37 protein-coding genes are annotated in these 40623 nt (G+C 61.2%); 24 read left to right on the top strand and 13 right to left on the bottom strand.

The annotated features are described in order from the left end of the window. Positions 1-138 precede the first annotated feature (138 nt). Together B5G06_RS11160 and B5G06_RS11155 are read right to left on the bottom strand one after the other, a co-directional pair. Positions 139-1161: a YARHG domain-containing protein gene (locus B5G06_RS11160; RefSeq protein ID WP_087189141.1), complete on the bottom strand. Its 1023-nt coding sequence runs from the start codon at positions 1159-1161 to the stop codon at positions 139-141. A 30-nt stretch (positions 1162-1191) separates the two neighbouring features. Then, entirely contained in the window at positions 1192-2070 is an 879-nt protein-coding gene (locus tag B5G06_RS11155) for an aldose 1-epimerase family protein (RefSeq protein ID WP_087189140.1), read from the bottom strand. A gap of 132 nt (positions 2071-2202) precedes the next feature. Here B5G06_RS11155 and B5G06_RS11150 point away from each other — a divergent pair, with 132 nt between their 5' ends. From B5G06_RS11150 to B5G06_RS11135, 4 genes are all read left to right on the top strand, one after another. Continuing rightward, positions 2203-3009 (top strand): TIGR04255 family protein, encoded by an 807-nt coding sequence (locus B5G06_RS11150; protein WP_087189139.1) that lies wholly within the window; start codon positions 2203-2205, stop codon positions 3007-3009. 8 nt (positions 3010-3017) lie between these two features. Beyond that, complete coding sequence (locus B5G06_RS11145) at positions 3018-3533, top strand: GNAT family N-acetyltransferase (protein ID WP_158094705.1); 516 nt, start codon at positions 3018-3020, stop codon at positions 3531-3533. After that, positions 3530-4075 carry a cysteine hydrolase family protein gene (locus tag B5G06_RS11140; RefSeq protein ID WP_087189137.1) on the top strand — a complete coding sequence of 182 codons (546 nt, stop codon included), beginning with the start codon at positions 3530-3532 and terminating at the stop codon, positions 4073-4075. Before B5G06_RS11145 ends, B5G06_RS11140 begins: the two co-directional genes overlap by 4 nt. 194 nt (positions 4076-4269) lie before the next feature. Continuing rightward, entirely contained in the window at positions 4270-5718 is a 1449-nt protein-coding gene (locus B5G06_RS11135; protein WP_204220822.1) for a nicotinate phosphoribosyltransferase, read from the top strand. 45 nt (positions 5719-5763) lie between these two features. Here the strand turns inward: B5G06_RS11135 and B5G06_RS11130 are convergent, their stop codons facing one another. The 6 genes from B5G06_RS11130 to B5G06_RS11105 all read right to left on the bottom strand — a co-directional run bounded on the left by B5G06_RS11130 (position 5764) and on the right by B5G06_RS11105 (position 8907). Next, a complete protein-coding gene (locus tag B5G06_RS11130; RefSeq protein WP_087189136.1) occupies positions 5764-6516 on the bottom strand; it encodes an exodeoxyribonuclease III in 753 nt (250 codons plus the stop codon). Beyond that, positions 6513-6698, bottom strand: coding sequence for a DUF6440 family protein (locus B5G06_RS11125; RefSeq protein ID WP_087189135.1), 186 nt, complete (start codon positions 6696-6698; stop codon positions 6513-6515). The genes B5G06_RS11130 and B5G06_RS11125 overlap by 4 nt, the downstream gene beginning before the upstream one ends. A gap of 12 nt (positions 6699-6710) precedes the next feature. Next, positions 6711-6941 (bottom strand): permease of phosphate ABC transporter, encoded by a 231-nt coding sequence (locus B5G06_RS11120; RefSeq protein ID WP_204220819.1) that lies wholly within the window; start codon positions 6939-6941, stop codon positions 6711-6713. Further along, positions 6938-7393 carry a methylated-DNA--[protein]-cysteine S-methyltransferase gene (locus B5G06_RS11115; protein WP_087189134.1) on the bottom strand — a complete coding sequence of 152 codons (456 nt, stop codon included), beginning with the start codon at positions 7391-7393 and terminating at the stop codon, positions 6938-6940. Before B5G06_RS11115 ends, B5G06_RS11120 begins: the two co-directional genes overlap by 4 nt. A gap of 1 nt (position 7394) precedes the next feature. After that, positions 7395-7994: a transcriptional repressor LexA gene (gene lexA / locus B5G06_RS11110; RefSeq protein WP_087189133.1), complete on the bottom strand. Its 600-nt coding sequence runs from the start codon at positions 7992-7994 to the stop codon at positions 7395-7397. Positions 7995-8067: 73 nt separating this feature from the next. Further along, positions 8068-8907: a MerR family transcriptional regulator gene (locus B5G06_RS11105; RefSeq protein WP_087189132.1), complete on the bottom strand. Its 840-nt coding sequence runs from the start codon at positions 8905-8907 to the stop codon at positions 8068-8070. 94 nt (positions 8908-9001) lie between these two features. Here B5G06_RS11105 and B5G06_RS11100 point away from each other — a divergent pair, with 94 nt between their 5' ends. Beyond that, positions 9002-10342 carry an MATE family efflux transporter gene (locus B5G06_RS11100; RefSeq protein WP_087189131.1) on the top strand — a complete coding sequence of 447 codons (1341 nt, stop codon included), beginning with the start codon at positions 9002-9004 and terminating at the stop codon, positions 10340-10342. A gap of 202 nt (positions 10343-10544) precedes the next feature. On the opposite strand, the gene B5G06_RS11095 is transcribed toward B5G06_RS11100, so the two are convergent. Then, positions 10545-12140: an MBL fold metallo-hydrolase RNA specificity domain-containing protein gene (locus B5G06_RS11095; protein ID WP_087189130.1), complete on the bottom strand. Its 1596-nt coding sequence runs from the start codon at positions 12138-12140 to the stop codon at positions 10545-10547. A 146-nt stretch (positions 12141-12286) separates the two neighbouring features. Here B5G06_RS11095 and B5G06_RS11090 point away from each other — a divergent pair, with 146 nt between their 5' ends. After that, positions 12287-13213 carry a LysR family transcriptional regulator gene (locus B5G06_RS11090; RefSeq protein WP_087189129.1) on the top strand — a complete coding sequence of 309 codons (927 nt, stop codon included), beginning with the start codon at positions 12287-12289 and terminating at the stop codon, positions 13211-13213. Between the two features lie 164 nt (positions 13214-13377). Further along, positions 13378-14139, top strand: coding sequence for an SDR family NAD(P)-dependent oxidoreductase (locus B5G06_RS11085; RefSeq protein ID WP_087189128.1), 762 nt, complete (start codon positions 13378-13380; stop codon positions 14137-14139). Positions 14140-14232: 93 nt separating this feature from the next. Here the strand turns inward: B5G06_RS11085 and B5G06_RS11080 are convergent, their stop codons facing one another. The 3 genes from B5G06_RS11080 to B5G06_RS11070 are packed head-to-tail and all read right to left on the bottom strand — an operon-like array spanning position 14233 to position 18005. Beyond that, the gene (locus B5G06_RS11080) at positions 14233-16374 is read right to left on the bottom strand and encodes an S-layer homology domain-containing protein (protein ID WP_087189127.1); all 2142 of its coding nucleotides are present in this window, start codon (positions 16372-16374) and stop codon (positions 14233-14235) included. Positions 16375-16408: 34 nt separating this feature from the next. Beyond that, positions 16409-17539 (bottom strand): S-layer homology domain-containing protein, encoded by a 1131-nt coding sequence (locus B5G06_RS11075; protein ID WP_158094704.1) that lies wholly within the window; start codon positions 17537-17539, stop codon positions 16409-16411. Positions 17540-17570: 31 nt separating this feature from the next. Next, complete coding sequence (locus B5G06_RS11070) at positions 17571-18005, bottom strand: helix-turn-helix domain-containing protein (protein WP_087189125.1); 435 nt, start codon at positions 18003-18005, stop codon at positions 17571-17573. 98 nt (positions 18006-18103) lie between these two features. Between B5G06_RS11070 and B5G06_RS11065 the strand changes: the two genes are divergently transcribed. From B5G06_RS11065 to B5G06_RS10995, 15 genes are all read left to right on the top strand, one after another. Continuing rightward, the gene (locus B5G06_RS11065; RefSeq protein WP_087189124.1) at positions 18104-18811 is read left to right on the top strand and encodes a serine/threonine protein kinase; all 708 of its coding nucleotides are present in this window, start codon (positions 18104-18106) and stop codon (positions 18809-18811) included. Position 18812: 1 nt separating this feature from the next. Continuing rightward, on the top strand, positions 18813-20081 hold the full coding sequence (locus B5G06_RS11060; protein WP_087189123.1) for a hypothetical protein: 1269 nt from the start codon (positions 18813-18815) through the stop codon (positions 20079-20081). Positions 20082-20095: 14 nt separating this feature from the next. Next, a complete protein-coding gene (locus tag B5G06_RS11055; RefSeq protein ID WP_087189122.1) occupies positions 20096-21352 on the top strand; it encodes a zinc-ribbon domain-containing protein in 1257 nt (418 codons plus the stop codon). 14 nt (positions 21353-21366) lie between these two features. Next, the gene (locus B5G06_RS11050; RefSeq protein ID WP_158094703.1) at positions 21367-22287 is read left to right on the top strand and encodes a zinc ribbon domain-containing protein; all 921 of its coding nucleotides are present in this window, start codon (positions 21367-21369) and stop codon (positions 22285-22287) included. Positions 22288-22290: 3 nt separating this feature from the next. Continuing rightward, the gene (locus tag B5G06_RS11045; RefSeq protein WP_087189120.1) at positions 22291-23526 is read left to right on the top strand and encodes a right-handed parallel beta-helix repeat-containing protein; all 1236 of its coding nucleotides are present in this window, start codon (positions 22291-22293) and stop codon (positions 23524-23526) included. Between the two features lie 14 nt (positions 23527-23540). Then, complete coding sequence (locus tag B5G06_RS11040; protein WP_087189119.1) at positions 23541-24812, top strand: zinc ribbon domain-containing protein; 1272 nt, start codon at positions 23541-23543, stop codon at positions 24810-24812. Positions 24813-25008: 196 nt separating this feature from the next. After that, positions 25009-25512 (top strand): RNA polymerase sigma factor, encoded by a 504-nt coding sequence (locus B5G06_RS11035; protein ID WP_343286364.1) that lies wholly within the window; start codon positions 25009-25011, stop codon positions 25510-25512. Between the two features lie 13 nt (positions 25513-25525). After that, positions 25526-26356: an HlyD family efflux transporter periplasmic adaptor subunit gene (locus B5G06_RS11030; protein WP_143382738.1), complete on the top strand. Its 831-nt coding sequence runs from the start codon at positions 25526-25528 to the stop codon at positions 26354-26356. Continuing rightward, positions 26353-28500, top strand: coding sequence for an NHLP family bacteriocin export ABC transporter peptidase/permease/ATPase subunit (locus B5G06_RS11025; RefSeq protein WP_087189116.1), 2148 nt, complete (start codon positions 26353-26355; stop codon positions 28498-28500). Before B5G06_RS11030 ends, B5G06_RS11025 begins: the two co-directional genes overlap by 4 nt. A gap of 14 nt (positions 28501-28514) precedes the next feature. Further along, complete coding sequence (locus B5G06_RS11020; RefSeq protein ID WP_087189115.1) at positions 28515-31073, top strand: NHLP bacteriocin export ABC transporter permease/ATPase subunit; 2559 nt, start codon at positions 28515-28517, stop codon at positions 31071-31073. 133 nt (positions 31074-31206) lie between these two features. Continuing rightward, the gene (locus B5G06_RS11015) at positions 31207-31425 is read left to right on the top strand and encodes a hypothetical protein (protein WP_087189114.1); all 219 of its coding nucleotides are present in this window, start codon (positions 31207-31209) and stop codon (positions 31423-31425) included. Between the two features lie 77 nt (positions 31426-31502). Next, the gene (locus B5G06_RS11010; RefSeq protein WP_087189113.1) at positions 31503-31868 is read left to right on the top strand and encodes an STAS domain-containing protein; all 366 of its coding nucleotides are present in this window, start codon (positions 31503-31505) and stop codon (positions 31866-31868) included. Between the two features lie 11 nt (positions 31869-31879). Further along, positions 31880-32632, top strand: coding sequence for an FHA domain-containing protein (locus tag B5G06_RS11005; RefSeq protein ID WP_087189112.1), 753 nt, complete (start codon positions 31880-31882; stop codon positions 32630-32632). Positions 32633-32644: 12 nt separating this feature from the next. Further along, positions 32645-33352 carry a PP2C family protein-serine/threonine phosphatase gene (locus B5G06_RS11000; RefSeq protein WP_087189111.1) on the top strand — a complete coding sequence of 236 codons (708 nt, stop codon included), beginning with the start codon at positions 32645-32647 and terminating at the stop codon, positions 33350-33352. Positions 33353-33392: 40 nt separating this feature from the next. After that, complete coding sequence (locus tag B5G06_RS10995; protein WP_087189110.1) at positions 33393-36398, top strand: serine/threonine protein kinase; 3006 nt, start codon at positions 33393-33395, stop codon at positions 36396-36398. A 132-nt stretch (positions 36399-36530) separates the two neighbouring features. Here B5G06_RS10995 and B5G06_RS10990 read toward each other — a convergent pair whose 3' ends face one another. Beyond that, on the bottom strand, positions 36531-36920 hold the full coding sequence (locus B5G06_RS10990) for a hypothetical protein (protein WP_087189109.1): 390 nt from the start codon (positions 36918-36920) through the stop codon (positions 36531-36533). Between the two features lie 125 nt (positions 36921-37045). Here B5G06_RS10990 and B5G06_RS14195 point away from each other — a divergent pair, with 125 nt between their 5' ends. Next, positions 37046-37861 carry a bifunctional (p)ppGpp synthetase/guanosine-3',5'-bis(diphosphate) 3'-pyrophosphohydrolase gene (locus B5G06_RS14195; RefSeq protein ID WP_204220816.1) on the top strand — a complete coding sequence of 272 codons (816 nt, stop codon included), beginning with the start codon at positions 37046-37048 and terminating at the stop codon, positions 37859-37861. A gap of 840 nt (positions 37862-38701) precedes the next feature. Further along, positions 38702-40498 carry an S-layer homology domain-containing protein gene (locus tag B5G06_RS10980; RefSeq protein ID WP_087189108.1) on the top strand — a complete coding sequence of 599 codons (1797 nt, stop codon included), beginning with the start codon at positions 38702-38704 and terminating at the stop codon, positions 40496-40498. Positions 40499-40623 lie beyond the last annotated feature (125 nt).

Raw genomic sequence — 40623 nt, 5'->3', positions numbered from 1 at the left:
GCTCAGGGGTGGGGGTAGGGATGGGCTCGGCGGAGGGCGTCACCACCGGGGTAGGCGTGGAGACAGCCTGTCCCCCGCCCTGTCCGGCACAGCCGGTACACAGCAGCGCCGCCATCAGCGCCAGGCAGCACAGCCGTCTCACTGCCGCCACCCCATCTCCCGCTCGTAGGCCAGGATGGTCTCCAGGTTGGCCTGCTCGTAGGCATTGAACACGCTGGTGTCAAAGGTGGAGGCGTTGAGCCCCTCCACCGGGGTGTACCAGTTCTGGCGGTCAAAATAGTCCTGGATCTCCTGGCTGGAGAACTGATAGCCATACCGGGCATAGATCTCGTTGCGGATCAGGCTTACCTCCTCCTTGGTGAAGGGGGCCAGATCGCTCTTATCGATGTACTGGCTGTCGGTGGGCAGCAGATAGTCGCCATCCATGGTGTCTGGATCGTCGTCGTCCCGGCTGCCCAGCAGCTCCAGCCAGATGTCGCCCCAGCCCGCCGATGCGGCCTGGCTGTAGGTGATGCCGTAGTAGGTCCACTCCCGCAGGCCGTCGTCGTACCAGTAGGCCTCATAGGGGGAAGATCCGTCGGAGCTGCCGTTGACATAGAGGTTCATCCACTCATCCAGCCAGCCCTGCTCCCAGGCCTCCCGGAAGGTGGTTCCATTGATCCGGCTAGTGAGCAGTTGGTCCATATCCAGCTGAATGGGATAGCTGCTCTGCTCCTGATCGGGGGTCTGGGTGGGCTTGTCGTCCTCCTCCGGCGGCTCACTCTCAATGGGCTGCGTCTCCATGACGTCGGAGGGGCTGGGGCTGACCTCAGCATCGGAAGAAGTGGGCTTCAGAATGCCCATAGCCATCACCAGGACCACAATCGCGCCGATCACCAGCACACACAGAATCACCGCCAGGGCAATGTAGCCCCCCTTCCGGCGGGGCGGCTCCTGCTCCGGCTCGGACGGCTCTACAGGGGCCCGCCGGGGCGGCTCCTTGGGCTGCTCGTACCTGGGTTGCTCGTAGGGCGGCTCGTACCTGGGAGGCTCCACGGGAGCCTGTGGGGTGGGCTGCGCAGGCTGGGGCGGGCGGTTCTCGGGCTTGGTGGTGGGCTTGCCGCATTTGTTGCAGAAGGCGGCGGTATCCGCCAGCTCCGCCCCGCAGTATTTACAAAACATGGTGCAGAAACTCCTTTCCGTCAAGCAGGCTTACAGGGTGTCCACTTGATAGCCCAGCGTGCGGCTCTCGCCAGGGGCCAGGGTGATGCAGTAGGCCTTGTCGGCCAGCTCCAGACCCTCTCCCGCCTCGGCGGACATTCCGTGCCAGGGCTCGATGCACACATAGGGCGCCGCCTTGCCCGGCATGGACCACAGAGCCAGCAGCGGGAAGTCGTGGAAGCGCACCCGCACGCCCTTGCCGGACTTTTTGCTGTGCAGCTCCACCTGCCGGGACTTGAGGCCCCGGAAGATCAGGGTATCCATCTCGTCAAAGTATTTGTAGTCCAGAGGCAGCACGTCGGTGTCCTCCAGACAGGGCCGGGTGCGGTTGAGATCCACCCCGTTAGCGTCGGGTACCAGGGTGGGACAGGTCTCTTTCTGCTCAAAGCGCACCTCGTAGTCGGTAAAGGCCTCCCCCTCCTCCAGGGGGCAGCGGAAGCCGGTGTGGGCCCCCAGGCAAAAGGGCATGGGCTTGTCCCCGGTGTTGGTCACCGTCACAGAGGTGGTAAAGCCGGTGTCGGTGAGCTGCTGGCGCACCACCAGCCGGAAGGGATAGGGATAGACCGCCAGAGTGTCGCCGCTCTCCCGCAGCTCCAGCTCCGCCCAGTCCTCCCCCTGCCCGGCCACCGCAAACTCGCTGGTGCGGGCAAAGCCGTGGCGGTTCATGGAGACCTCTTTCCCCTCAATGCGGACCTTGCCGTCCTTCAGGCCGCCCACAATGGGGAACAGCAGGGGATTGCGCCCCGGCCAGTAGGCCGGATCTCCCGTCCAGATATATTCCAGGCCGTTTTCGTCCCGATAGGACACCAGCTCGCCGCCGTGGGTGGCCACCCTTGCGGTCCGCCCGCCCCGTTTCAGTTCCAGTTCCATCACATACGCCTCCTTGTGTTGCTACCTGCATTATACCGGCCCTTTTCCTCCAATGCAAGGCCGCGATGTTTGACATATGGCCGGTTCGGGGATAAAATAGGAGAGACTTTATAATAGGAAGGAGCAGCCACTATGCTGTTTGCCCCATATGAGCGGTTCCATTATGTCCGTTCCCCCCTGGTGGAGGTCATCTGTCAGCTTCGCTTCCCCACCATTCTGTCCATCGGCGCCAATGAGCCCGCCGCCTTCCAGGAGGCCATCCGGAAAGACTTCCCCAAGTATATGACCCGGCAGGAGCAGCTGCCCCCCAAGGTGGTAAAGAAGGGTAACGCCACCGCCCTGGAGCCCCAGAAGCCCATCACCAACTACCACTTCATTTCGGAGGACGGCCGTTGGAAGATCAACCTGACCCAGAACTTTATCGCCCTGTCCACCCTGACCTATCAGCGGTGGGAGGACTTTGCCATCCGGCTGGACCAGGCTCTGGCCCAGTTCATCCAGATCTATCAGCCCGCCTACTTTGAGCGCATCGGCCTGCGGTACGTCAACGCCGTGTCCCGGAAGGCCCTGGGCCTGGAGGACCAGCTGTGGGACGATCTGATCCAGAGCCAGTATCTGGGCATTCTGGGCGAGCCCGACGTGGAGGAGAGCGAGATCGTCAAGTGCGCCCTGGATGTGGAGACCCCCCTGGTGGGCGGCTACCGCATGAAGCTCCATGCCGGTCCCGGCCTGGTGGGGGCCAACAATCCCCAGAACGCCAACCAGCCCAAGGAGACCCGGTTCATTCTGGACGGGGACTTCTCCGCCGCCGGTCAGATCAATGCCGACGCCGTGCCTGAGAAGCTGGAGAAAATGCACCGCTTCGCCGTCTGCCTCTTCCGGGGCGCGGTAACCAACACCCTCCACGAGGCCATGGGCCCCACCCCCGTCGCCGAATGACCGGGGAGATGACCATCCGTCCCGCCCGCCGGGAGGAACTGAAGGAGATCTGGGCCATGGTGGGCCGGGCAGTGGTCCATATGAACCAGCTGGGCAACCCCCAGTGGGGGGAGGACTACCCCACCCGGGACTTCTACGCCGGGGACATCGACCGGGGCGAGCTATACGCCGCTGTCATCGACGGCAAGCTGGCCGGTGTGGCCTGCATCAACACCAGCGAATCTCCTGAGTACGATCCCCTTCCCTGGACCACCAGCCGCCCCGCCATGGTGATCCACCGCATGGCCATTGATCCTACCTTCCAGCGTCATGGGGTGGGCTCCGCCCTCTTCGCCTTTGCCGAGGAGGAAGCCCGCCGCCGGGGCATTGCCGCCATGCGTATCGACACCTATTCCCTCAATGACCGGATGCAGGCTCTGATCCGCAAGATGGGCTTTTCCAAGGTGGGGGAGATCCACCTTCACGGCCGCCCCCTCACCTACCCCTGCTTTGAGAAGGATCTGCATCAGGAGGAACAGCCATGAAAAAACTGCTGCTGGTGGTGGACTACCAGAAGGACTTTGTGGACGGCGCCCTGGGCTTTGCCGGGGCGGAACGGCTGGACGGCCCCATTGCCGGGAAAATCGCCGCCTATCACGCCGCCGGTGACGACGTGGCCTTTACCCTGGATACTCACCAGGAAAACTACCTGGACACCCAGGAGGGGCGGAAGCTGCCGGTGCCCCACTGTCTGATGAATTCGGAGGGCTGGCAGCTCTACGGCAAAACCGGACAGGCCATAGACAGGAGCCGGGACATGGTGGTGTGCAAGCCCGCCTTCCCCTCCCTGTGGCTGGGGGGCTGGCTCAAGGACCGGGGCTATGACCGCATCGAGATTGTGGGCCTGGTGTCCTACCTGTGCGTGCTGTCCAACGCCATCATGGCCAAGGCCGCCCTGCCTGAGGCGGAGCTGGTGGTGGATGCCGCCTGCACCGCCGGTCCCGACCCCGTCCTCCACCACAACGTGCTGGACCTGATGGAGGCCCTGCAGATCACGGTCATCAACCGGGAGGTTACAACACCATGAAGGAACATATGAACTACACCCTGCTCTGTGATTTCTACGAGCTCTCTCCCAGGTGAATGTCCCATTCACCTGGGGTCCCAATCCCATTTAATATGCGGGCGGCGAAACTGAATTCCGCCGCCCTGCGCCGCTTACCGCGGCGCCCCGCCTTGCGGGGCCCCATGGTGAGCCATAAACCGGGAGGTTTGAACGCCATGAAGCAACACATGAATTACACCCTGCTCTGTGACTTTTACGAGCTCACCATGGGCAACGGCTACTTCCAGACGCCGGGCTACACTGAGCAGATCTGTTATTTCGACGTCTTTTTCCGCAACGTGCCCGACGGGGGCGGCTTCGCCATTGCCGCCGGGCTGGAGCAGGTCATCGACTATGTGGAGCGGCTCCACTTCGATGAGGAGGACATCGCCTACCTGCGGGGCAAGGGCTGCTTCTGCGAGGGCTTTTTGGAGTATCTGAAGAACTTCAAGTTCACCGGCGACATCTGGGCGGTGCCCGAGGGCACCCCCATCTTCCCCCGGGAGCCCTTCCTCACCGTCCGGGCCCCCGCCATTGAGGCTCAGTTTATCGAGACCTTCCTGCTGCTGACTCTGAACCACCAGTCCCTCATCGCCACCAAGACCAACCGCATTGTGCGGGCGGCGGACGGGCGGCCGGTGAGCGAGTTCGGCTCCCGCCGGGCCCAGGGTCCCGACGCCGCCATTCTGGGCGCCCGTGCCTCCTATATCGCCGGCTGCGCAGGCACCGCCTGCACCCTGGCCGACGAGGTGTACGGCTCCCCCGCCGGCGGCACCATGGCCCACTCCTGGGTCCAGATGTTCCCCGACGAGTATACCGCCTTTAAAACCTACTGCCAGCTCTATCCCCACTCCGCCACCCTGCTGGTGGACACCTACAACGTGCTGAAGTCCGGCGTGCCCAACGCCATCCGCGCCTTCAAGGAGGTGCTCCTCCCCCAGGGCATCACCAACTGCGCCATCCGGCTGGACTCGGGCGATCTGACCTACCTGTCCCGGAAGGCCCGGCGGATGCTGGACGCGGCGGGGCTCACCGAGTGCAAGATCGTGGCCTCCAACTCCCTGGACGAGTATATCATCCGGGACCTGCTGCTCCAGGGGGCCCAGATCGACTCCTTCGGCGTGGGCGAGCGGCTCATCACCTCCAAGAGCGAGCCGGTGTTCGGCGGCGTGTACAAGCTGGCCGCCATCGAGGACAAAGAGGGGAATATTATCCCCAAGATCAAGATCAGCGCCAACCCGGACAAGATCACCAACCCCGGCTTCAAGAAGGTGTACCGCCTCTTCGACAACGAGACGGGGAAGGCCTTTGCCGATCTCATCACTCTGTGGGACGAGACGGTGGACGAGAGCAAGCCTCTGGAGCTCTTCGACCCGGACGCCACCTGGAAGCGCAGCGTGTTCACCAACTTTACCGCCAGGGAGCTGCTGGTGCCGGTGTTCCAGGGCGGCAAGCGGGTGTACGACTCCCCGCCCATCGCCGAGATGCGGGCTTGGTGCGCCGGGCAGATCGACCTGCTGTGGGACGAGGTAAAGCGGTTTGAGAATCCCCACAACTACTATGTGGACCTGTCCCAGAAGCTGTGGGATCTGAAGCAGAGCCTGCTGACCCGGGAAGGGAAATAAATAAACAGGACTGCCGCAAACTGTGCGGCAGTCCTGTTTTTTGTCTTATTCCAGATCCAGCTCCACCGGGCAGTGGTCACTGCCGGTGACGTCGGCATGGATGATCTGGTCCTTCACCCGGGGCAGCAGACGCTCCGACACGATGAAGTAGTCGATGCGCCACCCGGCGTTGTTCTTCCGGGCGTTGAAGCGGTAGCTCCACCAGGTATAGGCCCCGGTCTTGTCTGGGTAGAGGGCACGGAAGCTGTCGGCAAAACCGCTCTGCAGCAGGGTAGTCATCTTGCCCCGCTCCTGGTCGGAGAAGCCTGCGTTGCCCCGGTTGGTCTTGGGGTTTTTCAGGTCAATCTCCTCATGGGCCACGTTGAGGTCGCCGCACAGCACCACCGGCTTCTTCTGGTCCAGGGTCATCAGGTAGGCCCGGAAATCGTCCTCCCACTGCATCCGGTAGTCGATGCGGGCCAGCCCCTCCTTGGCGTTGGGGGTGTAACAGCACACCAGATAGAAGTCCTCATACTCCGCCGTGATCACCCGGCCCTCGGTGTCGTGCTCCGGGATACCCAGGCCGTAGGTCACGGCCAGAGGCTCGGTTTTGGTGATGAGGGCGGTACCGGAGTAGCCCTTCTTCTCGGCGCTGTTCCAGTAGATGTGGTAGCCCGGCAAGTCCAGCTCGATCTGGTGGGGCTGGAGCTTGGTCTCCTGGAGACAGAAGGCGTCGGCGTCCATCTCCTTGAAAAAGTCCAGAAAGCCCTTGCCCAGGCAGGCCCGCAGGCCGTTGACGTTCCAGGTGATCAGCTTCATTCCCAGTCCTCCGCCTTCCATTTCATGGGTTTTCCGTCGCTGTCCAGCAGCGGGGTGATACCGCCGGCATATCCGTCGTGCATCTCCAGGTAGAGCATACCGGTCTTGGTATCCAGCAGAACCCGGGTGGCATCGGCCACACCCTGGGTGTAGATCACCTGAAAGCGCTTATCCTTTCCCATAGACACGCTCCTTTATTCCTTTCGCATCTCACCCTCCAGATGGGGGAGGAATTTCAGCATAATGGGCAGATAGGTGGCCACAAAGACCACCACCGCCCCAAGAGCCGCCCATTTCCGCAGCTTTTTGGGGGCAGCCAGGCCCAGCATGACCCCGGCGGCGCACAGGCACAGCTTCACCAGGGCCAGGTCCTTCCAGTTCATTTTGGCAATATAGGCATCGGCGGCAGAAAACAGTTTTTTCATAGTATTCCCTCCAGTCGCAGCAGCCATTCCTTCAATTCCAGTCCGCCCCCGTAGCCAGTGAGGGTTCCATTAGCCCCCACCACCCGGTGGCAGGGTAAAAAGATGGGCAGGGGATTGCGGTGGTTGGCCTGGCCTACCGCCCGGCTGCCCTTGGGGCAGCCCACCCGGCGGGCCAGTTCTCCGTAAGTAATGGTCTGCCCGTAGGGGATGTCCGCCAGGGCGGACCACACCTTGCGCTGAAAAGGGGTACCCTGTGGGGCAAGGGGCAGGTCAAAGTCCCGCCGTTCCCCCGCCAGATAGGCCAGCAGCTCCTCCTTGCCTCGGGCGAGCAGGGGCGTCTCCTCCCCCACCGGAGACATGGGGGAATTGGGCAAATACAGGGCGGTAAGCCCGCCCCCCTCCTCCTCCAGCGCCATAGGTCCCACGGGGGTATCAAAGACCACGCGGTTCATCTCAGTACCGCCGCACCACGGCGGTAACCTTGCCCAGGATGGCGCATCCTTCGCCGTCGATGGGCTCGTAGTCCGGGTTCTCGGGCATGAGCCACACATGGCCGTCCTTCCGGCGGAGGGTCTTCACCGTAGCCTCGTCCTCAAAGAGGGCCACCACGATCTCCCCGCTGTGGGCATCGGCCTGCTGGTGGACAATCACCAGGTCCCCGGGCAGGATACCGGCATACTTCATGGACTCCCCCCGCACCTTCAGGGCAAAATACTCCCCGGGCCGCCCGCCGGTGTCAAAAGTCAGATAGTCCTCGATGCACTCCTGGGCCAGAATGGGGGACCCGGCGGCCACGCTGCCCACCACCGGCACCTTGTCCTCCGGGACTGCCGGAGTCTCCGGCTGGGCCACGGTGATGGAGCGGGTCTTACCCTCCGCCTTGGTGATGAGGCCCGCCGCCTCCAGCCCCTTCAGGTGGAAGTGGACGGTGGAGGGGGATTTCAGCCCCACATAGGCCCCGATCTCCCGGACGGAGGGGGGATAGCCGTGCTCCGCCGAAAAGGAAATAATATAATCGTAAATCTGCTGCTGCTTGGGCGAGAGCGTTTTCATGGCAGACCCTCCTTTGGTCAGTTTTATCCGACCTCAGTATACCATAATCCCCTCAATATTGCAAACATTTGTTCTAAATTTGCTCAAAATTCTGCCCGTCAAGGTACACCGACAGCCGAAGCAGGTACTGGTCGTAGCCCTTGCCCGCCAACTCGTCCAGCAGCACGTCCTCCCAGAACAGCTCCCCCAAAGTCAGGCCGTGGACATCGGCCCACTCCAGCAGCCGCTGGTAGCCCTCCCGCACGGTGTCAAAGCTGCCGGCATGGAAGTAGGTCAGATAGCGCCCCGCCGGGGCGGTGAGCAGCCGCACCCCCCGGATGGGCTTGTCTACCTGGGTGTAGCAGTAGGTATAGCCCTCCCAGTCCTTCCGCCGGGCGGCCTCCACCGGCAGGATAGCCCCCAGGGCGTAGGGGCTGGCCACCTGATGGGCCTCGCAGTATTCCAGGTGGCGGGCCAGGATATGGGCGTACTTGCCCGCATCGGTGATGCCGGGGGCGGCGGTGGCCACATACCACCGCTGGGGCCATTCCTCCACCACGACCTGGCCGGGCGGGACGGCCAGGGCCTGCCGGGTCAGCTCCGCTTTCCGGCGGATCAGGGACCGCAGCCGCCGCAGCCGGGACAGCTTCTCGGTCAGGGCTTCCTCTTCCTCCTCCAGCAGCTCCAGCAGGGCCTCCGGGCTGCGCCGGTCCAGGTAGGCCTTGATGTCGGACAGGGGCATTCCCAGCTCCTTGAGGACGGAAATGACCTGAAATACCTCGATCTGCGCCGGGGCGTAGTAGCGGTAGCCGTTCTCCCCCCGGATGGCGGGAGAGAAGATGCCGGTTTCATCGTAGTGAAACAGGGTGTGCTTGGTGACGCCGCACAAGGCCGCAAACTCCCCGGTGGTAAAGCGCATCTCTGTTTGATCCATGGCGCAAACCTCCCTCTTGACTATCGGGTTACCCGATAGCTTATCATGATTTGTACTGCTTGTAAACGCTTACTGGAAATGGAGGGAACACGCCATGAAAAACCGGTTGGATCAGGACTTTACCCTGGGCGGACTGCTCCGCTTTGCCCTGCCCACCACCATCATGATGCTGGTGACCTCCCTGTACACCATTGTGGACGGGGTGCTCACCTCCCAGCTGGTGGGAGAGAATGCCCTGGCCGCCATCAACATCGCCTACCCCGCTGTCAGCATCGTGCTGGCGGTGGGTATCATGCTGGGCACCGGCGGCAGCGCCGTGGTGTCCCACCGGATGGGCACGGGGGACCTGGAGGGGGCCCGTCACACCTTCGGCTTTCTGGCCGTGACGGCGGTGTGCGCCGGGGTGTTCTTTGCCCTGCTGGCCGTCTTTGGAGCGGAGCCGCTGGCCCGCCTGCTGGGGGCCAGCGACCTGCTGTTGGATGACGCCGCCTGCTACCTGCGGATTCTGCTGATGTTCGCCCCCATGGCCATGCTCCAGCTGCTCTTTGAGAGCTTCTTTGTGGCGGCGGGCAAGCCCGGCCTGGGGCTGGGGCTCACCATCGCCGCAGGGGTCACCAACGGCGTACTGGATTGGCTGTACATGGGGCCGCTGCAAATGGGCATCGCCGGAGCTGCCGTAGCCACCGTCACCGGTTACTGTATCCCGGCGGTGTGCGGCGTGCTCTTTTTCCTCACCCGAAAGGAGGGGCTGCGCTTCTCCCGGCCCCAGCCCAACTGGCGGCTGCTGGGCAAGGCCTGCTTCAACGGCTCCTCTGAGATGGTGACCAACCTGTCCACCGCCGTCACCACCTTTTTCTTCAACGCCATTATGATGGAGCTGCTGGGGGAGCCGGGGGTGTCCGCCATCACCATCGTGCTCTACGCCCAGTTCCTGCTGGTGGCCCTGTTCCTGGGCTTCTCCATGGGCGTGGCCCCGGTGTTCAGCTTCAACCAGGGGGCGGAGCGGTATGACCGGCTGCGGGCCACCTTCCGCCACTGCGCCCGGTTCATCCTGTGCGCCGCCGTGGGTATTCTGACCGCCGCTCTCGTGCTGGCCCCGGTCATCGTTGGGGTGTTCTCCCCCGCCGGTACCCAGGTCAACGCCCTGGCCCTGGAGGGCTTCCACCTCTTTGCACCCACCTTTCTCTTTGCGGGGATCAATATTTTCGCCTCCGCCCTCTTCACCGCCCTGTCCGACGGGCGGACCTCCGCCCTCATCTCCTTCGCCCGCACCTTCGGCTTCCTGATGGCCGGGCTGCTCCTGCTGCCCCGGATCATCGGGGTCACCGGCGTATGGATCGCGGTGCCGGTGGCAGAGGCTGTCTCCTGCCTGCTGTCCATCGGTTTTCTGTGGCACCACCGGACCAAATTCGGCTACGGGGCCATTCCCGCATAACAAAAAGGGTCTGTTGCAAAATGTGCAGCTCGTACAAAGACCCGTCATTCCGAGAAAAACGGCCGCCCACCGGGCGGCCGTTTTTCGTGGGAATCCGCCCCTTTTGCCGGGGAAACGGATTGCCACGCCAGTGTGCGCACTGGCTCGCAATGACAGGTTTGTGCAAAACAGCTATTTTGCAACAGGCCCTTTGTTATGGGGTTCAGCGGTCCCACTTCTCGATGAGGGCACGCAGCTGGTCGGCAAACTTGCCCAGATCCTTGTTGGTGCCCCCCTTGTTGTGGGAGATGACCTCCATCAGCTTGCGGCCCACTTCCTCCAGCCGCTGGTAGGCGGGAGAGGCACCGGGGGTGGCTGCGGGCTTCTGCTCCGGCGGCAGGCCAGGAGCCAGCATCTTGTTGGACAGCAGGTCGTAGACCTCCTCATAGTTGGGGGCGTGGGCGGCCAGCCCCATCTGGCGCAGGGTGTTGGCGTAAATCTCAGTAACCTCCGCGTCGCCGTGGACCACAAAGACCTGCCGGGGCTTGGGGTTGAAGCTTTCGATCCACCGCAGCAGGCCGTCCTTGTCGGCGTGGGAGCTGAGGCCGTGGAAGTTGACGATTTTGGCCCGGACGGCGATCTCCTCGCCGAAGAGCTTTACCGACGTGACCCCGTTGATGAGCCGGCGGCCCAGGCTGCCCTCGGCCTGGAAGCCCACAAAGACAACGGTACACTCGGGCCGCCACAGGTTATGTTTCAGATGGTGCCGGATGCGGCCCGCGTCGCACATACCGGAAGCGGAGATGATGACCCGGGGGGTCTTGTCCTGATTAAGGGCCCGGGACTCCTCGCTGGATTCGGTGATGGTGAGGCCGGGGAACTGGAACAAGGCGCCCCCCTTCAGGGCGGCGATGGCCTCTTCGTCCAGATAGCCGTGGAGGTCGCCGGAGAAGATGCGGGTGGCCTCGCCCGCCAGGGGGGAGTCCACCACCACCTGGAAGTTGGGCACGCTCTTCACCAGCCCCTGCTCCTTCATCTCCCGCATGAAATAGAGCAGCTCCTGGGTGCGGCCCACGGCGAAGGATGGGATAATCACGTTGCCTCCCTTGCCCAGGGTCTCGTCAATGATGGCGGCCAGGTCGCCGGTGTAATCCGGGTTCTTGTCCATGTCGTGGAGCCGGTCGCCGTAGGTGGACTCGGTGAGGACGTAGTCGGCCTCCCTGATGTACTCCGGGTCCCTGATAATGGGCTGGTCCCGGTTGCCGATATCGCCGGAGAATACCACCTTCCGGGTCTCCTCCCCTTCGGTGAGCCACATCTCCACGCTGGCCGAGCCCAACAGGTGGCCCGCGTCCACAAAGCGCACCTTCACCCCGTCCTCGATCTGGAGGCGGGTGCCGTACTCACAGGTGACGATGTGCTTGATGGCGGCCTCGGCATCGGCCACGGTGTACAGGGGCTCCACCGGCTCGGCGCCGGCGCGCTTGCCCTTCTGGTTCTGCCACTGGGCGTCGCTCTCCTGGATGTGGGCCGAGTCCCGCAGCATAATGCTCAGCAGCTGCCCCGTGAGACGGGTGCAGTAGATGTTGCCTTCAAAGCCCTGCTTCACCAGCAGGGGGATGCGGCCGGAGTGGTCGATGTGGGCGTGGGTGACCACCACCGCATCGATGTACCCGGCATTGAAGTCCAGCTCCTGGTTGTCCCGCTCGTCCCTGCCCTGCTGCAGGCCGCAGTCCACCAGAATCTTCTTCCCGCCGCACTCCACACAGTGGCAGCTGCCGGTCACGGCACGGGCTGCGCCGAAAAAGGTCAGTTTCATGGGGCACCTCCTTGTGCATTTTCTACAAGGTTATTGTACTCCCAAAACCCGCCGGTGTAAATAGTGGAGTGACCGGGTCGGCCCGGGATGATTTCTTTCCTTTTTTGCCGGAATCCGGTATAATACGGGGGAAAGGGCGTGAGTCAATGGAGTTTTCCCAACTCAACTACTTCCGCACCGTGGCCCGCACGGGAAATATCTCCCAGGCGGCCCGGGAGCTGTTTGTCACCCAGCCCAACCTGAGCCGCTCCATTGCCCGGCTGGAGGGGGAGCTGGGGGTCCCCCTCTTTGAGCACCGGAAGGGCAAGGTGGTGCTCAACGAATATGGCCGGATCTTTCTCTCCGGGGTGGAGAACGCCTTCGGGGAGCTGAACGCCTGCATCCAGACGGTACAGCGGTTATATGAAAACAACCAGAATATCCTCTCTCTGGGCTGCTCCATCGACGGCTTTCTCCCCGACATCCTCCAGCCCTTCTCCCGGGCCCACCCGGAGATCGGCATCCGCCAGTACCAGGGGGACGCCTCCCGGCTGGCCCAGCAGCTGGTGGAGCGCACCCTCACCCTGGCGGTCACCCCCTACCCCCTCAACCACAATCTGCTCACCTTCCGCCTGCTGGGGGAGATGGACTACGGCCTGTTTGTCCACCGGGACCACCCCCTGGCAAAGGAAACCGTGGTGGAGCTAAAGGCGCTGGCCTGTCAGCCTCTGATCTGCGACGCCTCCCGGCTGGACGCCAAAACCCTCCGCTCCATCTGCCGGGCCCGGGGTTTTGAGCCCACCCTGGCCTACGAGGTGGAGAGCACCAGCCTGGTCTACCGTCTGCTGGAACAAAAGGCCGGGGTGGCCGTGATGCCGGTATCCCAGATGCTGCGGCTGCGGGCCCTCTTCCCCGACAGCCCTATTCTGGTCATTCCCCTGGAGGAGGGGGTCCCTCCCGCCAGCCTGGGGGTGTCCTACCACAAGGGTTATCCCCTCACCGACGCAGCCAACGCCTTCATCCAGTTTGCCACCGACTGGCTGGTGCAGGAGAAGGTGCGGATGGCCGCCGTAGGTATAACTTCAAAAGCATAATGCTGCGCCGCAAGGGGCATTTTGAAAGTCCCCTCTGTTCCGCTATACTAAGGGTATCACAGCGGAACAGAGGGGACTTTTTCTATACCTATTTTATATGACTCAGGTCTGTTCTGATTAACGGCGGCAGGGCCGCCCACAACATAGAAAGGATGAACAACCACATGAAACGTCTGGAAGGAAAAGTCGCTATCATCACCGGCGCCAACGCCGGCATCGGCAAGGCCACCGCGGCCCTCTTTGCCCGTGAGGGGGCCAACCTGGTGCTGGCCGCCCGCCGGCTGGACAAGCTGAAGGAGGTGGAGGAGTACGCCGCCGCTCTGGGAGTGAAGGCCATCTCGGTATCCACCGATGTCAGCGTAGCCGCCGACTGCCGCCGGCTGGTGGACACCTGCGTGGAGACCTTCGGCCGGGTGGATATCCTGGTGAACAACGCCGGTATCGACGACAAGAATATGTCCATCACCAACTGCGACGAGGAGCTGTGGAACAAGGTCATCGCCGTGGATCAGACCTCGGTGTACTACATGATGCGGGAGGCCCTGCGGTACATGGCCCCCGCCGGCTCCGGCTCCATTGTCAACATCTCCTCCATCGGCGCCACCCGCTCCAACGCCGGTGTGTCCTACACCGCCGCCAAGATGGCGGTCATTGGCATGACCAAGAATGTGGCCATCCAGTTCGCCGGCAAGGGCATCCGGGTCAACGCCGTCTGCCCCGGCCCCACCCAGACCGACATCTTTGATCCCGCCAATCTGGCCACCTTCGACAACGACTTCTGTCACCTGTGCGGCAAGCACTTTGACGGCTCCCTGCCCCGCACCCAGCCCGAGGATCAGGCCAACGCCATCCTCTTCTTCGCCAGCGACGAGTCCAAGGCCATCAACGGCGAGACCCTGGTGGTGGACTACGGCGCCACCATCTGATCCCAACTTCTCCTCACATAAAAGGCCCCGGCGGCAGACCGTTCTGGTCTGCCGCCGGGGCCTTTTGTGGTGGAATGTTCGGATAAAGCACAGTCAGTTCATGGGCACGACCCGGATGGCCACGGCCACGGGGGTGCTGCCGCTGTAGATATAGCCCACGGATACCATGGTCTGAATGTTGGGAAAGCTGCCCAGGTTGTATACGTCGTAGGTGTAGCCGTAGCTGATGCCGCCCTGGCTGTTGGAGAAGCGGAAGCCATGGCCCTCCAGCATGGTGATATACAGATCCATGACGCTGTTCCGGTTGCCGGACCCGCCGGGGATGTTGCTCAGGTTATACACATACATGGTGGTATCCCCGTCGGGGTCCTCCTGCATGGTGGGCACGCCAAACATGGCGCCGAAATCGGGCACATTGGGATACTTGCTGTAGGTGGCGTCCAGATCCATGTCGCCGGTATTGCCGCCGGAGCTGCTGCCCCCGGAGGAGGACTGCTGATCGTCCTCGTCACCGTCGTCCCAGTCGCTGCCGCCATTGTCCCAGCCGCCGCTGGCGCCGCCGCCCAGGGTGATGGTGTAGCTGCCCCGGTCGCCCAGGTCGTCAATGATGCGGAAGTCGCCTCCCACGGTGGTGACGGTGGAGGGGGTGGGACCGCTGTACTCTCTCACCGACACCTTGACGTAGCCGGTGGAGTGGGCCAGGACGGGGTCGGACATGGTGGTGCGGTTGTAGCTTCTGCCGTCGATGACCACGGTGTCGTTCTGGATCAGCACGGTGATGTCGCTCTTGTTGCGGACCAGCAGGTAGACCTCGATCTCGCTGCCGTCGTCAGAGTAGGGGTATTTCTGGGTCTTGCCGTAGTAGAATTCCACATTTTCGTCGCTGTACAGCTTCTCCTTGCCGCTGACGGCAGGGATGGTGTCGTCGGTCTTGCCGGTGTACAGGTTGGTGGCGTCAAAGCGGGCATAGGTGGTCTTGGAGCCGCTGCCCACGCCGCCCAGGATCACCCGGAACTGTCCGCCCACGGTCTGGACGCTGTTCAGGTTCACCAGGGAGGAGTCGTAGTTGTTAATGGTGACCGTGACGGTGCCGGTGGAGTTGGCGGACACGTCGTCGCTCATGACCAGGTCGTTGAAGGTGTAGCCGTTGAGGCTCACCGCGTCGGCCTGGACGGTGATGGTGCTCCCCGTCTTGTTGGTCACATTCAGATAGAGCTCGGCCTCGCCGGCGTCATATCTGCTCTTCTGAACCTTGGAGAACTTGATGCTGACATTGGAGTCCTCATAGAGGGGCTGGGTGGACAGGGCCCGCTTGGACACGGTGACGGTGCAGGTGGCCTTGACGCCGCTGGAGGCGGCGGCGGTGATGACGGCGGTGCCGGGGGCCACGGCGGTGACGGTACCGTCGGCGGCCACGGTGGCCACATTCTTGTTGGAGCTGGTCCAGGTCAGAGCCTCAGTGGAGTTGGCAGGGGTGACGGAGGCGGTGAGCTTGCCGCTCTCGCCCTGCTGAATGGCCAGGGTGGCCTTATCCAGGGTGATGGCGGTAACGGTTACCGGCTTCTCCTCCAGGGTCACCTGGCGGCGCTGGCCGGGCAGAGCCATGCGGGAGATGATGGTGGCTACCGATGCCCGGTCGATGGGCGTCTCGGGCAGGAAGGTGCCGTACTTGTCGCTGCCGGTGAGGATGCCCGCCCGGTAAAGGGTGTAGATATCCTCATAGTTGGCGGACCCGGCGGCCAGGTCGGGGATGTCCCCGTTCTCGATGGTGTTGATGGCCTCCAGTTCCTCGGCGGGCAGGGCCTTCACCAGGATGCCGGCAAACTGGCGGCGGGTGGCGTTGGCGTTGTAGTCGGTGAACTGGCCGGCGGTGATGATGCCGTTCTCAACGGCGTAGTCCACATATACCTGGTACCAGGGTTCCCCCTGCTGGAAGCCGGCCTTGCCGGTGTGGTAGATGCTGTGCAGGCGGCAGGCCAGAGCCAGGGTGGAGCTGATGGTCAGGTTTTGGGTGGGAGAGAAGGTGTTGCCGCTGCTTCCCTTCACCAGGTCCAGCTCGTAGGCCTTCTGCACGCTCTCGGCGTACCAGCTGGAAGTAGCCACGTCGGTAAATTTCCCGGCGGGATAGTCATTGACCTTTTTGAAGTGGTCCATGTTGTCTGCCGCCAGGGCCGCCGGCATCAGGCCCACCATAAGGGCAAGGGCCATCAGCAGGCTCAGCAGTTTGCGTTTCATCTCAGTTCCTCCTTGTCATTGACTTGCGGGCTTGTCATCCCAGAGTGGCAACAATCTCCTGTATGGCGGCGATCCGCCTCTCAGCTTTGTCCATGGACGCGCAGCCCTGATCAAAATAGAGACTCCAGGTATATTTGTTGATCTTGTTCTGGTGCCCGCTGCACTCATTCCACAGGTCATCCCGGGTCACTTTGATCAGCTCCTGAAGGCTGGTGTATCCGTCATAGGAGATGGGAATGGCATCCACATTCTTCAGCACATCCCGGGCCAGATCCAAAAACCCCACAGCCGTCACACCATTGGTCATGATTAAAAGGGTAGATGTGGGACCTACCAGATTGGGCATGGAAGAGTCCTCCACGATCTTGGCCGATCTCTGTCCGCCGGCAATGGCCTCACCGGCTTTGTCGATGTCATTCTTCAGGCTGCTCAGCTGTCCGGGGGTGAGCGTCGGGGTGCCGGGGGTGGGCTCCGGCTCCTTCTCCTCCAGGGTCAGCTGCTTGCGCTGGCCAGGCAGAGCCATACGGGAAACGATGGTGGCTACCGATGCCCGGTCAATGGGCGTCTCCGGCTGGAAGGTGCCGTACTTGTCGCTGCCGGTGAGGATGCCCGCCCCGTACAGGAAATAGATAAGCGCCCCGTAGGAGGAGCCAATATCCACATCGGGGATGTCCCCCGGCTCAATCTGGTTGATGACCTTCAGCGCGTCAGAGGGCAGAGACTTAGCCAGGATGCCGGCGAACTGGCGGCGGGTGGCGGTGGCGTTATAATCGGTAAACTCGTCACTGGCGATGATATCGTTTGAGATGGCGTAGTCCACATACACCTGGTACCAGGGCTCCCCCTGCTGGAAGTCGGCCTTGCCGGTGTGGTAGATGCTGTGCAGGCGGCAGGCCAGCGCCAGGGCGGAGCCGATGGTGATGTTCTGAGTAGGAGAGAAGGTGGTGGCGCTGCTCCCCTTCACCAGGTCCAGCTCGTAGGCGTCCTTTACGCTGCCAGCATACCAGCTGTCGGCGGCCACATCGGTAAAGGTCCCGGCGGTGTAAGTATTGACCTTCTGAAAGTTATCCAGGCTCTCCGCCGCCAGGGCCGCCCCGGGCAGCAGGGACACAGACAGCGCCAGGGCCAGCGCCCCGGCGCAGATCTTTTTTCCAATGAATCTCATGTGCTTTGCTCCTCTCATTTGGTGGACCGCATCAATACAGGGTCTTTTCATTTTCGGCAAACAGCTTGTCGTTGATCTCTCCCAACTCCATGTGATGTACGATGCCGAAACTGATGATGGCATCCCGCTTCAGCCGGGGATAGAGGGGGGCGTAGCCGGCCTGCTTAAGCAGCCGCTGGGCCTCCTCCAGGGTGGTCTCCAGGCCCACGCACAGGCAGAGCAGCCGGTCCCGGGAGGGATTGCGCCGGCCGGCAAATACCTGGTGGAGATAGACCTCGCTCATCCCCGCCCTCCGGGCCAGGGCCGCCTTGGAAAAGCTCTTCTTTTCATACAGCTCCGCCAGCAGCTCCGCAACGCTCTGGTTGGCAAAGAACGGCTGATTGTCGTGGAGATAAGAGTCAATGTTGGCCTCGCTCATCAGATCATGGCTCAGATCGCCCGTGGTCTTATTTTCCAATCCTATCACTCCCTTTACTTTCAAATGGAAATCGTTTATACTAAATTTACAACAATTTGTACCTGGATACAATATGCCCACTGCATAGTGTACAAGGTTTTTCAGGGGTGATTTCTATTTATACCTGGCTGTCAAATGCGCTTCAGGAAGAGTATGAGCTGGTCCAGATCTTAAAGGAAAGCCCCCGGGGCAGCGTACAGCTCATCCGGCACAACGCCACCGGCAGGCGTCTGATCCTGCGCCGTTTCACCGGCAATCCGGAAGTCTACCGAAAGCTGCTGGACTACACCTGCCCCAACCTGCCCACCGTGTACGAGGTGGCTGTAGAGGGAAGCAAGGTCCTGACGCTGGAGGAATTTGTGGAGGGCGACACCATGGGCTTCCTGCTGCAGGAGGCCCTCTTTTCACCGGAGGAGACCCGAAAGATCGTCCGGCAGGTGTGCAAGGCCCTGTGGGTCCTCCACTCCATCGGCGCCGTCCACCGGGATGTGAAGCCGGAAAACATCATCCTCCGGGGCGATGAGGCGGTGCTCATCGACTTCGACGCCGCCCGTTTACATAAGCCGGAGCATGACAATGACACCCAGATTCTGGGCACCACCGGCTTTGCCGCCCCGGAGCAGTACGGTCTGTCCCAGTCGGACATCCGCACCGACATCTACTCCCTGGGGGTGCTCATCAACGTGATGCTCACCGGAGAGCATCCCTCCAAGAAGCTGGCGGGGGGCAAAATGGGCCGTATTGTGGACCGGTGTACCCACGTCAACCCCCAGCACCGCTACCGCAATGTGCTGCGGCTGATGGAGGTCCTGTGACATGACCGGCGGGACCAGGCCCTGCCCTGTCTGCGGCGCCACCCTCCCCAGCGAGGCCTCCTTCTGTCCCTACTGCATGGAAGCTCTCCGCCCCCGGCGGGAGGCGAAGGCACCGGTCCGCCGGTGGCTCCGGCCACTGAGGCGGGTCCTTTTTCTGCTGGCGCTGGCCACCTTGGCTGCGGCGGTCTGTTTGCTCTATGACGCCGTTACCCCCGACACATACGACGCCTGGGGGGAGCTGACCTACCGTCTGAACGGCAACGATTACCATTTAGCGGCCACCTTCCGTAACGACAGCGCCCCGGAGCCGGAATACACCGTGCAGACCATCGAAGACTGGGATTATGACCGGGCCGCCAAGCTCTTTGTGACCCATGTGGACACCGGCGCCGACGCCGGGCAGGTCTTCCGCCAGCAGGTCGAGACTATCCAGGTCCAGGTGGTCCAGCCCCAGGACAACCCCTCCCCCATCACCTGGCAGCAGCCCACCTATCAGGGCGATCCCGCCGCCGAGGGGATGGCCCTCTCGCCGCTCTATTTTGACGGTCAGAGCCGGGGGGAGGCAGAGGTTCGGTGGGACATCCGCATGAAAAACGGGGACACCATCCTTCTGCGGCACAAGATGGTGATCGAGCCGGTGGATGTAGTGGACTACACCCCGGAGGAGTACGACATGGACACCATTGAGGATCTCCAGGCCCTGGTAGATCAGATCCAGGCGGAGGTCCCCCTGCCCACGGTGGTGCGGCTCAACCTGCCTCCCGTCCACTACGAGGGGGGCCTTATCATCACCGGGCGGCCCATCAACCTGTACGGCGCCGAGGATGACAAAAAGATGCGCACCGCCTTTCTGGGCCCGGTGACGGTGGACGTGGACCGGGGCCCCCAGTGCTTCATTCAGAACATCGACTTCCGGGGCAGCGGCTCGGGCACCGGCCTCACCGTGGAGGCCGACGGCCGGGTGCAGGACTGCCTCTTCACCGGCTGGGACACCGGCCTGCTGGTGGGCGGAGACGACTGGGCCGACCCCACCGGGTGCTGGTTTGAGGACAACGGCGTGGGCTTCCGCTTTGACAGCGTGGGGGACTACGTCAACGGCAATATGCTGGAGGGCAACACCTTCCGGAACAACGGCACCGCCGTGGAGCTGCTCCGGGTACCCGGAGCCAAGATCCTCTACTTCAACGGCTGCGCCTTCTCCGGCAACGGCCTGAACCTCTCCAACCCCGCCGACCACCCCACCGACCTCACCCGGGCCACCTTTGACTGAGGGAGGCGAGTGCTATGAATTTACGCTGCCCTCACTGCGGCACGCCCCTTCCAGCGGAAGCCTCCTTCTGCCCCCACTGCGCCCAAAACCTCCGCACCCGACATGAGGTGGATACACCCGTCCGCTGGTGGCTGAAACCGCTGCGGCGGGCTCTCCTGCTGCTGATGCTGGCCGCCCTTGGCTGGGGAGGCTGGCTGGCGTCCGACGCCCTTGCCCCGGACGTATATAGGGCCTGGGGGGAGCTGACCTATACCCTGAATGGCAGCGACTACCACCTGTTCCTTACCTGCCGCACCGACATAGTCCCCGAGGCGGCCCACACCATGCAGGTGGAGGAGGGCGGGGTCTACGACCGGGTCTCCCGGCTGTTTGTCGCCCATGTTGACTCCGGCGAAGACGCAGGACGGGCCTTCCTCAACCAGACGTCTGAGGTTCAGGTCCGGGTGATCCAGCCGCCGGACAGCCCTTCCCCGGTGGTCTGCTCCCTGCCCATAGACCCCAATGACCCCTATGACGGCCTGGCCCTGACCACCCTGGATTTTACCGGCCGCAGTCAGGGGCCGGTGGAGGTAGAGTGGACCATCACCATGAAAAACGGGGACACCATCTTCCTCCGCCAGAAGATCGACTTCCAGAGGGTGGACACCGCCCACTACTACCCGGAGGACTACCCCATGGACACCATTGAGGACCTCCAGGCCCTGGTGGATCAGATTCAGGCGGAGGTCCCCCTGCCCACGGTGGTGCGGATCCACCTGCCGCCGGTGACCTATGAGGGAGGCCTCACCATTGACCGGCGGGGGATCAACCTCTCCGGCTCCACCGACGGGCAGGGCCGGCGCACCACCTTCTTAGGGCCGGTGGTGCTTGCGCCGGAGGAGGACCCTCTGTGCGACATCGAACACATCGACTTTGTGGGGAACAGCACCGGCACCGGCCTCACCGTGGCCGCCCAGTACCGGGTGCTGGACTGCTCCTTCACCGGCTGGGAGATCGGCCTGCTGGTGGGCGGGGAGGCCTGGGCCAACCCAAAAGACTGCCTCTTTACCGACAACGACATCGGCTTCCGCTTCGACAGCGGCGGAACTTACTGCAATTACACTGACTTTACCAACAACACCTTCCGGAACAACACGGTGGCGGTGGACCTTTTGCGGGTGCCCGGCCTCAGGACCATTGACTTTAAGTTCTGCCTGTTTGACAGCAACGTGGCGACCATCCTCAACCCCAACAACCATGCCATTGATACCGGAGGCGCTACCTTTACATGAAAGGGATGATCCCTATGGAACACAAATGCCCCCACTGCGGCGCATCTCTCCCGGAGAATGCCTCCTTCTGCCCCCACTGCGCCCAGAGCATCCGCACCCGGGAGGCGGCCCCCGTCCCCACCCATATGTGGCGGAAGGGTCTGAAATGGGTGCTGGCTCTGGCCATCGTGGCGGCGGCCGCCCTGGTGGGCTGGGCGCTGCTCCATGAGCATCCCACCGGTCTCCCCGCCGGGGAGACCACACCGGTGGTCTTTCAGGAGGACGAGGACGGCATGGTGACGGCCACTCCCGAATATCTGGAGGAGTTCTTCCCCACCCTCACCTGCATCGACTTCCGCACCACCATCAAGACCAGCGACAACATCGACGACTATCTGGTGGACAGCTTCCAGATGGCCACTCTGGTGTCCTCCCGGGGCGCCCAGAACGCCGTGGGGGAACGGGGGATGTACAACGCCGGCAGCGACTCCAATAATCGGGTGGCTCTGATGATCTTTGACGACAACACCCACCTGATGGGCTATTTCATCGGCTCCCCCACCAACCTGGGGGGCGGCAAGTGGCAGATGGATGTGGTACACTGCGACTACGACTTCACTCCCCTCTACGAGGAGGAACTGGCCGCCTTTGAGGGCAGCTGGGAGGACGATTTCTCCACCTACATTCCGCCGGAGGAGATCCCCTCCTCCGGGGCGGTGTGGTTCCTGAAGGGCTACAACACCGGCCGGGGCCCGGTGCTTCGGGAGGACGACGCCCAGATCTACGCTCTGTGGCACACCCTCCACGGCCCGGAGCTGGAGCGCCAGTGCCGGGAGATTGAGCGGCTGGAGGAGTCCCTGCCCCGTGAGGACCGGTGGATGTGCTACCTGCTGCTGGACGCGGACTATGACCTGCTGGGCTACACCATGCTGGATTACCAGGGGAACGGAGGATAGGAGATGGAACACAAATGCCCCCACTGCGGCGCGCCTTTGCGGTCGGAGTCCTCCTTCTGCCCCCACTGCGCCCAGGATATCCACCCCCGGAAAGCGGCCAAAACCGCCACGCCTCTGCTGAAAAAGCTGCTGCTTGGGCTGCTGGCTCTGGCGGTGCTGGCCGCCGTGGGGTTGGGGCTGTGGCTGGCCTTCGCCCCCAGGACCTACGACGGCTATGGAGAGGTCCACTACGGGGACTGGCAGCTCCTGCTCACCCAGCACACGGACCGCTACACCCCCGTGCCGGAGATGACCATTCCGGGGGAGCCGGAGGGCCAGTATCGGGTGCCCTCCCGGCTGTTTATCAACGACAGCACCGGCAACGATGTCTCCGACGCCTTCCTGGCAGAGGTGGAGGAGGTCAGCGCGGCCTTCATCGGTCAGGAGGACAGCCCCTCCCCCTTCCAATGCTCCCAGCCCGCCTACAACGAGGGGGCGCCTGAGTGCCCCCTCATCTCCCTCATCGACTTCACCGGGGAGAGCGGCGCAGCGGAGCTGGTGTGGACCTTCCAAATGAAAAACGGAGACACCATTTACCTCCGGCAGACCTATGAGGTGGTTCCCATCCCGGTATATGACTACCACCCGGAGGACTACCCCATGGACACGGCGGAGGAACTCCAGGCCCTCATCGACACCATTGGCGACCAGGTGGACGACCCAGTGGCGGTGATCAACCTCCACCTGCCCCCGGTGACCTATGAGGGTGGGATCACCATCCGGGACCGGAGCCTGAACCTGTACGGCTCCGCCGACGAAGGCGGAAACCGCACCACCTTCACCGGCCCCGTCCAGGTGGTGGCCCCCGACGGCGAGATTGCCTATCTCCAGGACATCGATTTTGTGGGGAGGGGCAGCGGCACCGGTCTCTCCGGCTCCGCTCCCTTCCGGGCCACCAACTGCACCTTCACCGGCTGGGACACCGGGGTTTATGCCTACGGCACCAGCTGGGTCAACGTCATCGGCTGCACCTTCCAAAGCAACGGCATCGGCTTCCACTTCGACAGCACGGGAGACTACGCCAACCACTCCATGTACAACGACAACCGCTTTTTTGGCAACGATGTGGCGGTGCGGCTGGACAACGTACCCACCGACATAACCCTCAACTTCCAGGGCTCCATCTTCCGGGCCAACGCCCAAAGCATCCTCAACCTCTGCGACCAACCCCTGGATCTGTCCCAGGCCACCTTTGAGTAAAGGAGAATCCCACCATGGAACACAAATGCCCCCACTGCGGCGCGGACCTGCCGGAAAACGCCGCCTTCTGTCCCCACTGTGCCAAGGATATCCACCCCCGTAAGCAGGCAAAAACCGCCAACCCCCTGCTGAAAAAGCTGCTGGTGGGCCTGCTGATCCTGGCGGTGGCCGCCGCCATTGGCGGAGCAGTCTGGTACTTCAACCGGCCCTATGAGCCCCAGGAATTTGACGCCCTGGGAGAGGTGTACTACGAGAGCGGGGACAAGACCTACCAGCTGCTGGTGGCCTGGCCCAACGACCGCTGCGCTCCCGCCCCCGACATCTACCAGCAGGGCTCCCCCGATGAGCAGTACCGCTGGCCCTCCCGGTGGTACGTCAACGACGCCGCCACCGGCGCCGACGCCTGGGCGGAGTTTGAGCCTCTGGTGGAGCAGGTCACGGTGGAGGTGGTCCCCGACGAGAATGCCGCCGATACCCTCACCGCCGGGGAGCCCCGTCATGACGAGGACTACTCCCCCGACGCCGCCATGATCTGCTCCCTGGACTTTACGGGCAATTCCGGGGAGTCCCAGATCGTCTGGACCGTTCAGATGAAAAACGGGGACGTGATCCGGGTCCGCCAGAACATCCACGTCACCGCCATTATCACCCACGAGTATCACTGGGAGGACACCCCCATGGACACCGTGGAGGACCTCCAGGCCCTGCTGGATCAGACCGCCCAGGAGATCGCCCCCTCCGACCTGGTGTACATCTATCTGCCCCCGGTGACCTATGAGGGAGATCTGAATCTGAGCCGCTCCTATGAGTTCTACGGCTGCACCGACCAGGGGGCGGACCGCACCACCCTCAAGGGTTCCATAACCATGGACGGCAGCGCCAGCTTCTACTGGATCAACTACTTCTACGACATGGATTTCGTGGGGGACGGCGCCGATACCGGCATCATCGCCCCCGTCAAGGCCTGGGCCACCGGCTGCTCCTTTACCGGCTACAAGACCGGCTTCCAGTCCCAGGGGGAGGCCTGGATCAACGCCACCGAGTGTACCTTCATGGAGAACGAGGTGGGCCTCCACTTCAACGCCACCGGCCAGTCCGCCTCGGACAGCCGCTACCACGACAACCAGTTTGTGAACAACGGCACCGCCGTGCTGTTGGAGAACGTGCCCACCGACATCACCCTGGACTTTGCAGGCACCGTGTTTTCCGGCAACGACACCGACGTGGACAACCAGTGTGACCATCCCATTGATTTGTCCAACGCCATCCTTGATCCGGAAGGGTAACCCATATTGATAGACACACAGCCAAACCGACTGATTGCCATCTGGACGAACAAGGGCCTGCTGTCTGCGTATCGCAGACAGCAGGCCCTTTCCTTATCGGTGGGTTTCTGCATTGCAATGGAAAAAGGGCAATGCTATAATAATATACAAAATATCCAGCATTTTTATAGAACGATCATTTGAAGAAACTGGGAGCGTGGACCGGGTGAGCTTTGAACAGGTATATCGCGAATATTATCTCAAAGTATTCCGCTATATAAAACAGCATACGCTATCCCGCCAGGACGCAGAAGATCTGACCCAGGAGGTCTTTGTGGCTTGCTACCGGAATTTTGACAGCTTTGACCCCCAAAAGGCCTCTGTGGGGACCTGGGTCTATGTCATCATGAAAAACCGCCTGAAAAACTACTACCGGGACAAGAAGGAGTTCCTGTCCCTGGACGATGAGAATATCCCGGAACTGCCCGGGGACACCTCTGTGGCCCAGGCCATCCTGCTGGAGGAGGAGCGGCGGGCCCTGTCCTCTGCCATGAACATTCTGTCTGAGCGTGAACGCACCATCATTGCAGAACGGTATTTCCATAAAAAGACCTCGGGGGAGATTGCCGGTATCCTGAAGATGACGGACGTCAATGTCCGGGTGACCCTCAAGCGGGCCCTGGAGAAGATCCGGAAGTACTTTGAATCCCAAGGACTGTGAGGTGCATGATCCCATGACAAGCGTATTTCGCAAAACCGCGTTGGAGCGGCTCAGCTCCCCCGACCGGCTGGATGGTATGCTCAAGCTCACAAGCCCCATGTCCTGGCTGGGCATTGCCGCGGCGGCCGTCCTTGCGGCCAGCGTGGTCATCTGGTCTTTTGTGGGGCGCATCCCCACAACGGTGGATACATACGGCTTTCTGACCTATGACTACGGCGTCAATTCCCTGTACAATACAGCGGCCGGAGAGGTGTCCTCCCTGCTGGTGCACAGCGGCGACTGTGTAGAGGCGGGAACGCCGGTGGCGGAGATCCTGACTTCCACCGGACAGACCGTTGTGGTACCTGCGGACCAGTCCGGCATGATCCGGGAGGATCTGGTGGCGCCCGGAGAGTATGTGATGCCCAATCAGGCCCTGTTCCGCATCTCTCCGGACAGTGACAGCGGGCTGTCGGTGGTCTGCTATGTGAGTCAGGAAACCGCCCTTCAGCTGGAACCCGGCATGGAGGCGGTGATCTATCTGGACGGCGTGGGGGATGCCTGCGGCTGGATGGAAGGCCAGGTGGCCTGTGTGGACCGGGTCCACACCACCGCCGAGTCCATGGCCGCCGTGGTGGGAAACGACGCCCAGACCATCGAAATGCTGATGAGCGCTGGGCCTGTGGTGGCGGTGACCTGTACCCTTCGGGAGGACAGCACCACCGCCAGCGGATATTATTTTTCCGGCGCCGCCGGGGCTGAGCAGGTCCTGTACGGAGGCTCCTCCGCCTCGGTGCAGATCACGCTGGGACAGAGCGCCCCTATCGCCTGGGTCTTTCCCATGTTTGGAGGGGAGGCCTCATGAGCAGATTATACTGCAAAACCCCCACCATCTTTCAAATGGAAGGAACGGAGTGCGGCGCCGCCTCTCTGGCCATGATCTGTGCCTATTGGGGCAAATATGTGCCGCTGGAGCAGATGCGGGTGGAGACGGGCGTATCCCGGGACGGCTGCAACGCCCGCAACATCATGTACGCCGCCCGCAAATTCGGGCTGGAATGCCACGGCTACCGCAAGGAGCCGGAAGCTTTGAAGCAGCTGGAGATGCCCTGTCTGATTCACTGGAACTTCAACCATTTTGTGGTGCTGGAGGGCTTTAAGGGGTCCTTTGTCTACCTCAACGACCCGGCCCTGGGCCGGCGCAAGCTGACCATGGAGGACCTGGACGAGGGGTTTACCGGCGTGGTGCTCACCTTCCACCCCACCCCCCAGTTTGAAAAGGCCAAACGGGAAAACACTCTGTTTCCTCTGATTAAACAGCGCATCCGGGGGCAGAAGGGCGCTCTGGCCCAGATGCTGTGTCTGGGTCTGCTGATGATCCTCCCCGGTCTCATCCTACCCGTCTTTTCCCAGGTGTTTCTGGACCGGGTCCTGGGGGCGGGCGCCGTCCCCTGGTTTTACCAGTTCATCGGCTTTCTCATCCTGACCCTCCTGTTCCGGATTCTGTTGGAGGCATACAGCGCCAGGCTCCTGTTGAAGATGCAGAACAAACTGACGCTGCTGTCCTCCCGGGAATTGCTGGAGCACCTGTTCCGCCTCCCTGTAGGCTTCTTTGCCCAGCGCTCCCCCGGCGACCTTTTGGGCCGGGTGGGAAATAACGACAACGTCAACAACTTCATCGCCGGCGATCTGGCAAACATTTTTCTGGACATTTTCGTGGCTGCCTTTTATCTGGTGCTGCTGCTTTTCTACAACCCCCTGATGACCGCCATCGGACTGGTGGGGATTCTGTTCAATGTTGTGATCGCCAGAATCACCGCCAGCCGGATTTCCAACCGGGTGCAGAAGCTGCAGCAGGACAGCGGCAAACTGACCGGCGTGGTGTGCGCCGGTCTCAGCGTTACCTCTACCCTGAAAGCGTCGGGCGCGGAGAGCGCCTACAGCTCCCGTGTCCTGGGCTACCAGGCCAAGGCGGCCTCCACAGAGCAGGCCATCAGCCAGACCCAGTCCGTGACAGGGGCGCTGCCCGGAATGGTGGACAACCTGATCGATATTCTGCTTTTGCTGGTGGGCGCAGTCTTTGTGGTCCAGGGTCATATGACCCTGGGTATGCTGTCGGCGTTTACCTCCCTGTTTGCCTCCTTCTCCGCGCCTGTGGAGACGCTGGTGGCCTTTATTCGGCAGATTCAGACGCTGAAAGCCGATATTGCCCGGGTAGACGACATCCTGCGCCATCCGGTGGATGAGAAATTCCAGGAAACCACGGTGCAGAAATTTTCTCAGGCCAAGCTCTCCGGCCGGGTGGCCCTGGAGGAGGTCTCCTTTGGGTACAGCCATCTGGCCAAACCCCTGGTCACCGGCTTTTCCTTTTCTCTGGAGCCCGGCTGTTCGGTGGCCCTGGTGGGCGGCTCTGGCTGCGGAAAATCCACCATTGCCAAAATCGTCAGCGGGCTGTATCGCCCCTGGGCAGGCAGGGTCCTGCTGGACGGAGTCCCGCTGGAAGAGATCCCGTCGGACGTGCTCCATGCCAGCGTGTCCACCGTAAGCCAGAATATTACCCTCTTTTCCGGTACCATCCGGGACAATCTGACCATGTGGAATCACGCCGTTCTGGAGCGGGACATGATTAACGCCGCAAAGGACGCCTGCATCCACGAATTGATTACCCAAAAGCCGGGCGCATATGAGTTCAGGCTCACCGAGGGAGGAAGCAACCTCTCCGGCGGACAGCGTCAGCGCCTGGAAATTGCCCGTGCCCTGGCGACCAACCCCACTGTGCTCATCATGGATGAAGCCACCAGCGCCCTGGACCCCATCACCGAAAAACAGATCATTGAGAACATCAAGCGCCGCGGGTGTACCTGCATCATTGTGGCCCACCGGCTCAGCGCCGTACGCAACAGCGATGAGATCCTGGTGATGGATGGCGGCAGCATTGTGGAGCGGGGTTCCCATACTCAGCTGGCGGCTCTGGACGGACTCTACTGCCGGTTCATGTCAATGAACTGAAAGGAGGCTGCATCATGCAGACGGAAACCGCCAATCTCATTGGGTTGACCGGCGGCGCATATTACATCACCGAAACTCCCACAGACGCATACCGGGTGCTGTCAGGCCGCGTCCACATCTATGTGGTGCCCTGGACAGAGGGCCAGCCGGGACGCCGCTCCCTGATCTGCACCGCAGAACAAAATACCATTTTTCCCGCCTTTTCTCACACGGACGCCGAGGGCGGCCTGTGGCGCTTTCTGGTAACACCGGCGGAGGAGCACGCCCAGCTGGAGCGTCTGGAGGGGCTCTCCACCGGACCCCTGCAAAAAAAATTCCTGGGCAGAGCGGGGATCGAGAACCCCGGCCAGGAGACTTACGGCAATCTGCTGGTGGACCGCTACCGCCTGAACCTGGTGCAGGAGGACGGCTACCTGATCCGCACGGACAAGGAAAAAGAGGATGTGCGGGCCCGCACCGATGAGATGATCGCCTCCTTCTTTTCCAAGGAAAAGGACATACCCAGGGAAAACGGGGAGCACCCGGTCTATCAGGTCATGGCAGAGCTGTGCCACCGTATGCGCATCCCTATCGCCCCCTACGAAAAGATCACAGCCTGCTGCCGGCAGGAGATCTCCGTGGAGGAAGTGGCCCGCATTTCTCACATTCCCTGCCGGAAGATTCTGCTGGAGGAAAACTGGCATAAGGCGGACGCCGGGCCCATTATGGTACAATTTGGCCGGGAAAAGGAACCGGCCGCCTGTATTCCCAGAGGGCGGGGCAAGTATCTGCTCTGCCGCAGCGGGGAAAAGGCGGTCCCTCTGACCAGAGCGCTGGCGGAGCAGTGCGACCCCCAGGCCTATGTCATCTACCGCCCCTTCCCCCTTCAGGGAATGACGGCAAAGAACCTGGCGGCCTACTGCTGGTCCTGCCTGTCCCGGGCCGATCTGGCGGTTATCATCGGGCTGACCATCCTGTCCGCGCTTATCGGCCTGCTGATCCCCACCTTGAATCAGATGCTCTACGACCGCTTCATTCCCTCCGGACAGATGGGAATGGTGTTTCAGATTTGCTGTCTGGTCGGCGCGTTTATGGTGGGCAATCTGCTCTTTTCCGTGGTAAAAAGTCTGGCCACCTTCCGTTTGGACAGCCGGATCCAGTACGATGTGCAAAACGCGGTCTACCACCGGATCTTTGAATTGCCGGAAAACTTCTTCCGCAACTACGAGAGCGCCGATCTGGCCCAGCGGGTTATGGAACTGGGCAGCCTGGTCAGCTCTGTGTCCGGAATGCTGTTGGGGCTGGGACTCAGCCTGATCTCCGCCCTGTTCTATGGCATACGGATGTTTACCTATTCTCCCCAGCTCTCTCTGGTGTCCCTGTCGGTCACGCTGCTGTTCTCCTTGATCAGCTATCTTCTGGCGCGCCGCCGTATGGTCTATCAGGCCCAGGTCATGGAGATGGACGGAAAGAGCAGCTCTCTCCTGTTCCAGTTTTTGCTGGGGATAGAGAAGATCAGAACCGCCGGCGTGGAGGAGCGGACCATTTTTGAATATATGCGCGCTTTTATGGAGCAGCGCCGGCTGGAAACACGGCTGGGCCGGCTGTCCAACCTCAGCGCTCTGCTCTCCTCCGCCAGCAGCGGGATCTTTCTGGTATTGATCTATTGGATCGCGGCCCAGTCCGCTTCCATCACCATGGGCAGCTTCGTCGGTTTTAACTCGGCCTTCGGCATGGTCTCCGGCGCCATCAGCAGCCTGTTCAGCGCGCTGATCTCCTATCAGCTGCTGAAACCCACCTACCGGCGGGTGAAGGCCATTCTGGAGACGGTCCCCGAAGGGGGCGGCCACAAGCGTCTGCCCGGCCAGCTCACCGGCAGCATCGACCTGGATCACGTGGCCTTCTCCTACGACCCGGAAACCCCGCCTGTGTTTCGGGACCTCTCCCTTCACATCCGGCCCGGCGAATATGTGGGGATCGTGGGCGCTTCCGGCTGCGGAAAATCCACCCTGCTCAAGCTTCTGCTGGGATTTGAGAAGGCCACCTCAGGCCGGATCTACTATGACGACCAGGATATGGACGAGCTGGACCTGCAGGAGCTGAGAAAACACTTCGGCGTGGTGCTGCAGGACGGCGAGCTCATCTCAGGGAGCATCTTTGAGAACATCACCCTCACCGCCCCCAACGCCGGACGAACCCGGGTGGAGCAGGTGGTGGAGGCGGTAGGCCTGGCCAGAGATATCCAGGAGATGCCCATGGGGCTGGAGACCATGGTCAGCGAACACTGCAACACCATCTCCGGCGGCCAGAAGCAGCGCATTCTCATTGCCAGGGCCATCATCAACAGGCCCAACATTCTCTTCTTTGACGAGGCCACCAGCGCACTGGATAACCTGACCCAGGCCCAGGTGTGCAAAGCGCTGGAGGAAATGGGCAGCACCCGGGTGGTCATCGCCCACCGGCTCAGCACCATACAGAGCTGTGACCGCATTCTGGTGATGGACCATGGAGATATTGTGGAAGAGGGAAATTACGAACAGCTCATGGCCCTGGGCGGACTCTTCCATGAGCTGGCCAGCCGCCAGATCCTGTAAGGATTCGCATTCCTTGTAACAAGTCCGGTTTTGGCGTGTATATCAGTTTAGAATAACCATAGCAGTTGATTGGCCGCAGAGCGATCCATGCCGGACCGGCCTGACCAGAACATATACCCGGGGAGGTAATCTGATGGAGCCAGATCAAATCAAAAATATCAACCATATGCCGGAGGAGATCCCGGAGGAGCTGAAAGACATGGACCTGCGGCTGAAGCGGGTGTCCGATCTCCAGTGTTTTGACGGATGCTCCGATGAACTGGGAGAGGACGAGCTGGAACTGGTCACAGCCGCAGGCGGTTCCAATCCATACAAAGATTTTATCAAGCGAATTAACAACAAAAATGATTGAGCGCCAGCGCTGAGGGGCCGCAGTCTGTCTGCGGCATTGTGGGCAAATAAGACAGCCGGCGGGAAGGAGCTGGTAACATGAACAGGCACATAGAGCAGGACTGCGTGCGCTGGGAGGAGGACGATGGGAAACTGCTGTTTTCCATCACAGAAACCCTATCAGGAGATACCGTAACCCTAAGTTTGTCGGGCACGCTCTCCTCTGTTGTGGCGCCCGCCTTTGAGGATGAGCTGATGGCTGCGGCCTGCGTCCGCAGCAGGATTGCCGTGGATTTTTCCGGCTTGCAAGTCATTTCCAGCGGGGGCCTGAAGGCCCTGCTCACCGTCCAGCGCCTGCTGGACCAACGTCCCGGCTCCATGCTGAAGCTGTGCGCCATGAGCCCTGCGGTCCACGCCACCTTTGCAGAGATCGGGTTTGATGAACTGTTTGAGATTGAGAGCTGAGGTGAACGTGGATGTTGATGCAAGAGGATTATACAGAGAACCTTCCCTTTGTTTACGCGCTCTGCTGCCCGGCCGACTGGGAGCGGGTGTCCCCCCTGCTGGAGATCCTGCAAAAGAATGACTGCAGGCTCTGTTGGGGCCAGGCGTCCGCCGCTGGAAACGCCCCTGCTGCGGAAAACGCCGAGGTCATACTGGCCTTCTTATCCCGGCAGTCGGTGGAGGACCACAGCTTTCGCAGCCGCTTCAACCGCAGCATTCTGGGCGGCAAACCGGTGGCGGCGGTACTCCTTGACCCGGTGGAGCTCTCCCCCGTCATGAAGGCGCAGCTGGAGCTGGAGCAGGTGGCGGCGGTGGACTACGCCGTCTGCCACACCGACGGCGCCTGCTGTCTTGCCCTGCTGCAGCTGCCCGCGATGAAGCCCTGCCTGGAGGAGGGCAAGACCATCCACATCCCCAAGGCCAGTATCAAAAAATATTACCTGAAACGGCGGTCTACGGGAGAGGCCATCCAGATTTCCAAGGACGAGTTTACCGTGGGAAGAAAGCTCACCTGCAGCTACGCCATTCCGGACAATGAGAGCATCAGCCGCATCCATGCGGTGTTTCATCTGAAAAATGGGATCTGTACCGTGATGGACCATCATTCCACCAACAAGGTCTATGTCAACGACCGGGAGTTGGATGAGGAGGAGCAGTTCCAAATCAAGAGCGGGGATGTGCTGGAGCTGGGTACGGAAACCTTTATTGTGGATGTCATAGAGTAAGGAGGCCTCCCCATGAACGTCAGCGCATCCTATTATTCGGATATCGGCGGCCGGAAGGAAAATGAAGACGCCGTTGCGCTGCTGGAGAGCGGCGACACCATGGCAGGCCTGATCGCAGATGGGCTGGGCGGGCATAAGGGCGGCAAGGCCGCGGCCCAGCTGGCCGTCCAGACAGTGGGGGGCGGCATCATGGGCAAGCCCGTCTCAGTGGTCGCCCTCAGGGGGGCTGTGGAGCAGGCCAACACCCTCATTTGGGAGCAGCGCCAGGCCTCCGGCATGAAAAGCACCCTGGCCGCCGTGTGGTTTGACGGCCGGGCCGCTTTGGCCGCCAATGTGGGGGATACCCGGATCTATCAGTTCCGGGAAGGCAGTATCCTGTATCAGTCCCGGGACCACAGCACCGCCCAGCTGGCCCTGTGGGCCGGCGACATCACCCCAGCCGAGCTGCGCACCTGCAAGGACCGCCACCGGCTCACCCGTGCCCTGGGCGCACAGGATGATGTGACGGTGGATATTGCCCATCTGGAGCTGGCTCCGGGGGACGGGCTTCTCCTGTGCAGCGACGGTTTCTGGGAGAAGATCCAGGAGTCGGAGATGGCATACGACCTCTCCGGCGCCTCCACCGCCCTGCAATGGCTGGAGGCCATGCGCGCCCGCCTTGCCGTCCGGGGCGCCCACACCGGAGACAACCATTCCGCCATCGCCATGCTCATCCGGTGAGCGCGGGAGCAACCGTGTTAAGAGAAGGAGAATACAGGATATGACAGATTACTGCTTACACTGTATGCTGCCCACCGGCGGAGCGGATGTGTGTCCCCACTGCGGATATCAGGGCGGGGATACGGAGCTGCTCCACCACCTTCGCCCCGGCAGCAAACTGAACGGCAGATATCTGGTCGGGCGTTCGCTGGGTCAGGGTGGATTCGGCATTACCTACATTGGCCGGGATCTGCTGTTGGATACCCGGGTGGCCATCAAGGAATATTACCCCAGTGGGATCGCCAGCCGAAATGTGGCTTTTTCCCCCGAGATCACCATCTCTGATCAACGACAGGTGGATTTCATCGAGGAAGGAAAACAAAAATTTCTCAGTGAAGCCCGGGCATTGGCGCAGTTTGCAGATGACCCGGGCGTGGTTACGGTCCGGGACTTTTTTGAAGCCAACAACACCGCCTATATCGTCATGGAGTACCTGGACGGACACGACCTGCGCTCCATCCTGAGACTGACCCGCTTTTCTGCCGACGATATCTTTGAACGGATGCGGCCCGTCATGGACGCGCTGGAAAAGATCCACCAGGTGGGCATCATTCACCGGGATATCAGCCCGGACAACATCATGCTGCTGAAGAGCGGCACCGTCAAACTGATGGACTTCGGCGCCGCCAGGCAGCTGGACCTCAGCGGCAACACCAGCGTATCGGTGATCCTCAAGACGGGCTTCGCCCCGGAGGAGCAGTACCGCAGCAAAGGCCATCAGGGGCCGTGGACCGACGTCTACGCGCTGTGCGCCACCATCTACTGCTGTATCACCGGTCTGAAGCCGGACGACGCCCTGGAACGGGCCCAGCTGGATGAATTGAAGTGGCCCTCCGAGCTGGGGGTGGAGATCAGCGCCCTGCAGGAGGCGGTATTGAAAAAGGGAATGGCCGTCCGGGCGGAGGACCGGTTCCAGAGCATCGGTGAGATGAAGGAGATGCTCTTCCGGCCCACAGGGGAAAATCATGCGCTGGAGCTGGATGACGACGACGATGTGACCCGTCCCATTCCCCGCCACGCAGATCCCGACCCCCACCACACGCCTCCGGAACCCCAGCCTGTCCCGGGACCAAAAGCCCGAAAAAAATGGCTGTGGCCGCTGGCCGCGCTGCTGGCCGTGGCGGTGCTGGCCACTGGTATCTGGGGAGCCAGCCGGTTTATCCCCCAGGGAACCGGACGCAATGGCGGCGTCAGCCAGGCGGATATCGATTCGGGCAACTATATGCGGATCATTTTGACCGCCCACGAGGAGATGCCCGTCCACGATTTTGCTCAGGCGGCGGATACGGTGGAGGCGCGGATCGATCTCCTCTGCGACGGCCAGCCCTACGACTTTGCGGTGGAGGACGATCAGATCAAGCTGTTTCTGCCCCGCTCGGTGATCGAGCCGCTGGGGCTGGAAAAGACCATGCAGTGCTACATCAGCCGGCCCATGGAATTCAGTCTGATCAACTTCCAGGAATTCCAAACAGACCGCAGTGACTCCATCCAGGTGACTCCCGCCGATGTGGAATCCATCACCATTGAGACCCAGGCGCCGGAGGATTGCAGCCCGCCCGATCTGGCGGAGGCCCTGGAGAAGGGCGGCCTGGAGAAGCTGGTATTCACCGAGGAATTTGTCCAGAAAAACCGGGATAAAATGGCCCAATGGGGCACCAATATGGTCCTGGCCCAGGATATTGAGAGTTCCTCCAATCTCTGGTACACCTATCTCTATTCAGCGGGGGACGGACGGACCTTCTACATCACCAATACGGACGGCGCGGCATTTGCCCGGCTGCTTCAGCACAATCTGTCCCAGGAGCCCCTGCCAAACCCCTTCTACTACCAGCTGGATGTAAACTACGAGGCAGCGTGGGAGACTCCGGACACCGGCAATCAGGCCGAAACCTTCCAGCGCTCCCCTGACCAGGTGACCGGCCAGACCGTCACCCTGCTCTATCCCTGGGTGGACAGCGATGCCCTCCCCGGGGAAGGCCGGTGGGCCGACGCCTGCGCCGCCATGAAGCGCCGCCTGGACCTTCTGGGCGAGGAATACGCATTTGGTACCATCTGCTCCGGGGATACCTATCAGATGGTGGTGAAAACCGGCGGCGAACATATGAGTATCCCGCTGCTTCAGCTGCTGGAATTCAGACAGGTTACCTTTTATCTCAGCGCCGGCTTAAACAATCTGTATGTCCGGCAGCTGGACTGGATCAGCCGCCCGGACGGCACCTACGCCCTGGAGGCCACGGCAGGCGGCAGTGAGGAGGACCTGGCAAACTTCCTCCAGCTGGCTCAGGACGCCGGGTATGACAAGATCTATCTCAAGGTCAACAACATTCCCTGGCTTGCCTGCGACCTGGAGGATGGGGCCGACGGCACGGTGGTGACCCTGGATCAGGGCTGCTTCTGGGACAATCAGCCCATCGGAGAGGACCAGCGCTGGCTGGTGCAGCTGCTGACTGCCATTTCCCAGGACGTCAATCTGCCCTCCGGGGCAAGTACGGCCCAGTACCAGTGCAACGAGGACGAGAACGGCGTTGCCTTTGACGATGCCAACTTCTCCATGCAGTACGGCGACCTGACCAAGCAGGTGCGGGACAACATTGAGAACTGTGATGCCGCAGCTCAGTACGAGCAGATGGAAGTGGTCAGCGACGGAATGAACATCCGGGTCTATCTGCACATGAACACAGGCAAGAACTTCGCCTCCCAGGTAGTAGCGCTGACCAAGGCCTTATATGAGCAGTCTGATTTGGAGCACTCCCCCGCCGACGGCCTGTATCTCTATTTTATCGACGAAAATGACGTGCTGAAAGAGCGGGCGCGCATCTGGTTCAGCAAAACCTACGGCACCGGCAGCATCCTGCCCGGCTATGTCACAGGCGGCGGGATCTTTACCGGCGGCCGTATGGAGGAATATCTGGAAGAGCTGCAGTCTCTCATCGAAGATGATCCCTTCTTCCTGGAGAAAAAAGGATCGCCGGACCGCACATTCTGCGAGTATACTGCGTGGTGGTGATCCCAGACAGACACAAAATGGAGGTGTTGTATCTTACAACACCTCCATTTAACCACCTGCGCCGTCCAAACCAGACCGCAGCAGAAGGGGCGGGGCAAACAGCCCCGCCCCAACAGAGACCGGCGTTCCGGATCAGCTGAACTTCTTGATCCAATTGGGAATGGCCTCATCCAGGTCTTTGCTGACCTTTTGGACTTCCTTCTCACTGTAAGTCCGGTACGGATCGCCATATCTGACGGCGTCGTACAGGCATCTGGCAGCCATCTTGGTGCCTTTCCAGGTCAGCTTGCCCCAGTCAGTATTTTTCAGCAGCCACTTCAGCGCGGAAAACTCGGTCACACCTCCGGTGACATTCTCCAGATCGGCCTCTCCCAGCTCATCGCCGGACTTGGCACCGGTATCATAGCCGTACTCCTTCAGGATGCTGTTTACAGCAGCCTCGTCCTCCGCCTGCTCCAGCTTGTCAGCAAACAGTTCCAGGTCCTTCACGTCCTGCTCGGAAAAATTCTTCTGCATCTCCATCTCTGTGTCCTCCTTATAAATTGTATTTGTGTCTTGCTTTGCCTGTTCTGCCTATATATACCCGCGACCTGCAAAACTGTTACAGTGGTTACACAAAATTCAAGTAAAAAAAGAAGGGCTGCTACATGAGCATAAACCACGACTCCAACAGCATCACCAGTCCCCTGGAAAGCGCCCCCATGGCGCCTCTGCGCCCCGTAGGGCTGATATATACACCTCTGACGAAAAAGGCCCTGCTGATCTGCTTTGCGGCCCACAACAGCCAGACGGACAAAAGCGGGCTGCCCTATGTGATCCACCCCCTCCATTTGGCCGAGCAGCTGGAAACAGAGGAGGAGGTGTGCACAGCTCTGCTCCACGACGTGGTGGAGGACTCCCATTATACCTTCTCCGATCTGCGGGATGAGGGGTTCCCGGAGGCGGTACTGGAGGCCCTTGGGCTTCTGACCCATGACGAATACACCCCCTATCTGGAGTATGTGGTCCGGCTGCGCAGCAATCCCATCGCCCGCCGGGTGAAGCTGGCGGACCTGACCCACAACAGCGACCTGGCCCGTCTGAACACGGTCACCGTCCGGGACAGACGGCGTGTTCTCAAATACCGCATTGCCCAGGCCATCCTGGAGGACGACCGGTACGATGCGTCTCGTAGCCAGTTCCACAAGCGCCTTCCCCTCTCCCTGGAGCACCCTTTCTTCCTCTCTGTGTTCTATGACCAGCGCGGCACAGTGGAGCGCTACAGCATCGACGTGGAGGCTAAGAAGGAGTATCACTATGGATTGGAGGCGTCCCAGGGAGAGCGGCTTCAAAAGTCCCTGAATCCAAACCGCACCCTGCCGGAGGCCCTGGCAGACTGGGCGGAAGGTGGCTGCACCTCCTGCCGCGTGGAGTCCATGCTCCGGCAGAGGGGCATCACCTTCCAGATTCATACTGCAATGTAAGCCCACGCGGCGGATCAAAAAAAGCGCACTGGAAAGGAAATGCTTCCTGTCCAGTGCGCTTAAATTTTCACAACAAAAAACCCTTGAAAGCCGAAGCTTTCAAGGGTTTTTGGAGCTGCTAGCCAGATTTGAACTGGCGACCTCATCCTTACCAAAGGTGATTTTGCACAAAAAGCACAAATAAAAACTATATATTTTATACAAGGCGGCATACGTCCGGCGGCTGTGCAGTCCTCAACCATCCTACGCCCGCAGGCGTAAAAGCGACGCAATTCCCACGGGGACAAGGCGGCAAGCCACCACCAGCCCCACGGCGGGGAATTGCATGGAGCGGAACACACCTCTGACCCCGCCTTGCTCTCAGCCGTCGATATGCACCCCGGCCCCGTCCGTGGCGGGCCACCAGCGCCCCGACCTCATAGCAAGCCACCCTCTGAACAACAAAAAAAGCGGCCCGGACAGTGTAAAGTCCGAAAAAAACCGCTTGCACTCAAGGGGGATATGGGCTAAAATAGCATCAAGGCGAATAATAAGGGCAGGACGTGAGGTGCGGGAACACCCCACGCCCCTATGCAGGAGAAAGCGCCTCCCACACAGCAGTAAAACTGCGCCATACCCATTATATAAGGATTCTTCCCCTTTTACAAGGCTAATCCTCTGAAAAATGGGCTTGTGTGCTTTCGGGCTGTGCAGGGAATTACATACAACCTGCACGGCTCTTTTGTTCGCCCGCAGAAAAAGCCCACGGGGGGCCGGGATTGCCCCGCCCCCATGGGCCGCTCTGCCGGGGTACATCGGCACACAAGCCCATTATTTTATATATAAGGAGGAAACCCACCCATGAAAAAAAGGCGAAAAGCGTTATCTGTCGCCCTCGCAACTGCTCTGTTGATTCCCGCCTTGACCGTTACCGCCTTCGGCGGTGCGCTCGGCTACAACGACATTCTGTACGAAGGTTACATCAAGGGTAACACGACCCTCGGTGGCAACCTGACCCTGACCGACCCTGCGGCCCGTGACCTGTATAATGACCTTATCTTCGTCACAGGCGAACCCGGTTCCGCGTCTGGAAGCGGTTACGGTTCGTTCTACACCGGCATCCGAGCCACTGGCGCATATGCCATCATCAACGGCGTTGATGACACTATCACAGGCGGCACGGGGGAGACCCATACGCTCGACGAACTGCGTCCCATCGGAAACATCAAGTGGGTGCTCCATGACGGCGTGCTGGTCATCACCAACGACTGGACTGACGCAGAGGTCGAAGCCAAAATTAACCGCAACAGCAGCGAACCTCAGCAGTTCGTCGCGCGTCAGAGCATGACTCAGATGAACTTCCTGAACTTCGAACATTCCCAGTTAGAAATCACTCCGTTCAGAAATAACTCCAACATCGAGACCGTCATCATCGGCGATAATATCGACTACAACGCAGTGCGTGCCCTGTTCGTTGGTTGCGACAATCTGAAGAACATCATCTGTCTCGACAGTGGGTTCGAACGGCTCATTGAGGACAGCGACCTCGATTACGCAATCGTCTGCGCAGGCGAAACCAGCGGCGAATACTACGGCGCGAATTCCAGCAACGGAGGAATGACAGCCGATAAAATCGCATACCTGAGCAGCAACGACCGCGTAGATTTCGCTGAATGGACTCCCGCCAGCAAGGGCAGCGTAAGCATCGGCGTACCCACATTCACCTACCGTCCTAACACCCTTATCAAAGATGTGCCCGTGTGGCCCGATGCATCCACCGTCGCATCCCAGTACGCGACTGCCAAGTCCTATGTTGCCAACATGAACCTGCCCGATTGGGCGCTGGCATACCTGCCCGTCGAGATGGGCGGCACTGAGACTGCCCGCACCGTCGACGATGTCTTCGACTTTGCCACAGCCAACCTGAAGTCCAACTGGAACGACGGTTCCAACACCGGGACGGTCACGGAAACTCCCGTGACCGAGCCCGAGACCCCTGTTGCCACCAGCGTCACTTACAGCAACTGGGCCGCTGAGGACATTATTACAGCCATCAGCATGGGCTACCTCGATGACGACCCTGATGTCTTTGGTTATCAGCCCGCTGTCACTGACCTGCTGGGCAGTGATTATACCAAGGCCATCACCCGTGGACAGTTTGCGGCGTTGGCAATCAGGTATTACGAGACCCTGATGAGCGACATCACCGGCGAGAACTACACCATCCCCGTCAACTCCGGCGACGATGTGTTCGCAGACAGCGTCGGGAACACTGACATGGCCAAGGCGTTCAACTTGGGCATCCTCGGCGGTTACAACAGTGCCGATACCCGTGCCGGCGTGTATGTCGGACCCAATGACAACATCACCCGCGAGCAGGCGGCTACCATGCTGACCCGGCTCATGGAGAAACTGATTGTAGCCTTCGACTCCGTCGGCCGCACCGGGTGGACTGTCTGGTATGCCGACAACCTGCCCTTCACCGATGAAATCGCGGACTGGGCCTACGATGGCGTTCGTGCCGTGTACGGCGTCGGGGCCATGACCGGGACAACCAGCACGACCTTCAGCGCGAAATCCCCGTACACCATCGAACAGAGCATCGTAACCATCATGCGCATCGACAACAACTGGGCTCGTGCGGGTCAGGGTGGCTAAATGCCATAGTCAAAACCTCCGGCTAAGCCGGAGGCTTGAGTAGGCCCTAAAAGGGCCTGATACGGACGAAGCCCCTTAAGGGGCCCCGAAAGGTTTGCCGACTGCATTTCTTTCTCGGGCTTACC

This window comes from Flavonifractor sp. An52, from assembly GCF_002159385.1.
GTDB classification, from domain to species: domain Bacteria; phylum Bacillota; class Clostridia; order Oscillospirales; family Oscillospiraceae; genus Flavonifractor; species Flavonifractor avicola.
The sequence above is the reverse complement of the archived record's forward strand: the minus strand, read 5'-3'. Positions and strand labels throughout refer to the sequence as shown.

What these genes read in the sequence shown, in the direction of transcription:
- B5G06_RS11160 (WP_087189141.1), bottom strand. Translation starts at nt 1,161, where the DNA reads ATGTTTTGTAAATACTGCGGGGCGGAGCTGGCGGATACCGCCGCCTTC.
- B5G06_RS11155 (WP_087189140.1), bottom strand. Translation starts at nt 2,070, where the DNA reads ATGGAACTGGAACTGAAACGGGGCGGGCGGACCGCAAGGGTGGCCACC.
- B5G06_RS11150 (WP_087189139.1), top strand. Translation starts at nt 2,203, where the DNA reads ATGCTGTTTGCCCCATATGAGCGGTTCCATTATGTCCGTTCCCCCCTG.
- B5G06_RS11145 (WP_158094705.1), top strand. Translation starts at nt 3,018, where the DNA reads ATGACCATCCGTCCCGCCCGCCGGGAGGAACTGAAGGAGATCTGGGCC.
- B5G06_RS11140 (WP_087189137.1), top strand. Translation starts at nt 3,530, where the DNA reads ATGAAAAAACTGCTGCTGGTGGTGGACTACCAGAAGGACTTTGTGGAC.
- B5G06_RS11135 (WP_204220822.1), top strand. Translation starts at nt 4,270, where the DNA reads ATGAAGCAACACATGAATTACACCCTGCTCTGTGACTTTTACGAGCTC.
- B5G06_RS11130 (WP_087189136.1), bottom strand. Translation starts at nt 6,516, where the DNA reads ATGAAGCTGATCACCTGGAACGTCAACGGCCTGCGGGCCTGCCTGGGC.
- B5G06_RS11125 (WP_087189135.1), bottom strand. Translation starts at nt 6,698, where the DNA reads ATGGGAAAGGATAAGCGCTTTCAGGTGATCTACACCCAGGGTGTGGCC.
- B5G06_RS11120 (WP_204220819.1), bottom strand. Translation starts at nt 6,941, where the DNA reads ATGAAAAAACTGTTTTCTGCCGCCGATGCCTATATTGCCAAAATGAAC.
- B5G06_RS11115 (WP_087189134.1), bottom strand. Translation starts at nt 7,393, where the DNA reads ATGAACCGCGTGGTCTTTGATACCCCCGTGGGACCTATGGCGCTGGAG.
- lexA (WP_087189133.1), bottom strand. Translation starts at nt 7,994, where the DNA reads ATGAAAACGCTCTCGCCCAAGCAGCAGCAGATTTACGATTATATTATT.
- B5G06_RS11105 (WP_087189132.1), bottom strand. Translation starts at nt 8,907, where the DNA reads ATGGATCAAACAGAGATGCGCTTTACCACCGGGGAGTTTGCGGCCTTG.
- B5G06_RS11100 (WP_087189131.1), top strand. Translation starts at nt 9,002, where the DNA reads ATGAAAAACCGGTTGGATCAGGACTTTACCCTGGGCGGACTGCTCCGC.
- B5G06_RS11095 (WP_087189130.1), bottom strand. Translation starts at nt 12,140, where the DNA reads ATGAAACTGACCTTTTTCGGCGCAGCCCGTGCCGTGACCGGCAGCTGC.
- B5G06_RS11090 (WP_087189129.1), top strand. Translation starts at nt 12,287, where the DNA reads ATGGAGTTTTCCCAACTCAACTACTTCCGCACCGTGGCCCGCACGGGA.
- B5G06_RS11085 (WP_087189128.1), top strand. Translation starts at nt 13,378, where the DNA reads ATGAAACGTCTGGAAGGAAAAGTCGCTATCATCACCGGCGCCAACGCC.
- B5G06_RS11080 (WP_087189127.1), bottom strand. Translation starts at nt 16,374, where the DNA reads ATGAAACGCAAACTGCTGAGCCTGCTGATGGCCCTTGCCCTTATGGTG.
- B5G06_RS11075 (WP_158094704.1), bottom strand. Translation starts at nt 17,539, where the DNA reads ATGAGATTCATTGGAAAAAAGATCTGCGCCGGGGCGCTGGCCCTGGCG.
- B5G06_RS11060 (WP_087189123.1), top strand. Translation starts at nt 18,813, where the DNA reads ATGACCGGCGGGACCAGGCCCTGCCCTGTCTGCGGCGCCACCCTCCCC.
- B5G06_RS11055 (WP_087189122.1), top strand. Translation starts at nt 20,096, where the DNA reads ATGAATTTACGCTGCCCTCACTGCGGCACGCCCCTTCCAGCGGAAGCC.
- B5G06_RS11050 (WP_158094703.1), top strand. Translation starts at nt 21,367, where the DNA reads ATGGAACACAAATGCCCCCACTGCGGCGCATCTCTCCCGGAGAATGCC.
- B5G06_RS11045 (WP_087189120.1), top strand. Translation starts at nt 22,291, where the DNA reads ATGGAACACAAATGCCCCCACTGCGGCGCGCCTTTGCGGTCGGAGTCC.
- B5G06_RS11040 (WP_087189119.1), top strand. Translation starts at nt 23,541, where the DNA reads ATGGAACACAAATGCCCCCACTGCGGCGCGGACCTGCCGGAAAACGCC.
- B5G06_RS11030 (WP_143382738.1), top strand. Translation starts at nt 25,526, where the DNA reads ATGACAAGCGTATTTCGCAAAACCGCGTTGGAGCGGCTCAGCTCCCCC.
- B5G06_RS11025 (WP_087189116.1), top strand. Translation starts at nt 26,353, where the DNA reads ATGAGCAGATTATACTGCAAAACCCCCACCATCTTTCAAATGGAAGGA.
- B5G06_RS11020 (WP_087189115.1), top strand. Translation starts at nt 28,515, where the DNA reads ATGCAGACGGAAACCGCCAATCTCATTGGGTTGACCGGCGGCGCATAT.
- B5G06_RS11015 (WP_087189114.1), top strand. Translation starts at nt 31,207, where the DNA reads ATGGAGCCAGATCAAATCAAAAATATCAACCATATGCCGGAGGAGATC.
- B5G06_RS11010 (WP_087189113.1), top strand. Translation starts at nt 31,503, where the DNA reads ATGAACAGGCACATAGAGCAGGACTGCGTGCGCTGGGAGGAGGACGAT.
- B5G06_RS11005 (WP_087189112.1), top strand. Translation starts at nt 31,880, where the DNA reads ATGTTGATGCAAGAGGATTATACAGAGAACCTTCCCTTTGTTTACGCG.
- B5G06_RS11000 (WP_087189111.1), top strand. Translation starts at nt 32,645, where the DNA reads ATGAACGTCAGCGCATCCTATTATTCGGATATCGGCGGCCGGAAGGAA.
- B5G06_RS10995 (WP_087189110.1), top strand. Translation starts at nt 33,393, where the DNA reads ATGACAGATTACTGCTTACACTGTATGCTGCCCACCGGCGGAGCGGAT.
- B5G06_RS10990 (WP_087189109.1), bottom strand. Translation starts at nt 36,920, where the DNA reads ATGGAGATGCAGAAGAATTTTTCCGAGCAGGACGTGAAGGACCTGGAA.
- B5G06_RS14195 (WP_204220816.1), top strand. Translation starts at nt 37,046, where the DNA reads ATGAGCATAAACCACGACTCCAACAGCATCACCAGTCCCCTGGAAAGC.
- B5G06_RS10980 (WP_087189108.1), top strand. Translation starts at nt 38,702, where the DNA reads ATGAAAAAAAGGCGAAAAGCGTTATCTGTCGCCCTCGCAACTGCTCTG.